General features: G+C 73.9%; 31 protein-coding genes. 8 read left to right on the top strand and 23 right to left on the bottom strand.

All coding sequences use genetic code 11. The features are described from left to right. Positions 1–51: 51 nt before the first annotated feature. From holA to aztD, 5 genes are all read right to left on the bottom strand, one after another. Positions 52–1,086, bottom strand: a complete 1,035-nt coding sequence (holA, locus tag ACFT55_RS04475; protein ID WP_380241929.1) for a DNA polymerase III subunit delta — start codon at positions 1,084–1,086, stop codon at positions 52–54. A 42-nt stretch (positions 1,087–1,128) separates the two neighbouring features. Continuing rightward, positions 1,129–3,642, bottom strand: a complete 2,514-nt coding sequence (locus ACFT55_RS04470; RefSeq protein ID WP_380241927.1) for a ComEC/Rec2 family competence protein — start codon at positions 3,640–3,642, stop codon at positions 1,129–1,131. A 77-nt stretch (positions 3,643–3,719) separates the two neighbouring features. Further along, complete coding sequence (locus ACFT55_RS04465) at positions 3,720–4,871, bottom strand: ComEA family DNA-binding protein (RefSeq protein ID WP_380241925.1); 1,152 nt, start codon at positions 4,869–4,871, stop codon at positions 3,720–3,722. An 82-nt stretch (positions 4,872–4,953) separates the two neighbouring features. Continuing rightward, a complete protein-coding gene (locus tag ACFT55_RS04460) occupies positions 4,954–5,832 on the bottom strand; it encodes a DegV family protein (protein WP_380241923.1) in 879 nt (292 codons plus the stop codon). Positions 5,833–5,883: 51 nt separating this feature from the next. Then, complete coding sequence (gene aztD, locus ACFT55_RS04455) at positions 5,884–7,209, bottom strand: zinc metallochaperone AztD (protein ID WP_380241920.1); 1,326 nt, start codon at positions 7,207–7,209, stop codon at positions 5,884–5,886. A gap of 152 nt (positions 7,210–7,361) precedes the next feature. Here aztD and ACFT55_RS04450 point away from each other — a divergent pair, with 152 nt between their 5' ends. Further along, positions 7,362–9,203 (top strand): helicase HerA-like domain-containing protein, encoded by a 1,842-nt coding sequence (locus ACFT55_RS04450; protein ID WP_380241918.1) that lies wholly within the window; start codon positions 7,362–7,364, stop codon positions 9,201–9,203. A 52-nt stretch (positions 9,204–9,255) separates the two neighbouring features. On the opposite strand, the gene ACFT55_RS04445 is transcribed toward ACFT55_RS04450, so the two are convergent. Continuing rightward, positions 9,256–11,727 carry a glycogen/starch/alpha-glucan phosphorylase gene (locus ACFT55_RS04445; protein ID WP_380241915.1) on the bottom strand — a complete coding sequence of 824 codons (2,472 nt, stop codon included), beginning with the start codon at positions 11,725–11,727 and terminating at the stop codon, positions 9,256–9,258. An 80-nt stretch (positions 11,728–11,807) separates the two neighbouring features. Next, a complete protein-coding gene (locus ACFT55_RS04440) occupies positions 11,808–13,337 on the bottom strand; it encodes an MFS transporter (protein ID WP_380241913.1) in 1,530 nt (509 codons plus the stop codon). A 185-nt stretch (positions 13,338–13,522) separates the two neighbouring features. Here ACFT55_RS04440 and ACFT55_RS04435 point away from each other — a divergent pair, with 185 nt between their 5' ends. Continuing rightward, positions 13,523–14,185, top strand: a complete 663-nt coding sequence (locus ACFT55_RS04435; RefSeq protein WP_380241911.1) for a TetR/AcrR family transcriptional regulator — start codon at positions 13,523–13,525, stop codon at positions 14,183–14,185. A 72-nt stretch (positions 14,186–14,257) separates the two neighbouring features. Here the strand turns inward: ACFT55_RS04435 and ACFT55_RS04430 are convergent, their stop codons facing one another. The 9 genes from ACFT55_RS04430 to ACFT55_RS04390 all read right to left on the bottom strand — a co-directional run bounded on the left by ACFT55_RS04430 (position 14,258) and on the right by ACFT55_RS04390 (position 29,270). Beyond that, positions 14,258–17,659, bottom strand: coding sequence for an ATP-binding protein (locus tag ACFT55_RS04430; protein WP_380241909.1), 3,402 nt, complete (start codon positions 17,657–17,659; stop codon positions 14,258–14,260). Further along, positions 17,656–18,444 carry a DUF4194 domain-containing protein gene (locus ACFT55_RS04425; protein WP_380241907.1) on the bottom strand — a complete coding sequence of 263 codons (789 nt, stop codon included), beginning with the start codon at positions 18,442–18,444 and terminating at the stop codon, positions 17,656–17,658. Before ACFT55_RS04425 ends, ACFT55_RS04430 begins: the two co-directional genes overlap by 4 nt. Continuing rightward, positions 18,441–20,033: a DUF3375 family protein gene (locus tag ACFT55_RS04420; protein WP_380241905.1), complete on the bottom strand. Its 1,593-nt coding sequence runs from the start codon at positions 20,031–20,033 to the stop codon at positions 18,441–18,443. The genes ACFT55_RS04425 and ACFT55_RS04420 overlap by 4 nt, the downstream gene beginning before the upstream one ends. A 2-nt stretch (positions 20,034–20,035) precedes the next feature. Further along, entirely contained in the window at positions 20,036–22,972 is a 2,937-nt protein-coding gene (leuS, locus tag ACFT55_RS04415; RefSeq protein ID WP_380241903.1) for a leucine--tRNA ligase, read from the bottom strand. Between the two features lie 43 nt (positions 22,973–23,015). After that, complete coding sequence (locus ACFT55_RS04410; RefSeq protein ID WP_380241901.1) at positions 23,016–23,681, bottom strand: vitamin K epoxide reductase family protein; 666 nt, start codon at positions 23,679–23,681, stop codon at positions 23,016–23,018. Between the two features lie 42 nt (positions 23,682–23,723). Further along, positions 23,724–24,929: an MFS transporter gene (locus ACFT55_RS04405; protein WP_380241899.1), complete on the bottom strand. Its 1,206-nt coding sequence runs from the start codon at positions 24,927–24,929 to the stop codon at positions 23,724–23,726. A 108-nt stretch (positions 24,930–25,037) separates the two neighbouring features. Next, complete coding sequence (locus ACFT55_RS04400; protein ID WP_380241897.1) at positions 25,038–25,760, bottom strand: metal-dependent transcriptional regulator; 723 nt, start codon at positions 25,758–25,760, stop codon at positions 25,038–25,040. 161 nt (positions 25,761–25,921) lie between these two features. Next, positions 25,922–27,631 carry a metallophosphoesterase family protein gene (locus ACFT55_RS04395; protein WP_380241895.1) on the bottom strand — a complete coding sequence of 570 codons (1,710 nt, stop codon included), beginning with the start codon at positions 27,629–27,631 and terminating at the stop codon, positions 25,922–25,924. A gap of 70 nt (positions 27,632–27,701) precedes the next feature. After that, complete coding sequence (locus ACFT55_RS04390) at positions 27,702–29,270, bottom strand: MFS transporter (protein ID WP_380241893.1); 1,569 nt, start codon at positions 29,268–29,270, stop codon at positions 27,702–27,704. A 102-nt stretch (positions 29,271–29,372) separates the two neighbouring features. Here ACFT55_RS04390 and ACFT55_RS04385 point away from each other — a divergent pair, with 102 nt between their 5' ends. After that, on the top strand, positions 29,373–29,924 hold the full coding sequence (locus tag ACFT55_RS04385) for a TetR/AcrR family transcriptional regulator (RefSeq protein ID WP_380241891.1): 552 nt from the start codon (positions 29,373–29,375) through the stop codon (positions 29,922–29,924). 6 nt (positions 29,925–29,930) lie between these two features. On the opposite strand, the gene ACFT55_RS04380 is transcribed toward ACFT55_RS04385, so the two are convergent. Beyond that, on the bottom strand, positions 29,931–30,911 hold the full coding sequence (locus ACFT55_RS04380) for a Ku protein (protein WP_380241889.1): 981 nt from the start codon (positions 30,909–30,911) through the stop codon (positions 29,931–29,933). A gap of 79 nt (positions 30,912–30,990) precedes the next feature. Here ACFT55_RS04380 and ACFT55_RS04375 point away from each other — a divergent pair, with 79 nt between their 5' ends. Continuing rightward, positions 30,991–31,380 carry a nuclear transport factor 2 family protein gene (locus tag ACFT55_RS04375; RefSeq protein WP_380241887.1) on the top strand — a complete coding sequence of 130 codons (390 nt, stop codon included), beginning with the start codon at positions 30,991–30,993 and terminating at the stop codon, positions 31,378–31,380. Positions 31,381–31,392: 12 nt separating this feature from the next. Here ACFT55_RS04375 and ACFT55_RS04370 read toward each other — a convergent pair whose 3' ends face one another. Genes ACFT55_RS04370 through ACFT55_RS04360 form a run of 3 tightly spaced genes read right to left on the bottom strand, consistent with a single transcriptional unit; the run spans position 31,393 to position 32,726 of the window. Beyond that, positions 31,393–31,614 carry an SCO4848 family membrane protein gene (locus ACFT55_RS04370; RefSeq protein ID WP_380241885.1) on the bottom strand — a complete coding sequence of 74 codons (222 nt, stop codon included), beginning with the start codon at positions 31,612–31,614 and terminating at the stop codon, positions 31,393–31,395. Beyond that, on the bottom strand, positions 31,611–31,895 hold the full coding sequence (locus tag ACFT55_RS04365) for a glutaredoxin family protein (RefSeq protein WP_380241883.1): 285 nt from the start codon (positions 31,893–31,895) through the stop codon (positions 31,611–31,613). The genes ACFT55_RS04370 and ACFT55_RS04365 overlap by 4 nt, the downstream gene beginning before the upstream one ends. A gap of 54 nt (positions 31,896–31,949) precedes the next feature. Continuing rightward, the gene (locus ACFT55_RS04360) at positions 31,950–32,726 is read right to left on the bottom strand and encodes an SDR family NAD(P)-dependent oxidoreductase (protein ID WP_380241881.1); all 777 of its coding nucleotides are present in this window, start codon (positions 32,724–32,726) and stop codon (positions 31,950–31,952) included. A 62-nt stretch (positions 32,727–32,788) separates the two neighbouring features. Here ACFT55_RS04360 and ACFT55_RS04355 point away from each other — a divergent pair, with 62 nt between their 5' ends. Next, a complete protein-coding gene (locus tag ACFT55_RS04355) occupies positions 32,789–33,397 on the top strand; it encodes a DUF402 domain-containing protein (RefSeq protein WP_380241878.1) in 609 nt (202 codons plus the stop codon). On the opposite strand, the gene ACFT55_RS04350 is transcribed toward ACFT55_RS04355, so the two are convergent. After that, positions 33,394–33,762 carry a hypothetical protein gene (locus tag ACFT55_RS04350; protein ID WP_380241876.1) on the bottom strand — a complete coding sequence of 123 codons (369 nt, stop codon included), beginning with the start codon at positions 33,760–33,762 and terminating at the stop codon, positions 33,394–33,396. The two genes, ACFT55_RS04355 and ACFT55_RS04350, sit on opposite strands and share 4 nt — an antisense overlap. Beyond that, positions 33,759–34,199, bottom strand: a complete 441-nt coding sequence (locus ACFT55_RS04345; protein WP_380241873.1) for a hypothetical protein — start codon at positions 34,197–34,199, stop codon at positions 33,759–33,761. Before ACFT55_RS04345 ends, ACFT55_RS04350 begins: the two co-directional genes overlap by 4 nt. A gap of 377 nt (positions 34,200–34,576) precedes the next feature. Here ACFT55_RS04345 and ACFT55_RS04340 point away from each other — a divergent pair, with 377 nt between their 5' ends. Further along, on the top strand, positions 34,577–37,165 hold the full coding sequence (locus tag ACFT55_RS04340) for an ATP-dependent DNA ligase (protein WP_380241871.1): 2,589 nt from the start codon (positions 34,577–34,579) through the stop codon (positions 37,163–37,165). A 43-nt stretch (positions 37,166–37,208) separates the two neighbouring features. Here the strand turns inward: ACFT55_RS04340 and ACFT55_RS04335 are convergent, their stop codons facing one another. Further along, a complete protein-coding gene (locus tag ACFT55_RS04335) occupies positions 37,209–37,853 on the bottom strand; it encodes a GntR family transcriptional regulator (protein WP_380241868.1) in 645 nt (214 codons plus the stop codon). Positions 37,854–37,971: 118 nt separating this feature from the next. Between ACFT55_RS04335 and ACFT55_RS04330 the strand changes: the two genes are divergently transcribed. Next, a complete protein-coding gene (locus tag ACFT55_RS04330; protein WP_380241866.1) occupies positions 37,972–39,177 on the top strand; it encodes an amidohydrolase in 1,206 nt (401 codons plus the stop codon). A 204-nt stretch (positions 39,178–39,381) separates the two neighbouring features. Continuing rightward, positions 39,382–41,181, top strand: a complete 1,800-nt coding sequence (locus ACFT55_RS04325; protein ID WP_380241864.1) for an alkyl/aryl-sulfatase — start codon at positions 39,382–39,384, stop codon at positions 41,179–41,181. Positions 41,182–41,337 lie beyond the last annotated feature (156 nt).

Genomic DNA, 41,337 nt, shown 5'->3' with positions numbered 1-41,337 from the left:
CTCTAAACGGCGGGACGAGGGCCAACAGCCCGCTCACAGCGCAGCGGGCGGTCAGCCCCGGCGGGAGCCGGCGATGGTCAGCACGGCCTTCTCGACCGCATAGACCGGGTCGCGCCCGCCGCCCTTGACGTCGGCATCGGCCTGCGCGACAGCACCGATGGCGGTGGCCAGCCCTTCGGGCGTCCAGCGGGACAGGTCCCGCTGGGCGTTGCGCACCTGCCAGTCCTGCAGCCCCAGCTCGCGTGCCGTGACGGCACCGCCGCGGATCGCCGCGACCCGTGCGAGCGTCCGGAGCCGCAGCGCCAGGGCCGCGACGATCGGCACGGGGTCGGCGCCCGTGGCCAGGGCGTGCCGCAGGAGCGCGACGGCGCCGCCGGCGTCGCCCGCCACCGCGGCGTCGGCCACCTTGAAGCCCGTGGCCTCGACCCGGCCGCCGTAGTAGCGGTCGACGACGGTCTCGCTGATGGTGCCGGTCGTGTCGGCGACGAGCTGGGAGCACGCCGAGGCGAGCTCGCGCAGGTCGCTGCCGAGAGCGTCGACGAGCGCGCGGACCGCGGCAGCGTCCGCCCGGCGACGCGCCGCCCGGAACTCGGCAGTCACGAACTGGACCTTCTCGGCGTCCTTGGTGATGGGGTCGCACTCCAGCACCGGCGCGCCGCTGGCGATGATCGCGTCCAGCATCTTCTTGCCGCGCTGCCCGCCGCCGTGCACCACCACGACGACCGTCTCCGGGTCGGGTGACGCGACGTAGGCGACCACGTCGGCGACGAGGTCCTCGGTGGCCGCCTCGGCGCCCCGCACGACGACCACGCTCGGTTCGCCGAAGAGCGACGGGCTGGCCGCGACGGCGAGCTGCCCGGCCGCGTAGGTGCCGCCCTCGAGCTCCGCCTTCTCCGTGGTCGCGTCACGCTCGCGCGCGAGCCCGACCACACCGTCGACCGCGCGCTCGGCGAGGAGCCCCTCGGGTCCGCGCACCAGCAGCACGGGCGCGAGGGTCGGCTCGTCCCACGGCCGGCTGTTCGCCGCCGAGGTGCGGCCACCTCGACGCGGGGGGCGGGACTGGCGGGAGGTCGGGGCGGCGGGCACGCCCCCAGCCTGCCACGAACCGCCGACGCGGCCGCCACCGCGCTACCCGCAGGCCAGCCCGATCTCGTCCCCCCGTGAGACCAGCGCAGCGGTGCCGCACTCGTCCGTGCGCACCAGCGCCGACCCGACCGAGCCGTACAGCTCGAGGGCGTCGTCCGTGGGGTGCCCGTACGTGTTGCCGGCCCCGACGCTCACGAGCGTGACCCGCGGGGACAGGAGTCGGGCGAGCGCCCTCGACTGCGACCGCGAACCGTGGTGGGCCATCTTCACCACGTCGACGTCGGCCGCGCGGCCGGTCCCCGCGAGCGTGCGGGCCAGCGACTCCTGTCCCGGCTCCTCCAGGTCGCCGAGCGCCACCACGTCGAGCCCCGAAGCCGTCCGCAGCTCCAGCGCGACGCTGGCGTCGTTCGCCCCGTCCGCCTCGCCGCTGCCCGTCCGGCCGGAAGGCGCGCGCTCACCTCGGCCGTCGGTGCTGCCCCCGGCCGCGGCGAGCACGTGCCAGGCGACCTGGCCGGCGGTCCCTGTGTCGTCTGCGGCGGCCGTGCGGACGGGCACCCGCGCGGCCGCGAGCTCCGCGCGCACCGCGGCGGCCTGCGCGGCGGGCGCGTCGAGACGTGAGACCAGGGCGGACGTGACCGTGCGGCCGCGCAGCACCCCGGCCAGCCCGCCCACGTGGTCGGCGTGGAAGTGGCTGAGCACCAGGAGGTCGACGGTGGTGACGCCCAGCCGGTCGAGGCAGCGGCCGGCGTCGGCTCCGTCCGGTCCGGCGTCGACGACCACCGCGGCCGCCGGGCCCGAGCGCACCACGAGCGAGTCGCCCTGACCGACGTCGCACGCGACCACCTGCCAGTCCGGCGGCGCCCGGTGCCCCGCGGCGACGAGCCGCGGCACGGTCAGGACGAGTGCGGCGAGCAGTGCGAGCCCGGCCAGCCCCGCCAGCCCCGCGGCGGCGGACGCGCGACCCCTGCCGTGGCGTTCCACCGCTCGCCGGACCCGCCTCCGGACCCCTCGTCGCATCCGCCGCACCGTGCGAGGTGCCGCCTCCCGCCACTCCCGTCGCCAGCCCTCCCCAGGCGGGCGACGCAGCACGAGGGCCAGTCCCGTGGCCGTCAGGAGCGCCAGGGCTGCGGCACCCAGGAGCCCGCCAGGCCAAGGCAGGCGCGCCCCGGGGACGGCGGCGAACGTCGTGGCCACCGTGGCGATCCATCCCGTGGCGACCCCCGCCAGCCAGGCCACCGCGGAGGCCAGCCCGGGCACCCACGGCGCAAGGAGGGTCGCGACCAGGCCGAGCACCGTCGCCGGGACCAGCGCGGGGGTCGCCAGCAGGTTGGCCGGGACCGAGAGGAGCGGCACGTGCGGGTCGATCAGGAGCAGCACCGGGCCGCACGCAGCCTGCGCGGCCCACGGCACCGCGAGGGCGAACGCGAGCGGACGACCCGTCCACGGCGCGAGCCGGCGCGCGAGCGGGCCGGCGAGCAGCACGAGCCCGGCCGTCGCCGCGCACGACAGGACGAACCCGTAGGAGCGCGCCAGCCACGGGTCCACGACGAGCAGCACCGTCGCGGCCGCCGCGAGCGCCGGGGCGCCTGACGAGGGCCGCCCGAGCGCGACCCCGAGCAGGGCCGCGGCACACGTCCAGGCGGCGCGCAGCACGCTGGGCTCAGGACGCACGAGCAGCACGAACGCAGCGGCGACGAGCGCCACGACCGCGACCCGCACGCCGCGCGGAGCCCGCACCAGCGCGCACAGGAGGGTGAGCGTGGCGACGACGATCGCGAAGTGACCGCCGGACACCGCGGTGATGTGGGTGAGGCTCGTGGCGCGCATGGCCTGGTCGACGTCGTCCGGCACGCGGGTCGTGTCACCCACCGCGACGCCGGGGACCAGCCCGCGTGCCTGCGGTGACAGGGACGCGGTGACGTCCAGCAGCGCCGACCGCAGGACATGGGTGGCCCGTAGCACCGCGTGCGGCGGCGCCCGCTCGACGACCGGCCCCGCCGCGGCGAGCCGGGCGAGCGGGCCGTCGCCCGCCGGCAGGGACCGCAGCACGCCGGCCACCGCGACGGTGGCCCCGTACCGCGGCGCCGGGCCGTCGGAGGTGACCTCGACGAGTCCGGTGGCGTCGGAGCCCGTGCCCCGTGCAGAGATCTCCCGCACGGAGACCACCCAGCGGGTCCCGGCGCCGAACGTCGCTGGCCTCCCCTCCGACGCGACCCGGCCCACCAGCTCCGCGCGGGCCCCCTGGGCGGCGAGCTCCCGCAGGGGGAGCTGTCGGGCGGTCTGGGCGTGCGCGCTCAGGGCGACGGCGGCGAGGCAGACCAGCAGGAGGACCGCGTGGGTTCCGACGGATCGGACCGCCCGCGGCGGGCGTGCCCGCGACACCGCCCGTGCGAGCGTCGCGCCCACACCCACTCCCACGCCCACGGATGCAAGGAGCGCGCCGGCGGAGACGGTCTGCGCCCAGGGGGCCGCGGGGCCCGTGCACGCCCAGGCCGCTCCCCAGGCGACCAGCGCTGCCGGCACCAGACGCAGGTCCACGCGCCGGGGAGGAGCCACCGGCGCCGCCATCGGCATCTGGCGTACGCGTTCGGCCGCGCGTCCTGGCTCCAGGGGGTCGAGCGTCGCCGACCGGGTCACAGGGTCACCAGGTCGCGGACCTGCCCGAGGACGGAGGGCCCGATGCCCGACACCTCGTCCAGCTCGTCGACGCTGGTGAACGGACCGTTCTCGTCCCGCCAGGTGACGATCCGCCCGGCGAGCGCGGGCCCGATCCCGGGCAGCTCCTCCAGCTCCGCGGCGGTCGCGGTGTTGAGGGAGACGGGACCGCCCGCGCCGTTGCCGCCGGCGCTGCTGAGGTCGCCGGTGCCGCCCCGCGTGCCCGCGCCGGTTTCGGTGGGCACGACCTGCTCCCCCGGCTGCGGCACCCGGATCTGCTCACCGTCGACCACGGCGCGGGCCAGGTTGAGCGCCCCCGGGTCCGCGCGCCGGGTCGTGCCGCCCGCCGCAGCGACGGCGTCCGCCACGCGGGCTCCCGCCGGCACCGTGACGAGGCCGGGTTCGCGCACCTCACCCACGACGTGCACCACGACGGTCCCCGTGCCCGTGCCGCCCGCTGTCGTCTCGGCGGCCCGGTCCTCGCCGTCGACCGGTGTGACCGCCCCGGACGGCTCCGTGGCAGGTGCGGCGGAGGGGGCGGGGGTCGCGACGGCGCCGGGGCTCGCTGTCTCGACGGCCCCACGGTCGTCTCCGGCGAGGGTGACGATGTCGTCGGGCTGCATCATCGCCAGGACGGCGACGACCGCGGCCACGACGAGCACCCCCACCGAGGCCACCACGGCGGCACGCAGGCCGAGCGACCATCGACGCCTGCCACCGCCGTGGTCGGTGTGGTCGTCGAGCTGCGGGTGCCCGTGCGCGGCGGCGTACGCGGCGGCCACGTGCCGGGCCGACCGCCGTGCTCGGAGGCGGGCACCGAGCTCGTCCCCGTCGGTCGGCCCGTCGTCGTCGGGCAGCGGTTCCCAGCCGTCGGGCTCCCACCGGGGACCCGCCGCCTGGCCCGGAACGACCCGGTCCCTGGCGCTCTCGACGGAGGGGGCGCGCTCCGGTCCGGGCGGTCCGGAGGCCGCTCCGGGCGGTTCGCGGACAGCGCGCCAGGCCCGCAGGCGCGCTGCAGCGTCGTCCAGGGCCGCGGACGGTCCGGCGGTAGGCGGCCGGTGGTCCGGGGCGCCCGGGGTGGCGGGCCCGGTCTCGGCGGCTGCGGGGTCGGGAGGGAGCGTCGTGGTCACGCGCCGACGCTAGGTTCGCACCCTCTCGCGGTGGGGTGCCATGGCGGCTCCTGTGGACGACGCCGGCCTGGGGGCAGTGTCCTCAGCGCACGGCGCCGTGATCGTGTCCGCCGAGCTCGGCGACGACCACGGCGAGCGCCCCCGGCCCGGCGTGCGCGCCGAGCACGGCGCTCACGGGCGTCACGACCGGCTCGGCCCCGCTGCCGGCACGCAGTCGCTCGGCGAGGTCTGCGGCCCGGTCAGGCACGCCCAGGTGGTGCACGGCGACCCCCGGCTGCTCGCACGCCTCGGCAGCGTGCAGGGCGAGGTCGACCAGCCGGTCCAGCGCGGCCCGCCGCGTGCGCACCCGGTGCGCCATCTCGAGCCGCCCGTCGCGGACGGTGAGGATCGGCCGCACGCCCAGCGCGGTGCCCAGAGCCGCGGCGGGAGCCGACAGGCGGCCACCGCGGCGCAGGTGGTCCAGCGAGTCGACGAGGAAGATCGTGGTGCTGGACGCCGCGACCTGCCGCGCTCGGGCAGCGACCGCCACGGCGTCGTGACCTGCGGCTGCGCACCGGGCGGCCTCCTGCGCGGCAAAGCCCAGGGCCATCGCCACCGTCCGGGAGTCGATCGCCTGGACGGGGAGCATGCTGCGCTGCCCGGCGGCGGCCGCCACCCGCACGGTGCCGGACAGGTCACCGGACAGGTGCACCCCGACCACGGCACGCGCACCGTCTGCGGCGAGCTCCCGGTAGGCGGCGGCGAACTCCCCCGGCGAGGGCTGCGAGGTGCTGAGGCGCTCTCCCCGCGCGATCCGGGCGGCGACCTCCTCCGGGGTGATGTCCACGCCCTCGCGCCACGACTCCTCCCCCGCGACGACACGGAGCGGGACGACGACGGGCGCGTCGACGCCGGCCGTGCCGGCGGGAAGGCAGGCCGTCGAGTCGGTGACGACGCGGACGGCGGGCGGGTCGATGAGCATCGGCGGGAGTCTACCGACGCCGCCCGGTCGCACCGGGCGGCGTCGGGGCGATCACTCGTGCTCGTGGTCCCCGTGCTCACCGTGCTGCCCCGGCGCCTCCGCGCCGCCCGGGACACCGCTGAGCTCGTTCGGCACGACGTCCAGGGTCGCCGACCGCCACACGGTGCGGGTCTCGACGTCGACGGCGTGCACCGTCCGCGTGGCCGGGTCGGTCACGTAGACCGAGCCGTCGAGCGCGAGCACGGCTGGGCGCGGCTCCTGCCACTGCGCGGGCTCCTCCCAGGGGTCGATCACCGGGATCGACGCCTGGAGCGTGCCGTCGTCGGGGTCGATGACGTGCAACGCACCGTCCGTGCCGAGCACCAGCGCCTCGCCGTCGACGCCCCGGGCGAGGGACCGGAAGGTGTAGCTGGCGGGCAGGTCGACCAGCGACAGCGTGCCGGTGCGGGTGTCGACGAGGGAGACGCGGGTGGGTTCCTCGAGCTCGGCGTCCGGGTCCACCTTGTAGTCCCCGAGCACGACCGGCGACGCCTCGGAGCCTGCCTGGTTGCCGATGCGGCCGTAGTCGTCGGGCGCGTCGACCTTGGTGAGCGTGCCGTCCGCGTACACGAGCACCCCGTCCTCGCAGCCGAGGACGACGGCCTCGTCCGCCGCGACCGCCTCGCCGTGGACGCCGGGGCACGCGTCGCTCGCCGCCACCTCGTGACCGTCCGCGTCCAGGACGCGCACGCCCGAACGTGACTCCTCGGTGCCCTCGGTGACGACCAGCGTGTCGTCGGCGAGCGCCACGGCGACGCCGTGGTGCGCGGACGGCGTGGTGAGCTCTCGCACCGGCGCGTCACCCGCGGCCACGTGCGCGGAGTCCAGCACCGTCACCTGCCCGGTCCCGTCGTCGAACAGCGCGGTACGGCCGTCGTGGACGACGACGTGCCCCGGTTCTGCGGCGGGGTAGGTGACCTCGGTGAGGCGCGGCTCCGCGCGCCAGTAGTGGTGATGGTCGCCGTGGGCCTCGCCCCAGGCGCCGAGGTCGAGCGCGCGGAACCCGCCGGTCGTGGAGGCGAGCAGGTGCCGCCCGTCCCCGGCAGGGTTGAGTCGGGTGAAGCCCTCGAGCGGCAGGTCGGCCACCTGGTCGAGCGTCTGCGCGTCCAGGACGACGGCGCCGCCGTCGTACGTGAGGGCCAGGCGCGGCGTCGGTGCCGCCGCCTCGGTGGCCTGCGCCGTCGTCTCCGCGGTGGAGGCGGTGGAGGCGGCGGGGTCGGCCGCGGGCTCGGCCGTGCCGCAGGCGGCGAGCGCCGCCGGGACGGACAGGGCGACGCCGAGCGCCGGCAGGCGGCGGGCGCGACGCGGAGCGCGCGGCGGGCGGGTGGGGGAAGGCATGGGTGTCTCCAGGATCGACAGAGGACCGCATTTGAGAATGCTTCTCAGGTGCGCGTTCAGTGAAGCAGATGTGAGAACGGTTCTCAACTGTGGTGTCCGGACTTTCGACGCTCGCCGCGCACCTCGTCGGGCCCCGCGCTAGCGTGCGGCGCATGGCCGAGGGGACACCGCCCACCGACGACGCCGGGCTGGCCGCGCTCCGGGCCGCCGCGGCCCAGGCAGCGGCCGAGGCCGCGGAGGCCAGGGCTGCCGCCGCGCAAGCCGCCCTCGAGGCGGCCGAGGCCGCGCACAGGACCGCGCCGCCGTCGCTCACCGAAGACCCGGCGCCCGAGGCGAAGGCACCCGAGGCGAAGGCACCCGCGGACGCGCCCGACGCCGCGCCCACGACCGAGCTGCCGGCCGCGCAGTCCGCGGCACCACCGGGATATGCGGACGAGGTGCGCGCGGGCTATGCGTCGCAGGGCGCCACGCTCGCGCTCGGGGCGCTCCTGACGGGACCGCTCGGCGGCGACCCGACCCCCGACCCGACGGTCCAGGTGGGCTTTCCCCTGGCGACCCTCAACCGGCACGGCCTCGTCGCCGGCGCCACGGGCACCGGCAAGACCAAGACCCTCCAGGGGATGGCCGAGGGACTCTCGGCCCAGGGCGTCCCGGTGTTCCTGGCGGACGTCAAGGGCGACCTGTCCGGCCTCGCCGTCGCCGGCCGGGACGACCCGAAGGTCGCGGCGCGGGCGGCGAGCATCGGGCAGGGCTGGGCCCCGACGTCGTACCCGGTGGAGTTCTACTCGCTCGGCGGTCTCGGTACCGGCGTGCCGATCCGCACCACCGTCACCGACTTCGGGCCCCTGCTGCTGAGCAAGGTGCTCGGCCTCAACGCCACGCAGTCCTCCAGCCTGGAGCTGATCTTCCACTGGGCGGACGCACAACAGCTCGCGCTGCTCGACCTCAAGGACCTGCAGTCGACGGTCGCCTACCTCACCTCCGACGAGGGCAGGCACGAGCTCAAGGGCATCGGTGGCGTGTCCGCCGCGACGGCCGGGGTCATCCTGCGCGAGATCGTCGGGCTGCAGGCCCAGGGCGGCGACGTGTTCTTCGGCGAGCCCGCGTTCGACACCGCCGACCTGCTGCGCACCGCGCCGGACGGGCGCGGTCTGATCTCGGCGCTGGAGCTCCCGGGGGTGCAGGACCGGCCCGCCCTGTTCTCCACGTTCCTCATGTGGCTGCTCGCCGAGCTGTTCCAGGAGCTCCCGGAGGTGGGCGACCCCGACAAGCCGCGGCTCGTGTTCTTCTTCGACGAGGCGCACCTGCTGTTCGCCGACGCCTCCAAGGACTTCCTGCAGCAGGTGATCCAGACGGTGCGGCTGATCCGGAGCAAGGGCGTGGGCGTCTTCTTCGTGACCCAGTCCCCCAAGGACGTTCCCGCCGACGTGCTGGCCCAGCTCGGCAACCGCGTCCAGCACGCGCTGCGCGCGTTCACCCCCGACGACGCCACGGCGCTGCGGGCCGCGGCCAGGACCTTCCCCAGGTCGCCGTACGACCTCGAGAGGCTGCTGCAGTCGCTGGGCACCGGGGAGGCCGTCGTCACCCTGCTCGACGAGAAGGGCGCCCCCACCCCCGTGGCATGGACCCGGGTCCGGGCTCCGCAGGCGTCCATGGACCCCGCCCCCCAGCAGGTGCTCGACGCCGTGGTGGCGGCGTCGCCCGGCCAGGCCCGCTACGGCGCGGCCGTGGACCGCGAGTCCGCGTACGAGCTGCTGCAGGCACGCGCCGCGCAGGACGCCGCCACCCGGGAGGCTGCCCGGCGCGCCGCCGAGCTGGAGAAGGAGGCGGCGCAGGCGCGCCGGCACGACGGCGCGGGCGCCCGCAGGACCCGGCCGTCCGGCACCACGGCGCGGGGCTCCCGCAGTCCCGTGGACGCCATCCTCACGACCGTCGGCACGACGCTGGCACGGGAGATCACCCGCACCGTCCTCGGCACGCGCCGGCGGCGCTGACCGCGGCCCGACCCGTCGTCACCCGACCGGTCGCCCGGTCGCCGCTCCCCCGTCAGTCGGTCGTCAGCGGCGCCGCGTGCCAGATGCGGCTCAGGTAGTCACGCATCGAGCGGTCGGACGAGAAGAACCCCGAGCGCGCCACGTTGAGCACGGCCGACCTGCTCCACGCGTCCGGGTCGGCGTACGCCTGCTCCACCCGCTCCTGGGCGTCGAGGTAGGCCTGGTAGTCCGCGAGCACCATGAACCGGTCCTCGTTGAGCAGGTTGGACACGACGGGCTCGAAGACGGACGCGTCACCCCCGGAGAACGTGCCCCGCGCGACGAGGTCGAGCGCGCGCCGCAGCGAGGCGTTCTCCTCGTAGTAGGCCGACGGGCGGTAGCCGGCCTCCGCCATGGCGCTCGCCTCCGGCTCCGTGAGGCCGAACAGGAAGAAGTTCTCGTCGCCCACGAGCTGCCGGATCTCGACGTTCGCGCCGTCGTCGGTGCCGATGGTCAGGGCGCCGTTGAGGGCGAACTTCATGTTGCCCGTCCCGGACGCCTCCTTGCCGGCCAGCGAGATCTGCTCCGACAGGTCGGCCGCCGGGATGAGGGTCTCGGCGACGGTGACGTTGTAGTTCGCCGGGAACGCGACGCGCAGCACCGTCGAGACGTCGGGGTGCGCGTTGACGACCGCCCCGACGTGGTTGATCAGCGCGATGATCTCCTTGGCCATCACGTAGCCCGGCGCGGCCTTCGCGCCGAAGACGACCGTGCGCGGCGTGACGTCCTGCACGGCCAGCTCCCCGGACGTGATCCGGTCGTAGAGCGTCACGACGTGCAGCAGCTTGAGGAGCTGGCGCTTGTACTCGTGCAGGCGCTTGACCATGACGTCGAGCATCGTGGCCGGGTCGATGTCGATGCCGTCGCGGGCCGCGAGCAACGACACCAGCCGATCCTTGTTCGCCGCCTTCACCTCGCGGAACCGACGGCGGAACTCGGCGTCGTCGGCGAGGGGCTCGAGCTCCCGCAGCCGGTCGAGGTCGGTGACCCAGCCGTCGCCGATCGCCTCGGTGACCAGCGCCGACAGCCCCGGGTTGGCGAGCTTGAGGAAGCGTCGCGGCGTGACGCCGTTCGTGACGTTCGTGAACTTCTCCGGCCAGAACGCGGCGAAGTCGGCGAGCACCTTGTCGCGCAGCAGCTGCGAGTGCAGCTCGGCCACGCCGTTGACCTTCGCACCCCCGACGGTCGCGAGGTACGCCATCCGCACCGACCGCTCGGGGTGCTCCGCGATGATCGACATGCGCCGCACCAGGAGCTCGTCGCCGCCGGAGCGCTCGCGCACCTGCGCCAGGAACTCCTCGTTGATCCGGTAGATGATCTCCAGGTGGCGAGGCAGCAGCCGTCCCACCAGCTCCACCGGCCACACCTCCAGGGCCTCGGGCAGCAGCGTGTGGCACGTGTACGCGAAGCAGCGCTGCGTCACCTGCCAGGCGTCGTCCCACTCGAAGCCGCGCTCGTCCACGAGGATGCGCATGAGCTCGGGGATCGCGATCACCGGGTGGGTGTCGTTGAGCTGGAAGACGATGCGGTCCGGCAGGTCGTGCAGGTCGAAGCCCGGCGGGAGCAGCTGGTCGAGGAAGTCGCGGATCGAGCACGCGACGAAGAAGTACTGCTGCTGCAGCCGCAGCTCCTTGCCCTGCGGCGTGGAGTCCTCCGGGTACAGCACCTTGGAGATGTTCTCCGCGAACGTCTGCGAGCGGACCGCCTCGGCATAGTCGCCGTAGTTGAAGATCTTGAGGTCGAACGCGTGCGTCGCCCGGGCGCTCCACAGCCGCAGCGTGTTGACCCGCCCGTTCCGGTAGCCCGGCACCATGTAGTTGTAGGGGACGCCGAGCACCTGCCACCCCGGCACCCACCGGGAGCGCTCGCGGCCGTCGTCGTCCGTGTACTTCTCGGTGTGCCCGCCGAACCCGACGGTGACCTCGTGCTCGGGGTGCGCGAACTCCCACGGCGCGCCGTTGTCGAGCCAGTTGTCCGGCTCCTCCACCTGCCGCCCGTCGGTGAAGGTCTGCCGGAAGATGCCGTACTCGTACCGGATGCCGTACCCGATCGCCGGCACGCTCATCGTCGCGAGGGAGTCGACGAAGCACGCGGCGAGACGACCCAGGCCGCCGTTGCCGAGGCCGGGCTCGACCTCGACCGCGCGCAGCTCGTCGAGGTCGATGCCGAGGCTCGCGAGCGCCTCGACGGCGACCTCCTCCAGCCCCGTCGCGATGAGCGCGTTGTCGAGCTGACGCCCCAGGAGGTACTCCGCCGACAGGTAGGCCACCGCCTTGGTCTGGGTGCGGTACTGGCTCACCGTGGTCTGCATCCACCGGGACATCAGGTAGTGCCGCACCGTGCGCGCGAGCGCGAGGTACTGGTCGTTGGGCGTGGCCCGCTCCAGGATCGTGCCCTGCGAGAAGTTCAGCTCGCGCAGGTACTCGCGCACGAACCCCTCGACGGTCGGCTCCGGGCTGGTGATCAGAGGCGTGGTCTCGGTCACGTCATGACCCTACACACGGGCCCGGCCGCCGTCCCCGCGTGGGACGACGGCCGGGCCGCACGGCAGGCCTTCCGGACGGCTCAGGCCCGGGCAGGCTGCGCCGCGCCGGCGACCGGGGCGGGCGTGGGGGCCGTGCCGACCTGGGCGGCACCCGACGCCGCCCGGCGGTCGCGCGCGCCCCGGGTCCGGAAGAGCACGCCCGTCAGCAGCGCGCCGCACAGGAAGATCCCGGCCGACCAGGTGAAGGCGAGGTCGTAGCTCTGCACCGCGGCCTGGGCCACGACGGCGGGCGTGGTCGGGAGGTGGTCGGCGACGTACGTCGTCGCGGCGGTCGCCGCGAGCGTGTTGAGCACGGCCGTCCCGACCGCTCCGCCCACCTGCTGGGACGTCGAGACCATCGCGGACGCCACGCCCGCGTACGGCCCCTGGACACCGCTCGTCGCCGTCTGGATCGACGGCGGCATCACGCTGCCCATGCCGATGCCGAGGAGCACGAGCCCCGGCAGGACGCCGAAGGCGTACGTGCTGTCGACGTCGAGGCGCGAGAGCCAGGCCATCGCGACCGCGCCGCTCGCGAGGCCGGCGGGGACCAGCACCTTGGCACCCAGGCGGGGCAGGGTGAGGTTGGTGGCGACCTGGGCAGCGGCGATCGTCGCCACCACCATCGGCAGGAACGCCACGCCGGTGCGCATCGGGTCGTAGCCCATCGTCGCCTGCAGGTAGTACGTCAGGAACAGGGAGACGCCGAACATGCCCACTCCGGCGACGAAGATGCCGACGTACGACCCTGCGCGGTCGCGGTCGCGGACGATGGACAGCGGCAGCAGCGGCTGCGCCGTGCGCCCCTGCCAGCGGGCGAACGCCACCAGGAGCACGGCGGAGGCGACGAGCGGGCCCCACGTCCAGGGCGAGTCCCAGCCCTGGGGCTCCGCCTGGGAGAAGCCGTACACCAGGAGGAACAGTCCGCCCGAGCCGAGCACGACACCGGGGACGTCGAGCCGCTGGCGGCGGATCTGCTCGTGGCGAGGCAGCAGGACGAGCCCTGCGACGACGGCGATCGCCGCGAAGACGAGGTTGACGTAGAGGTTCCAGCGCCAGTCGAAGTTCTGGGTGAGGAAGCCGCCGAGCAGCAGGCCGACCGCTCCGCCCACGCCGGCGATCGCGCCGAAGACGCCGAACGCCCGACCGCGCTCGGCCGGCTCGGTGAAGGTGGTGGTCAGGAGCGAGAGGGCGGACGGGGCGAGGACGGCGGCGAAGACGCCTTGGAGCGCGCGGGCAGCCACGAGCATCTCGAAGCTCTGGGCCGCACCACCGAGCGCGGACGCGACGGCGAAGCCGACGAGCCCCACGAGGAACGTGCGCCGACGCCCGAGCAGGTCCGAGAGCCTGCCACCGAGGAGCAGCAGGCTGCCGAACGCGAGGGCGTAGGCGGTGACGACCCACTGGCGGTCGTTGTCGCTGAAGCCGAGCTCGGCCTGGGCGGAGGGCATGGCGATGTTCACGATGGTCGCGTCGAGCACGACCATGAGCTGTGCGATGGCGACCGTGGCCAGGACCAGCCAACGGCGAGGATCCGTGGCGGCGCGCGAGGGCGCCGGAGGGGTGGTCATGAAGGGTGCTCCCGAGAGGACGGAGGGACCCGGCCGCCGGACGTGCCGGCGCGGGTACGATCGACCCTAAGCGGTACTCAGCAGTTTCGAAACCGCTGAGTATCGAAATACTCCGACAGTTCACCCAGAGCGAACACCTGCCCGGGAGGCGAGCCGGAGGCCGAGGAACGGACGGAAGGACCACCATGAAGGCCGCCGACGACATCGTCGACGACGCACCGACCGCTCCCGTCGTGCGCGGCGGGCGACCCCGCGACGCGTCCCGCGACGTCGCGATCCTCGACGCCGCCCGGGAGCTCCTCGCCGAGGTCGGCTACGAGGGCATGACGATGGACGCCGTCGCCGGGCGCGCGGGAGCGAGCAAAGCCACGCTCTACCGCCGTTGGACGACCAAGTCGGACCTCGCCGTCGACGCCGTGACCTGCGGGCTGGGGAACGACCTGGACCCCGCGGACGTCCCGGACACCGGCTCGCTCGAGGGCGACCTGCGAGCGCTCGAGCAGCTGCGGCGCGCCCGCAAGAACGCGGCCACCGACCGCCTGATCCCCGGCCTGATGGCGGAGGTCCGTCGCGACCCGGAGATCGCCCAGCAGTTCCATGCGAGCTTCGTGCGGCCGAAGGTCCAGCAGATGCGAGCGCTCCTCGAGCGCGCCCGCGACCGCGGGGAGGTCCCGGCCGACCGCGACCTCGACCTGGTGAGCACGGTGGTCCCGGCGCTCGTCTCCTACCGCAAGGTCGTCGAGGGCGCCGAGATCGACCCCGCCTACGTGGACCGGCTCCTCCTGGAGGTGCTGGTCCCGCTGGCTACCGCCCCGTCGACGTCCCGCTCCCTGCCCGAGCCGGGCTGATCCGGGGTCGGACGACCGGCCGCGCGGTGCGGGGCCACGGCACCCTGTCGCGCCGACCGGTGTCGCGGCACCTCACGCCCCGACAAGCGTCACCAGCCGCGAGCGCCCTGTGGCGTCCTTGATGGCCTGCAGGACGACGTCGGCGTGCGGTTCGAGCGCGCTCACCTTGTCCAGCGGCGCGCCCACCACCAGCTGGAAGCCGAGCCCGCGCCACGCGCCGACGGCGCGCCCCGCGAACCGGGCGTCGGCCTTGATGAACGCCTCGTCGAGGAAGACGGGCGCGTAGCGGGGCCGCTCGGCACCCGCGTCGCCGAGCTGGTAGCGCAGCGCCGCTCCGACGATGAACGCCACGAGCTCCTGCGACTCGCCGCCCGACTTGCCGGCGATGTGGTCGTACACGCTCACGTGGTTGCCCTGGAGGTCCACGCACTCGGCGCTGATGCGCACGTGGTCGCGCACGTCCACCAGCCGGCGCCGCTCGGGGCTGTCCGGCCGGATGCGGTCGACGAGTCGTGTCATCCGCGCATAGCGGCGCTCGTGCTCCGCGAGCGGGACGTCACCGGCCGGGGCGGTGGCCAGCTCGCGCAGCAGCCGGCGGAACGACGCCACGTCGTTGCCCTCGACGGGCGTGGCCGTGATGCGCAGCCGGTGGCCGTCGTCGCGGAACGGCAGCGTCGCAAGGATCGCGTTGACCGGCTCCATGCGGTCCCGGATCTCCGCCACCGCCTGCGCGATGCCGTTGTTGAGGCGGGTGAGCTGGTCCCCGGACATCTGCCGCAGGTGCGCCGACCACCGGTCGCGCAGGCGGTACAGCTGCTGGTACTCGAGCTCCTCGAAGATCCGCAGGAAGTCCGCGTACGCGGCGTCCGGGTCCGCGGTCCGGTTGGGGTCGGGCCACGTGTCGTTGAACCGCTCGAACAGCGCCCGGAGGGCCGCACGCGCAGCACGTTCCGCCTCGACCGCTGCCTCCTGCTCGTGGCGCAGCTCGCGCACCACGGCCGCCACGGCGGTGGTGAGGTCGGCGAGCCCGCCGCCGGGGGCGCCCGCCACCCCGGACCAGCCGACCTGGGTCATCAGCTCGCTGAGGCGCCGCTCCTGCTCGGGCGTGGGCTCGACGCCGTCCGCGTCGGCACGCTCGACGGAGTCCGCGACCTGGTCCACGAGGTCGCTGATCTGCTCCCACGCGGCGCCCAGCTCGGTGACGCGGTGCTGCGCTGCCGCCCGCTCGCGGTGGAGCTCGGTGATGCGGGCCCGCAGGGCGTCCTCGTCCGCCTTGAGCTCACGCAGCACGTCGGAGCCCGCGACGAGCGCCTCGAGCCGCTCGCGACGCTCCGCGAGCCGACCCTCGGCGCCGCGGACGTCGACGTCGTCCCAGGAGGCGCGCAGCGCGTGGGAGTACGCGACGAAGTGGTCCGCCTCGCCCTTCTGCCGCAGCCGGGCGCCCGCCAAGGCCTCCGACGCCTGCCGCAGCTCCTGGTGCGCCGCGCCGATCTGCTCGGCGAGCTGCTCCAGCCGGCGGTGGTTGCTGAAGCCCAGCACCGACGCCCTGCCCTGGCCGCCGTGCGCGCCGCGGCGCCCCTCGGACGTCTGGCCCGTCCGGGTGAGCGCCAGGTCGTGGCGCGCCAGCTCGGCCGGGTCGTCGACGCAGACGTAGGCGAACCGTTCGGCCAGCCGTCCCGCGAGCCAGCCGCCGAACGGCCCGGCCGTGACCTCGAGCCGGCCGGGCAGCAGCGCGCGGTCGGTCTCCTCGTGCAGGGGCAGCCCGGTCGGCACGCCCTCGAAGCGCACCCGCACCGGGGACCGGACCGCGTCGATCGCGGCGCGGAAGGCGTCGAGGCGCGCGTCGTCGACGAGCATCGTCACGGCGAAGCCGCCCAGGGCGAGGCCGACGGCGTCGCGCCACGGCTCGTACTCGCCGCGAACCTCCAGGAGCTCGCCGACGAACGGGACGTCGTCGGCGCGCATCCCCGCGGCACGGGCGAGGGCCTCGCGCGCCTCGTGCAGCTCGCGCGGCACGTTGCCGCGCCGCGCCTTGAGCGAGGCCTCCTCGCGCTCGAGGTCGGCCAGGGCCCGGCCGGCCTCCTTCTCGCGCGCGGCCGCCTCGACCACGGCCTCGGAGAGCGCGTCCGTGTGCGTGTCCCGCTCGTCCAGGTACCGCCTGGCGTCGGTGTGCAGGGCGTCCAGCTCGCGCCGGGCGCCGATGTCGCGCTCCAGCGGCGCCAGGTGGCCCTCGAGCTCCGCGCGGGCACGGCGCGTCTCGGCGAGCCGCTGCTCCGCCGTGCGCACGTCGCGCTCCGCCGCCTCGATGGCGTCCCCACCGTTGCGCCGCTGGTCGGCGCGTACCTGCTCCAGCTCGGCGTCGGCCGCACCGAGCCGCTCGTCGGCGACGGCGACCCGCTCGGCCGCCGCCTTGTGCTGCGCGCGATTCTCGGCCTCGGCCGCTCGGAGCAGGTCGAGCTGGGTGCGGTCGCGCCAGGCGGTGAACGGAGTGACGGCGCCGTCCGGGCCGCCGTCGAGACCGAGCTCGTCCACCAGCCGCGCCGCGGCGGCAGCCTGGTCGATCGCCGCTCGGTGCTCAAGCATCGGGCGCAGCACCTCGACCTGACGCTGCGCGGTCGTCATCTCGGCCCGCACCTCGCTGAGCTCGTCGAAGTGCTCGACGGCGCGCTCCGCCACCCGGATCGTCTCCGGCTCCTCGAGCACCATCGCCTTGTAGAGCGAGTCGACCGTGGTGATCTGCTGGCCGGCCTGGATGCGTCCAAGCAGCTGCATCGCCTTCTCGCCGTCGCCGGCGGCGCCGATGCCGAGCGCGGCGTGCAGGCGGGTGGCGAACGCCTTGTCGGTGTCGAACGTCGTCAGCCCGGCCGCCGTGAGCCCGGCCTTGGCGAACCGCTGCGCCACCAGGGGCTCCAGCGCCCGCAGGCTGAAGTCGGCGTCGACGACGGCGCGGACGGCCACCGTCTCGTCCGCTCGCTGCGCCCCGCGGGGCACGTACCACGCACGCAGAGCGGTGAACCGCTCCCCCGCCTGCGAGGACCAGGTCATCGCGATGGCCGACCACGTGTCCGACGTCTCGCCGCGCAGCACGCGGTCCTTGGCTCGCGCCGCCCCGGCGCTGCGCTCCTCGTCGAGCTTGCCGCGGGCGTACGAGACGATGTTGCGCTGCTCCTGGCCGCGGGCGCGTCCGCTCGTCGCCGTGTTGGACGCGCCGTTGAACGGCGTCGTGTGGCTCATCATCAGCGCGATGTACGCGTCGAGCAGCGTGGACTTGCCGGACCCGGACGCTCCCGTGAGCAGGGTCGTCGTCCCCGCGAACCGCACCTCGTGGTAGCCGTGGTACCCGCCCCAGCTCACCAGCTGCATGGACCGGGCCGTCCACTGCCGCCCGTCCGAGGCCGTCGGGATCAGCCCGAACAGCGACTGCTGCATGCGCGGGGCGGCAGTCTGCTCCGCCGCGTCGCTCGTGATCGTCATGCGCGGGCCTCCTCGTCCTCGTCCACCGCGTCCACCGCGTCCGTCTCGTCGACCTCGCCGACCTCGTCCGCCTCGTCGTCGGTGACCCCGGCGCGTCCGTCCGACGGCGCGACCGCGGCACGACCGCGAAGCCACGACGTCAGCTCCCGCAACCGGTCCACCGGCAGCAAGATCTCCACGACCGGCTGGACCCGGTACCTGCCCTCGGCGACCTCGTCGAGCACGTGCTCGCGCACGAGCGTGGCGACCGCGTTGTCGATCTCGCGGCGGCGTGCCGCCAGGTTGGTCTCGTCGGCGGCGAGGAAGCCGAGCGCGTAGTCCACCAGCTCCTCGGCGTCCACGTGCGCGGCCCGCTCCCCCGCGCCCTGCTCCTGCCGGAACCGGTTGCGCGCGAACAGCATGAGCAGCGTCTCGACGCGCTTGTACGGCTCGTCCTTCAGCAGCACGGGGATGCTCAGGCCCGGCTCCCGCACCTGCCGCTTGTAGGCGATCTCGTAGTCCCGGTCCACGACGAGCTCCACGAACAGGTCGTGACAGCGGGAGGCGAGCACGTTCTGGTGCGCCAGCAGCGCCTTCCACTCCGCAGGGTGCGCGGCAGCGGACAGGTAGCGCCGCTGCAGCACCAGCGCCAAGGCGCGGCGGGCCTCGTAGGGCAGGACGCCCGTGTCACCCGCGAACAGGGCGGGGTTGTCGTCGGCGATCGCGGGCGCCTCGACGAACGAGGCCGCCCCGTGCGCCGACCCGGCCGTCGCCTCGAGGGCCGGCCCCGTGGTCGTGTCGGTCATGCGTCCTCCTCGTCGTGGCGGGCGAGCGTGTCGTCCTGCACCTCGGTCGGTACCTCGATCGGCACCTGCGGCACGACCAGCTCGCGGGTGCTGCCGTCGGCCCGCACCGTCGTCACCCGCCGCAGCCGGTCGGCCGGTACGTCCCCGTCCGCGAGCGCCGCGTCGAGCGCCCCGGGCACGGCGAGCTCGAGGTACCCGAGCAGCTCGACGGGGCGCCGCAGCTCGGGCGGCGCCGCGGCGAACACCTCGTCGGCCGTGGCGTCGCCGCGCTCACGCAGGACCCGTGCGGCGTGCGCGGTGGTCTCGTCGTAGCGGGGGCCGCCCATGCCGAGCAGTCCGCCGAGCGCCTGCGCACCCTCGGCCGGGTCGTGGTCGGCGAGGTCGAGGTCGGTCAGCGGGTCCGGGAGCGCGTCGGGCCGCAGGTCGTGCAGCTGGGCGCGGAACCGCCCGAGGCGTGCTCGCTCGAGCCAGCGCAGGGGTTCGACGCGTGCGGCACGGCCCGACTCCGGGAACCACTCCGCCATGGCGGCGGTCGCCTCCCGCAGGGCGGCGTCGAGCTCACGGTCGCGCAGCGGGTTGTGGACGGTGAGCTGCTGGGTGATGGTCCGTGACGCCCGCGCCTGGGCGTCGAGGACGCCGTCGACGGCGGTGAGGAGCTGGGAGTGCAGGGCACGGACGACCTCGCGGCGGTCCGGTGGGAGGTCGGCCGCGAACGGGTGCGCCAGCACGGCCCGGACCCGCTCGTCGACCTGGCCGAGCAGCTGCGGGTCGCGGAGCAGCTCCATGGCGCCGGAGAACGCCCGTCCCTCGGGCGTGCGCTGCATCAGCGAGTCGGACGCCTCCAGGTAGGCGCCGAGCACCTCTCCGGTCGGCCGCTCGTCCTGGCGCAGGCTGGTGACGATGCTGCGCTGCAGCTCCGCGATGGACTCGGCCACCCGGGCGAAGTCGGCCGGGAGCTCGCGGACCAGGGCGGCGACGTTGTCGAACTGCTCGACCAGCCGTTCGGTGGGCGCCTGCACGACGGGGCCGCCGGCGTCGAGCCGCGCGAGCTCCGCCTCCGCCGCGGCGATCTCGTCGCGCGCGCGTGCCACCTGTTCGCGCAGCGCCCGCTGCTGCGACTCGCGGTCGGGGCGGGCGTCCCGCGCGAGCCCGTCCAGCGCGACGAGGAGGGTGCGGATGCGCGACTCGCTCACCAGGGCTCGCGCACCCTGGGTGCGGTCGACGAAGGCGAGCGCCTCGGCCGCGTGCGAGCTCACCTGGTACTGCTCGACGCCGTCGTCGTCGAGCGCGCGCACGAGCCAGCGCCCCGCCACCCAGCGGGAGCACAGCGCCCGGGCGGCGTCGTCGGGCACGTCGTGGCCGGCAGCCCGCGCCTCGGCGAGCAGGTCCTCGACCTCCACGTGCATCTGCTCGGTGGGCACCGTCGCACGGCCGGGCGTGAAGATCAGCGCGAGCAGGGCGACGACCAGGGGCCCTTCCTTGCGGTGCAGGAGGGCGAGCGCGGGCGTGCCGAAGGCGCCCTGGCTGCGCGCCAGGGCACCCTCGAGGCGCGAGCCCGCGGGACGGGTGCGCGGCGACGGCGTCGACAAGCTCAGACGACGATGTTGACGAGCTTCGGTGCGCGCACGATCACCTTGCGCACCGGGGCACCGTCGATCGCGCGGACCACGTTCGGCTCCGCCAGGGCGGCCGACTCCAGGTCCGCGTCCGAGATGGTCGGCGGCACTTCCAGGCGCCCACGCACCTTGCCCTTGACCTGGACGACGCAGGTCACCGTGTCCTCGACCAGGTACTGCTCGTCCGCGGTCGGGAACGGCTGCCGAGCCAGGGAGCCCTCGTGCCCGAGCCGCTGCCACAGCTCTTCCGCGATGTGCGGGGCGATGGGCGCGACCATCAGCACCAGCGGCTCGACCGCCGAGCGGGGCACGCGGTCCAGGGACGTCAGGTGGTTGTTGTACGTGATGAGCTTCGCGATCGCCGTGTTGGGCCGCATGTGCTCCATCTCGACGCGGACGTCCGCGATCGCCCGGTGCATCGCCCGCAGCGTGGCGGTGTCCGGCTCGTCGTCGGTGACGACCAGCGCGCCAGTCTCCTCGTCCACGACGTTGCGCCACAGCCGCTGCAGGAAGCGCTGCGAACCGACGACGGCGCGCGTCTCCCACGGCCGCGACAGGTCCAGGGGGCCCATTGACATCTCGTACACGCGGAAGGTGTCGGCGCCGTACTGCTCGTACATCTCGTCCGGCGTGACGACGTTCTTCAGGGACTTGCCCATCTTCCCGTACTCACGGTTGACGGTCTCGCCCTGGTACGTGAAGCCGGTCTGCTCGTCTCCCTCGACCTCGCCGGCGGGCACGTAGACGCCGCGGGAGTCGGTGTAGGCGTACGCCTGGATGTAGCCCTGGTTGAACAGCTTGCCGAACGGCTCCACCGAGGAGACGTAGCCCAGGTCCAGCAGCACCTTGTGCCAGAAGCGCGCGTACAGCAGGTGCAGCACGGCGTGCTCCACGCCGCCCACGTACAGGTCGACGCCGCCGGCGGGCCCGGAGGTCGCGTTGTGGCGCGGGCCCATCCAGTACGACTCCAGCTCGGGGTCGACGACGGCGGTGCCCTCCGACGGCCCGTCGGTGGAGTCCGTCGGGTCCAGGTAGCGCAGGTAGTACCAGCACGACCCGGCCCAGTTGGGCATGGTGTTGGTGTCGCGGCGGTAGGACTTCGGCCCGTCGCCCAGGTCCAGGGTGACGTGCACCCACTCGTCGTTGCGGCCCAGCGGTGCCTCGGGGTTGGAGTCGGCGTCCTGCGGGTCGAACGTGCGCGGCGCGAAGTCCGGCACCTCGGGCAGGTCGACGGGCAGCAGGTGGGCGGGGATCGCGACCGGGCGGTCCTGGTCGTCCCACAGGATGGGGAACGGCTCGCCCCAGTAGCGCTGGCGGCTGAACAGCCAGTCGCGCAGGCGGTACGTGGTGGTGCCCTCGCCGGCACCGCGGGCCTGCAGCCACGCGACGACCTTCTCCTTGGCCTCCGCCACGCCCAGCCCGTCCAGGCTGATCTCGTCGTTGGCGGAGTTCACGGTGACGCCGTCGCCCGTGTACGCGCCGGCGAAGTCCTCCGGCAGGCCGCCGGCGGGCTCCACGGTGCGGATCACCCGCAGCTCGAACGCCTCGGCGAAGTCGAAGTCGCGCTGGTCGCCGCCCGGCACCGCCATGATGGCGCCGGTGCCGTAGCCCATCAGCACGTAGTCGGCGGTGAACACCGGCACGGTGGCACCGTTGACGGGGTTCACGGCCAGGTGGCCGGTGAAGACGCCGGTCTTCTTTCCCGCGTCGGCCTGTCGCTCGACGGCGGTCTTGGACGCCGCCTCGCGGCGGTACGCGGCCACGGCCTCGACCGGGGTGGCGTGCCCGCCGGTCCAGACGCTGCGCGTGCCGTCGGGCCAGGCCGCGGGCACCTCGTCCAGCAGCGGGTGCTCGGGCGCCACGACCATGAACGTCGCGCCGAACAGCGTGTCCGGGCGGGTGGTGAAGACCTCGACCTGCGCGCCCGCGCCGGCCGCGTCGTGGTCGGCGGTGCCGACGACGTCGAACCGGACGTTCGCGCCTGTGGAGCGGCCGATCCAGTTGCGCTGCATCGACTTGACCTTCTCGGGCCAGTCGATCAGCGCCAGGTCGTCGGTCAGGCGGTCGGCGTAGGCGGTGATCCGCATCTTCCACTGGCGCAGCTCGCGCTGGAAGACGGGGAAGTTGCCGCGCTCGGAGCGGCCGTCGGCCGTGACCTCCTCGTTGGCCAGCACCGTGCCCAGGCCCGGGCACCAGTTCACGACGGACTCGTCGACGTACGCCAGGCGCTGTGAATCCAGCACGTCGCGGCGCTCCAGGTCGCTCAGGTCGGACCAGGCGCGGCCGTCGGCCAGCGCGCGGGCGCCCGAGGCATACTCCGCCTCCAGCTCGGCGATGCGGCGGGCGCGGCCCTTGCCGCCGTCCGCCTCGGTGTCGTACCAGGAGTCGAAGATCTGCAGGAAGATCCACTGCGTCCAGCGGACGTAGTCGGGGTCGATCGTGGCGAAGGTGCGCCGCGAGTCGTGCGCCAGGCCCATGCGGCGCAGCTGACGCTTCATGGTGACGATGTTCTGCTCGGTGGTCACCCGCGGGTGCTGGCCCGTCTGCACCGCGTACTGCTCGGCGGGCAGGCCGAACGCGTCGTAGCCCAGCGCGTGCAGCACGTTGTCGCCGCACATCATGCGGAACCGGCCCACGACGTCCGTGGCGATGTACCCCAAGGGGTGGCCCACGTGCAGCCCCGCCCCCGAGGGGTACGGGAACATGTCCATGATGAAGAACGGCTTGCCCGAGCCGTGCTCGCCGTCGCCGTCCGTGAGCGCGCCGCCCGGGTTGGCCGCCCAGAAGGTGCCGCGCTCCTCCCACAGGTCCTGCCAGCGCTCCTCGATCTGCTGGGCGAGGGCAGGCGTGTAGCGGTGGACGGGCTCGGTCGGAGCCTCGGATCGGGCGGGTGCGGTGTCGGGCGTGCTCACCCGCTGAGTCTACCGGCCGGAGATGCTGGCCCCGGCCGGTTTTTCACACCCCGAAGGAGTCGACGAGCGGCCCGCCGACGGCCACCAGCAGCCAGCCCACGGCGACGACGTAGCCGATGAGCAGCACCAGCCCGCGGTTGCGCACGACGGCGCGCCGCAGGCCCTCGCCCGCGGGCAGGTGACCCTCCTGGAACGCGTGCACCACCTGGAACCACAGCAGCGGCCACACGATCGTCCACACGACCATGCACGCGGGGCACAGCCGCACGAGGGCGTAGAAGCTGGTCCACATCAGGAAGAAGATGAACAGCTGCGCGACCACCGTCACCGCGAGCAGCGACCGGTGGTACCAGCGCGGCAGCCGCGCGCCGGCGAGCAGCACCACGCCCGTGGTGATCACGACCGGGAACGCCGCGACACCGAGGTACGGGTTGGGGAAGCCGAGCAGCGTGCCCTGCCACGACATCATGGCGACGCCGCAGTCGAGGAAGACGTTGAAGCTGCAGCTCGTGACCCGGTTCGGGTCCAGCAGCTTGAGGTACTCCTCGATCGCGAGCCACGACGCGGCGCCGAAGCCGATCGAGCCCAGCACGGTCAGCAGCACGCCGTAGGTTCGGGCGGTCAGGCCGCGCAGGCCAACGGCAGGGGCCGCGCCGGCCACCCCGTCGATGTCGTCGTCGTGGGTCTCGTCACGCACGCTCGGGCTCACGGGCGCGACCGTACCTCACCATCCTGAGGGGCGGGACGCCGGTCAGCCGGCACGCGCGACCCGTTGCCGGCCGAACGCGAGCACCATCGCCAGGCCGACGAGGGTGAGCGCGAGACCGACCCACGCGGGGGCGAGATAGCCGTAGCCCGCGGCGATGACGAGGCCGCCGAAGAACGCACCGCTCGCGTTGCCGATGTTCAGCGCGGAGTGGCACAGCGCGGCACCGAGGGACTGGGCCCGCGGCGAGAGGTCCATGAGCCGGGTCTGCATGGCCAGCCCGAGGACCTGCGACGTCACGGCCAGCAGGAACAGTCCCAGCACGGCGGGGACGGGCGAGGTGCCCGCGACGGCGAACACGACCAGCGAGAGGGCGGTCGCGACGAACCCGCCGACCACGGTCCGCAGCACGTTGCGGTCCACGAGGCGGCCACCCAGCAGGGTGCCGACCGTCATACCGACGCCGAAGACGGCGAGGACCCACGGCACGGCGGCCTCGGACATGCCGGCGACCTTCGTGACCGTCGGCGCGACGTAGGTGTAGACCGCGAACAGCCCGCCGAAGCCGATGGCACCCGCCGCGAACGAGATCCACAGCGGCCCGTTGCGCAGCGTGGCGAGCTCCTGCCGGACGCTGGAGTCGACGGCTCCACGCTCCGGGACGAAGCGCCAGATGCCGAGCAGGGTGACGGCACCCAGGGCGCCGATGACGACGAAGGCGGCACGCCATCCGAGGCTCTGGCCGACCGCGGTGGACAGCGGCACGCCCACGACGTTCGCGACCGTCAGCCCGGTCATCATCATCGAGACGGCGTGCCCCCTGCGCCCCGGCCCGGCCACCGCGGCGCCGACCGCGGCGCCCACGCCGAAGAAGGCGCCGTGCGGCAGCCCGGCGAGGAACCGCCCCAGCACCAGGGTCTCGATGCCGGGCGCGCCGGCCGACGCGACGTTGGCGACCGTGTAGAACCCCATGAGGCACAGCAGCAGCCGCTTGCGAGACATGCGCGCGGCCGCGACGGTCAGCAGCGGCGCGCCCACCACGACGCCGACGGCGTACGCGGTGATGGCGTGGCCGACCACAGGGTCGCTGACGCCGAGGTCCGCCCCGATCTGGGGCAGCAGCCCCATCGTGGCGAACTCCGTGGTGCCGATGGTGAACCCGCCGGCGGCGAGCGCGAACAGCGCCGCCCCGACGTGCTCGGGCCGCGGGACGCGCGAGGTCGCCCCCTGCGGGAGGGTCGTCTGGGTCACGGGCGCTCGCTCTCGGCGGTGTGGTCGAGCACGCCGCCGCGGGCTCGAAACGATTCGACGATGCGGCACGGGGACAGCGTGCGCACATCGTCGGGGAACCGGGTCAGCCTACGCGGGCACGACCCAGATGCGCGAGGCCGCCAGCAGGCCCAGGTCCACCGACCTCTGCTGCCCGTCCGCCTCCCACGCGACGCCGACCGTGCCCGCGAACTCGCGCCGCGACGTCAGCCGCACCGGCAGGTCGAGGTCGATGCCGAGGTCCGCCAGGTAGCGCAACGCCTCCGGGTCGGCGTCGGAGATGCGCGCGACCACGCCCGTGGCCCCCGCCGCGAGGTCGACCAGCGGGACCGCCTGGGGGCGCACCACGCGGCCGTCGGCGAACGGGATCGGGTCGCCGTGCGGGTCCCGCTCCGGGTGGCCGAGCCGTGCGGAGATGCGCTCGACGAGCGTGTCGGAGACGGCGTGCTCCAGCACCTCCGCCTCGTCGTGCACCTCGTCCCAGCCGTACCCGAGATCACGCACGAGCCAGGTCTCCAGCAGGCGGTGGCGACGCACCATCACCAGCGCGTAGCGGCGGCCCAGCTCGGTGAGCCAGACCCCGCCGTACGGCTCGTGGCCCAGCAGCCCTTGCGTCGTGAGCCGGCGCACCGTCTCCGAGACGGTCGACGGCCCCACGCCGAGGCGGTCCGCCAGCAGCCCGGTGGTGACCTTCTCGTCGGACCACTCCTGGGCCGACCAGACCGCCTTGAGGTAGTCCTGGGCGACAGGGGTCAGCTCGTTCGGGTCCACGGTGTGGTCATCGGCACGGGCGGGCAGCGCGGGTTCGGACACGCTCCCGAGCCTATCCGGGACGTTCTGGACCGTGCCCGTGAGCCCCGTGACGGTCTGCGCGGCAGTTCGCGTTCAGATCGGCACCTTGAACTGCCGCGCTGAACAGGAACTGCCGCGGTGATCGGGCTGGCGGCCGCACCGCCGCACCCGGTTCAGCGGGGTCACGAGGGCATCGCGTCGTCGGACGGCGGCACGATCTCGGGGACGGGCTCCCGCTCGCCCACGGTCGCGTCGCCGCCGGGGGTGACGCTCACCACCTGCACGTCGACCATCCGTCGCGCCTCGGGGTCGAAGCGCAGCAGCGTCATCTGGGCGGTGCCGTGCAGCGGCCCGACCGTGGGCTGGTTCGGCGCCGCACCGGCCGTGGAGCCGCTGACGTACCGGATGCCCTGCCCCACCTGCTCGGGCCCCGACCTCTTGTGGGTGTGTCCGGAGACCTGGAACGGCACGCACCCGGTGTCGAGGGCGTCGAGGCCCACGGGCGGCGTGTGGATGAGCAGCAGGTCCACCCCGTCCTCGTCGTCACAGGCGGTGGCGGCGAGGTCCGCCGCCTCCTCGTCCGGCGTGCGCTCGCGGGCCACCGCGGTGCCGCCGCCGACGCGGGTCTCCAGCGCGTCGCGGTCGCCCAGGATGCGCACCCCCTTCACCTCGACGACCTTGCCGTCGAGCACCGTCTGCCCCCGGGCCGCCTCCTGCGCGGACGTGACCTGCGAGTCGTGGTTGCCGTCCGCCACGACCATCGGCACACCGCGCGGCGGCGCCGACGCGAACGAGTCCACGCAGACCTTCTCCACCGAGGTGCCGTTCATGGTGGTGTCGCCGGCGTTGAGGACGACGTCGGCGCCTGCGCGCTCCGCCGTGGTGCGGATCAGGGGCGTCATACCCGTGTTGCAGTGCAGGTCGGAGACGACGAGCAGGGTCACGAGGTCCTCGTCGGCCGGCGACGGCGACGGCGATGCCGAGAACGGCGGGCTGGACGTGCCGGAAGCGTCCGGCGTGCCGGACGAGCCCGGGGTCAGCGAGGGTGCCTGGATCGCGTCCGCGGCGTCGACGTGCGTGGCGTCCCAGGCGTCCCACGCGGCGACGAGGTCGTCGTTCGCGGCCGCGTAGAACTCCTCGTTCTGGTGGTACAGGTTCACCAGCTGCCCCCCGTAGGTGTCCACGACCCCGGCCAGCCGACCCGTGATCGTGGCGCCCTCGAGCGCGGTCCCGGCGAACACCGGCGACGCCGTCCGCCCCCGCGGCTCCGGCTGCGCCACTCCCCCGGACGCCACCGTCACCACGACGAGGCTCCCGACGGCCACGCCCGCGGTGATCTCCCACGTGCGGGGCGCCAGCCGGTCGGACAGCTCCCGGCGCCGCGCCGCACCCAGCAGCAGCCGCGCCCCGGCGCCGACGGCCGCGACGACGAGCATGGCGGCCACCGCACGCCGGCCTGCGTCCCACAGGAGCGCCCGCGCGACGGTGCTCGCCGTCTCCTGCGGGCTGGAGAAGAACTGCAGGTAGTTCTGGAGGTCGCCCGCGAGCTTGTCGAGCGTGCCCGCCTGGCTGACGGCGGACAGGTCGGCGGGGATCTCCTTGACGACGACGTCGAGGCCGAGGCCCAGCGGTAGCGGCGAGTCGATCTCCAGCGTGCCCAGCGGCCCGAGGTCGGCCACGACCAGGCCGTCGGTGTCGACGGCGTAGACCGCCTCGTGCGGGCCGAGGCTCAGGTTCACCTGCGCCGTCGTGACGCCGAAGACGAGGCAGGCCAGAGCCGCCGCCACCGAGACGAGGGTCCATCTCACCCACCGGGGCGGCGTGCGTCGTGGGCGGGCTGCGTGGGCGGGAGGGGTGGCGGGGCCGGGCGTCTCGTCGTGCTGGTCGGTCATCGCGTCCCACCTTCGCGGAACACGGCCGACGACGCCACCCTGCTGGCGGGGCGGCGCCGTCGCGCCTGGGTCAGGACCGCGCGTCGCGCAGCGTGGTGAGGGCGATCCCGGCCGCGACGAGCACGGCGACGAACCCGATCGCCGACGTCACGACGACGCCGCTGCCGAACGCCGCGTGCGCGGAGTCGAGCAGCGCCTGCGCCTGCCCGCCGGGCAGGCCGGACGCGACGCTGGTCGCACCCCCGAGGGTCTCTCCCGCCGCGGCGGCGTCCGCCGCCGAGAGCCCGGACGGGACCACGACGTTCGCGTGGTAGGACCCGGTGAGGATCCCCCCGAGGACGGCGGTGCCGAGGACGGCGCCGACCTCGTACGCCGTCTCGGAGATCGCGGAGGCCGCACCGGCCTTCGCCGCCGGCACCGTCGAGACGATGAGGTCGTTCGAGACCGTCTCGGCCGACCCGACGCCGATCGCGAGCACCACGAACGCGAGCCCGAGCCAGCCGGACTCGCCGCGCCCCGCCACGAGAGCGGTGACCAGGTAGCCGACGGCCGACATCGCGAGCCCCGCGGCCACCACGTGCGACGGCCGCACCCGGCGCACCACCTTCACCACGGCCAGCCCGGACACGACCATCGCGACCGTGCCCGGCAGCAGCACCATCCCCGCCTGCACCGGCGAGAGCCCGATGACGAGCTGGAGGTCCTGCGACACGAAGAACAGGAAGCCGACCAGCGAGAACACCGACAGCAGGTTGACCAGGACGCTGCCCGTGAACGCGGGGACGGCGAACAGCCGCACGTCCAGCATCGGGTCCGGGCGGCGCAGCTGGCGGCGGACGAACAGCACGGCCATGAGCAGGCCGACAGCGATCGCGGCGAGGCCCAACGACGGCAGACCGCCCTTCGCGAGCGTCTTGATGCCGAACACGACCGGCGTCATCGCGGCCATGACGAGCACGATCGACATGGGGTCGAGCCGGCCCGGTGCAGGGTCGCGCGACTCGGGCACGAAGATCGGCGCGAGGACGAGCAGCAGCGCCAGCACGGGCACGGCGAGGAGGAAAACGGAGCCCCACCAGAAGTGCTCGAGCAGCAGGCCGCCGACGATCGGCCCGACGGCGGAGCCCGCGGCGAAGCCGGCGGCCCAGATGGCGATGGCGAGGCGGCGCTCGTCGCGGTCGGTGAACACGTTGCGCAGCAGGGACAGCGTGGACGGCATGAGCATCGCGCCGAAGAAGCCGAGGCCTGCGCGCGCGGCGATCAGGGCGCCCGCCGTCGGTGCGAACGCCGCGACCGCGGACACGGCGGCGAAGCCGACCGCCCCGACCAGGAGCAGCCGACGGCGCCCGACGCGGTCGGCGACCGACCCCATCGGCACGAGGAGGCCGGCGAGGACGAGGGGGTACACGTCGACGATCCACAGCAGCTGGGTGCCGCCGGGGGCCAGGGCCTCCGAGATCTGCGGCAGGGCGAAGCTGAGGACCGTGTTGTCGATCGAGACGAGCAGCACCGGCAGCATCAGCACGGCGAGGGCCGCCCAGCGTCGCCCGGCGGAGCGGATGCTGCCGGGGCGCGTGGGGACGGCGGGGCGTCGCGCGGCGGAAGGGGCGCGGTGCGTCGTCACCTGGGATGTCGCCATGAGGTGCCTTTCACACGCTGCAGACGGCCGGGGCGACATGGCGATGCCGAACTTCCGTACCGTCCAGCCGGTACAGTAACAGTCCGACACTAGGCTGTCCACATGCCCCCACCCCCCGCCGCCCGTGCCAAGGTCCTGCGTGCGTTCGCCGAGCTCCTCGTCGAGTCCGGGGAACGGTCCGCCACTCTCGAGGCGGTCGCGGAGCGGGCCGGGGTCTCCAAGGGCGGCCTGCTGTACCACTTCCCCTCCAAGGACGCCCTCGTCGACGGCCTCCTCGACCACCTGGGGGTCCTCACCGCCGCGGACGTCGAGGCGATGCGCAGCGCGCCCGAGGGGGCGTCCGACTACCTGCTGCGCACGTCCACGGTGATCGGCGGCGAGTTCGAGATCGTCTACCTGGCGGCGTCCCGCGTGGCGCAGGGCGCCTCTCCCCGCGCCCGCGCCGTCCTCGACGACGCGCAGGCCGCCTGGACCGCCGCCGTGCAGGACGAGCTCGGCGACCCGGTGCTCGCCCGCGCCGTGTCGCTCATGGGCGAGGGCCTGTACGCGCTCGCCTCGGTCGGGGCGAGCGGGCCCGACGACCACGAGATCGACGAGCTGCTGGCGCTCGTGCGCGACGTCGCCGCGCGACGTCCGGGGGCAGCCCGGGCCTGAGGCCGCTCAGCCGGTCTTGCGCTCCGGGGTGGCCGCCTTCTTCGATGGGGCCTTCTTCGCCGCCGGCTTCTTCGCGGGCGCCTTCTTCGCCGCCGGCTTCTTCGCGGACGCCTTCTTAGCCGCGGGCTCCTTCGCCGTCGACCTCTTCGCGGGGGCCTTCTTCGCGGAGTCCGGCGCGTCCTCCTTCGACGCTCCCTTCCCGCCGCCCTTGGACCCCGACACGCTCCGGCGCAGGGCCTCCATGAGGTCGATGACGTCGGCGTCCTCCTTCTCCGGCTGCTCGCCGAACGTCTCCGAGGTGTCCAGCGCCTCGCCCTGCTCGATCTTCGCGTCGATCAGCGTGCGCAGCTGCGTCTGGTACTCGTCCTCGTAGTCCTCGGGCGCGAAGTCCGCCTCGTAGCTGGCGACCAGCTGGCCGGACATGGCCAGCTCCTTGTCGGACACGGTCACCGAGCCGTCGAGGGACGGGAACGCCGCCTCGCGCACCTCGTCGGCCCACAGCAGGGTCTGGATGACGAGCACCTCGTCGCGCACCCGCAGCGCCGCCAGCCGGGTGCGCTGGCGCAGCGCGAACTTCACGATCGCCGTCCGGTCCGTCTCCTCCAGCGTGCGACGCAGCAGCACGTAGGCCTTGGGGCTCTTGGAGTCCGGCTCCAGGTAGTAGGTGCGATCGAGCATGATCGGGTCGATCTGGTCGCTGGGCACGAACTCCACGACCTCGATCTCGCGGTTCGTCTCCGCCGGCAGCGCCGCGAGGTCGTCCTTGGTGAGCACGACCGTGCGCTCGCCGTCGTCGTAGGCGCGGTCGATGTGCTGGTACTGCACCTCCTCGCCGTCCAGCTCGCACACCCGGCGGTACCGGATGCGCCCGCCGTCCGCGTCGTGCACCTGGTGCAGCGGCACGTCGTGGTCCTCGGTCGCGCTGTACAGCTTGACCGGGACGTTGACGAGACCGAAGGTCACGGCACCCTTCCAGATGGACCTCATGCGACCATCGTCACGCGAGGTGGCAGGTCACGCCACCGCCCCGGGCACAGGTGTCGGCGGCGGCGTCTACCGTCGCGGCATGGACACGGCCACCACGCGCGACGTCGCGCACGCCTACGTCGAGACGCTGGAGCGACGCGACTGGACCGCCTTCGGTGCGCTCCTCGACCCCGACGTCGTGTACGAGATGCCGCAGAGCCGCGAACGGATCCGCGGCCGCGACCGCTATCTCCGCTTCAACCAGGAGTACCCGGGCGACTGGCACCTGACGATCCGGCACCTCGTCGCGGACGGGGCGCGCGCCGCCGTCTGGCTCGACGCCCGCGTGGGCGAGGAGCGCATGTTCGCGAACGTCTGGCTCGACGTCTCCGACGACGGCCTCGTCCGGCACGTCACCGACGTCTGGCCCGAGCCCTTCGAGCCTCCCGCGGGGCGCGAGCACCTGGTCGAGCGCGACGACGTCGGCTGACCGGCCGCGCCGTCAGCCGCCGAGGCCGAGCACCCCGACCACCCCGACCAGGACGGCGAGGAGCATCGAGACGCCCACCAGCACGGCATGCACGGTGAAGAAGCGGGTCGGGCGCCCCGCGTCGTCCCGGGCGCGCGGGTCCTTGGCGACCCGCCGCCAGAACGGGGGCCACACCAGGAGGTTCCACACGGCGGCGACGATCAGGACGAGCGCCCAGCCGACGGGCAGGCTCACAGGCCGACCGCCTCCAGCTTCGCGGTGAGCTCCGCGTCGGTCGGCTCGACGAAGAACTCGCCGTCGGGGAAGACGACGACGGGGATGTTCTTGCGGCCGCTGATCGCCTCGGCGTCGTCCGCCCGCAGCGGGTCGGCCACGAGGTCCACGTTCACGTACTCCACGCCGCGGGAGTCGAGCACGCGCTTGGCGCGGCGGCAGTCGCCGCACCACTGCGCCCCGTACATCGTGAGGGTCTGCGGGCGCCGGAGCTGATCGGTCGTCGAGGTGTCGTCGGTCATGCGCAGCACCATACCCCCCAGGGGTGACTGGTCTCGAACCTCGGCGCGCGCGACTCAGTGCACCGAGAACCCGCCGTCGACGTGCAGCGCCTGCCCGGTGACGTAGGCCGACGCGCCGCTGGCGAGGAAGACCGCCGCCCCGGCGAAGTCCTCGGCCAGGCCGTTGCGACCGACCATGGTGCGCGCCGCGAGCGCCTCGACCCGGGCGGGGTCGGACTGCAGCCGCGCGTTCAGCGGCGTCAGCACGAAGCCCGGCACCAGGGTGTTCGCCGTCACGCCGCGGCCCGACCAGGCCTCTGCCTGCGAGCGGGCCAGGGATTCCAGGCCGCCCTTGGACACCCCGTAGACGCCCGACTGCACGAACGCCCGGTGCGCCTGCTGCGACGACACGTGGATGAGGCGGCCGAACCCTCGCTCGGCCATGCCGGGCCCGAAGCGCTGCCCCAGCAGGTAGGGCGCCTCGAGGTTGAGCGCGATGGTCGCGTCCCAGGTGGCGTCGTCCGTCTCGCCCAGCGGGGGGCGCAGGTTGATGCCCGCGGAGCTGACCACCACGTCGGGCTCTCCGAAGACGGTGGCGGCCGCCTCGGCCGCCTCGCGCACGCCCGCGCGCGTGCCGAGGTCGGCGCTGACACGGTCAGCGGTGCAGCCGTCCGCGCGCAGCTCGGCGACCGTGTCGTCGAGCTCTGACTCCCGCCGCGCCACGACGACCACACGCGCTCCCGCACGGGCCAGGGCTGCGGCGATCGCGCGGCCGATGCCGGAGCTGCCGCCGGTGACCAGAGCGACGCGGCCGTCGAGGGAGAACAGGGAGGAGAGGTACGTTTCCGTCACGCGGGACACTCTGTCACCTCGGGCAGGGTGGCCGCCCGGGCGCTTGCCGATAGCCTCGAGCAATGAGCGAGGACGATGTCGAGGTCGTGTGGCGCAAGTTCGACGGCAGCCTGCACTGGCACCACCGCATGACACGCCTCGGCGAGGACGAGTACGGCGTGTGGTTGGGCGGTCCGGCCGGGACGGTCTACACCAGGGGCGAGCAGGAGCGGGTTTTCACGGTCGAGGACGACCGGGTCCTGCTCCTCCCCCACGACGCGTGGTGGACGGCCGAGTTCCAGGCGGCGCCGGCGCGGCTGGACGCGTACTGCGACGTCGCCACCCGGGCGACGTGGTCGCGCGGCGAGGTGACGATGGTCGACCTGGACCTCGACGTCTGCCGGATCCGGGAGGACATGTCGGTGTTTGTCGACGACGAGGACGAGTTCGCCGACCACCAGGTGCGGTACGCCTACCCGCCGGACATCGTGCGGCGAGCGGAGGCGTCCGCCGCCTGGCTGACGACCGCGCTGCGCGACGGCGTCGAGCCCTTCGGCTCGCGCTACCGCGCCTGGCTCGACAGGATGGGCGCGGTCGACCTCGCGGGGAGCATGTCCCGGCGCGAGCCCCCGCCGGAGTCCGGCGGTGGGACGTCACCACACGGGCGTGTCAGCCGCCTGCCCACGCGCTAAGAGCAGTCGCCGACGGTGGGCCGGAAGTCGTTCTCTTGGATCCTCCCCCGCAATTCGCGCGTCGTACTCTCAGCAGGGATGACGGACACCTCGACATAACTCGCGTCGTCGATCGTCGCGCTGTCGGCACACGCGGCAAGGATGATCCAGGACTCAGGGGCGCCCACGGGGTAGGAGGGTTCAAGATCGACGATGGTCGAGACGTCTTGCACGACTACCTGGGCGCTAGCGGGTGTGTGCTGGTTGAGTACATCAAGCGTCTGCCCGCGCGCCGCCTCCGGCGCAAGGGCGGCTTGGCTGCCGCACGCGCACAGCAGGAAGGCCGCGCAAGCAATGAGCCCGAACCGCGCGTGGCGAGACGTCATCCGAGCCCGCATGTGATGTAGGCCGGGTTCGGGTTGAATGCATAGAGCCAGCCACTTTTATTACCGAAGATCGTGAAGCCAGCCACACGGGTCTTGGACTGGATCTTGTAGCGGTAACGGCTCCCCTGAGCCCACCCCACCCAGGACTTGCCCTTCTTCATCTTGGGCGAGGTGCACGCCGCCTGTGTAGTCACCGACTTGGCCGACGAGATACCCAGGCTGGACGCCACCGAGTAGCGCGAGAGGCCGTAGGTGGTCTGGATAGTTCGCGTTGCAGTCTTGCCTTTGCTGATGGAGCAGGTCGCGCCAGAAGTCCTGATCGTGCACCGTCCGATCTGCCGGGACCGGTCGGTGTAGTACTTCGAGATGCGCTTCTTGTTGACGACCGATTTGACACTGGTTGGAATAGCTGGAAAGTACGTGTTCGCTGAGCTCACAGACTGAGCGGAAACCGCTACCGCAGGAGTTGGCGCAGCGACGGCTGCCGGACCACCGCTGCCGAGGAGAATTATGGCGGCCAAGCCAGCGGTAAGAAACCTGGGATTTATTCCCACGGGCGCACTCCGATCGCTGAAGGTCGCCGTGCTCGATTCGCCCGGCAACGAATGTGTGGACCGAGAATATCCGGCACGCGCGACGAAACTGGCCTGATTGCAGAATCTGCATCGACTGTGCCAGGAGCGCACGATCGCCCTCATGTGCGGGTCTTCACAGCATCGTCGCGACGTGCTCCCCCGTGCCAGTCCAAGGCGCGAACGCGAGAGCCCCGGCCACCCGGGGCGCGCACATCCGCCGCCCGCGCGACGATGTGGCCATGGCACGCGCGTCGTCGAGCAAGCCCCAGACGGTCACGGTCGACGGCCGGCGGCTGCAGCTGACCAACCTGGACAAGGTGTACTACCCGGCCACGGGGACGACGAAGGGCGAGGTGCTGCAGTACCTGGCCCACGTGGCGCCCGCGCTGCTGCGGCACGCGGCGTACCGGCCCGCGACGCGCAAGCGGTGGCCGGACGGCGTCGCGGGACAGATGTTCTTCCAGAAGAACCTGGACGCGTCGACGCCGTCGTGGATCCCTCGCCAGGACATCCAGCACCGCTCGTCGACCAACAGCTACGTCCTGGTCAACGACCTGGCCACGCTGACGTGGCTGGGGCAGACGGCGACGCTGGAGGTCCACGTACCGCAGTGGAGGTTCGGGCGGACGGGCGCGCCGATGCCGCCGGACCGACTGGTGCTCGACCTCGACCCCGGGCCGGGCGCGGGCCTGCCCGAGTGCGCGGAGGTGGCGCGCCTGGCCCGCGACATCCTGCGCGGCATGGACCTGGACCCGCTGCCCGTGACGAGCGGCTCCAAGGGCATCCACCTGTACGCCGCGCTCACCGGTCAGGACGACTCGCTCACCACCGACGCGGTCTCCGCCGTCGCGCACGAGCTGGCCCGGCACCTGGAGTCGGAGCACCCCGACCTCGTGGTGAGCGACATGAAGAAGTCGTTGCGCGCGGGCAAGGTGCTGGTGGACTGGTCGCAGAACAACGGCGCCAAGACCACGATCGCCCCGTACTCGCTGCGCGGCCGCGACGAGCCGACGGTCGCCGCCCCGCGCACGTGGGAGGAGCTCGACGACCCCGGCCTGCGCCACCTGTCCTTCACCGAGGTGGTGGAACGGCTGGACCGCGACGGCGATCTCCTGGAGCCGTTGGCGGCCGGGCACCTGGCCCAGCTCGAGCCCACGCCGGAACGCATGGCCACCTTCGACAAGCTCGGGACGTACCGCGCCAAGCGGGACCCGGACAAGACGCCCGAGCCGTTCGGTCCCGAGCACCCGGACGACCGCGACGGCGCCCCGACGTTCGTCATCCAGGAGCACCACGCCCGCCGCCTGCACTGGGACTTCCGCCTGGAGCACGAAGGGGTGCTCGTGAGCTGGGCGCTGCCCAAGGGTGAGCCGACCGACCCGAAGCAGAACCACCTCGCCGTGCAGACGGAGGACCACCCGCTCGAGTACGGGGCGTTCGAGGGCACCATCCCCGCCGGCGAGTACGGCGGCGGGGAGGTGACGATCTGGGACGCCGGCACGTACGACCTCGAGAAGTGGCGCGAGGGCGAGGTGATCGCCACGCTGCACAGCGAGCGGCGCGGCTCGCGCCGCCTCGCGCTCATCCGCACCGGGGGTCGCGGCGGCGGGGACCAGAACTCCTGGCTGATCCATCGCACCAAGTCCCAGCCCGGTGACACCGACGACGTTGACGGCGGCGTTGACGGCGGCGTTGACGGCGGCGTGGACGGCGGCGTGGACGATGGCGCGGACGACGGCGTGCCGGCCAGCGGCGCCGCCAAGGGTCCCCAGGCGCCGGGGCTGCCGGCGGAGGCGCCGCGCCCGATGCTCGCGACGACCGCGCCCTCGGCGGAGCTCGCCCGCCTCTCCCCCGACGACTGGGCCTTCGAGGTCAAGTGGGACGGCTTCCGCGCGGTCGTCGAGGTGCTCACGGACGACGACGGGCCCCGCGTGCGGCTCACGTCCCGCTCCGGGCAGGACCTCACCACGACGTTCCCTGAGCTGCAGGCGCTCGCGGGGATGGTCGCGCCCGACCAGCTGCCGGTGGTGCTCGACGGCGAGATCGTGGCGCTCGACGCGGACGGCCGCCCCTCGTTCCACCGCCTGCAGCAGCGGGCCAACCTGCTCAAGCCGCGCGACGTCGAGAAGGCCCGCCGCAAGGTCGGCGTCGACCTGGTCCTGTTCGACGCGCTGGCCGTCGCCGGGCGCGCGGTGACCGACCGCCCGTACGACGAGCGCCGGGACGCGCTCGCGCGCGTCGTGGACCCGCGCCGCCCCGTACACGTCCCGGACGCGCTCGACGGCGACCTGGACGAGGCGCTGGAGACCTCCCGGCTCATGCGGCTCGAGGGTGTCGTGGCGAAGCGGCGGCGCGCCCCGTACACCCCGGGGCGCCGCTCCCGCGACTGGCTGAAGATCAAGCACGCCCGCGCCCAGGAGGTGGTCGTGGTCGGCTGGCGCCCCCTGCACGCGGGCACGGGCCGGGAGGACGCCCGCGTCGCCGGGTCGCTCCTGCTGGCGGTGCCCGACGACGAGGGCACGCTGCGCTACGTGGGCAAGGTCGGCACGGGCTTCAAGGAGGCGGAGCGACGGCAGGTCGTGCGGCGCCTGCGGCCGGTCGACGACGTCCCGCTGGCCGGCGTCCCCCGCGCGGAGGCCGTGCACGCCCGGTGGGCTGCCCCGGAGCACGTGGCCGAGGTCGAGTACGGCGACTGGACGGGCGAGGCCGCGGACCTCCGCCGCGCCGGCGCGGACCGCCCCGACGACGAGGGGCCGCGGCTGCGCCACTCCGTGTGGCGCGGCTGGCGGGACGACAAGCGCCCGCAGGACGTCGTCGTCGAGCGCTAGCTGTACTGACCCGGGAGCGCCCGGCCGGTCAGGCTTGCGCTCTTCAGGCCCTGCGCTCGGCGGCCGCGGTTCGGCTGGTCCGCAGGTGCTGGCCGGCCAGCCGCGCCGCGGCCTCCTCGTCGGCGTCGCGGACGGCGTCCAGGAGGGCGCGGTGCTCGTCGGCCATCGCCGTGAGGTCGGTGTGCTGGCCCAGCAGCCAGCGCACGCGGCTGGCCGTGACGACGTGCAGCTCGGCGAGGACCGGGTTGCCCGCGGCGTCGACCACCCGCTCGTGGAAGTCGGCGGCCGCGCGTCGCGCGGCGGGGGCGTCGCCGGCACGTGCCGCCCTGTCCTCCCGCTGCCAGGCCTCGGTGAGCATGGCGAGCTGCGCCTCGGTGCGCCGCCGGGCCGCGAGCCGGAACTGCAACGGCTCGGTGGCCTCGCGCACCTCCTGCAGCTGCGCGACGTCGGCGTCCGTGAACTCCCGCACCACGGCCCAGGTCCGCGGTCGCGGGGTGACGAGGCCTTCCGCCACGAGGGTGCGCAGCGCGTCCCGCACCGGGATCCGGCTCACGCCCAGCTCGGCGGCGAGGTCGCGCTCGACCAGCCGGCTGCCGGGCTCGCGCACGCCGTCCACGATCTGCTCGCGGACCGCGCGGGCCACCCGCACCGACTCGGGCTCGAAGACCGCCGAGGGTTCGCTGGACATGCGCACATCCTGCCAGCCGATCCTCGGCGAAATGGCATACCATTCATGCGACATCCTGCCCCTCCCGGGACCGACGCGCAGCGGCGCCGGGACGGCGCCGTCGACGAGGAGGAACCTGATGCCCAGCACCCCCACCACCGTCACCGTGCTCCGTGACGTGCGCCCCTGGGGCGGCCAGCGGGCCGACCTGCACGTGGCGGACGGCCTGATCACCGCGGTGGTCCCGCATGACCCGGCGGCAGCGCCGGCGGACGGCACGGTGGAGGGTGGCGGCCTGCTCGCCCTCCCGGGCCTGGTCAACGCGCACGCGCACGTCGACAAGTCCTGGTGGGGCAAGCCGTGGGTGAGCTACGGCGGCGAGGGTGGCACGCAGGGTCGCATCGCGCACGAGCGCGCGCACCGCGACGAGCTCGGCATCCCCGGGGTCGACGTCACGCTGGCCGTGCTGCGCGAGTCCGTCCGCACCGGCACGACGGCGGTGCGCACGCACGTCGACGTCGACCTCGGCGTCGGGCTGCGCGGGCTCGAGGTGGTGCGCGAGGCCGTCGCGACGCTGGGCGGCGCGGTGCACGCGGAGATCGTCGCGTTCCCGCAGGACGGTGTGCTGCGCCGCCCCGGGGTCCTGGAGCTGCTCGACCAGGCGGCGGCCGCGGGCGCGCAGCACGTCGGGGGCCTGGACCCGGCCTCGATCGACCGCGACCCGGTGGGCCAGCTCGACGGGTTGTTCGCGATCGCGGAGCGCCACGGCGTCGGCATCGACGTGCACCTGCACGACGGTGGCGAGCTCGGCGCGTTCCAGATCGAGCTGATGATCGACCGCACCGTGCGCGCCGGGCTGCAGGGCAGGGTGAACGTGGCGCACGGCTTCGCCGTCGGCCAGCTCCCCGTGGCGCGGCAGGCCGACCTCGTCGCCGCGATGGGCGAGGCAGGCATCACCATGACCACCGTGGCGCCGATCGGCGCCGCCCCGCTGCCGCTGCACGCGCTGCGCGCCGCCGGGGTGGACGTCGGGCTCGGCACCGACGGCATCCGCGACCTGTGGTCCCCCTACGGCACGGGCGACCTCCTGGCGCTGACCACCCAGCTCGCGCGGCTGTCAGGCTTCCGCCACGACGAGGACCTCGTCACGGCGGCCCGCATCGCCTCCTCGGACGCGGCGCGGTTCGTGGGGCGCGACGTCCACGACCTGGTGCCCGGGGCCCCGGCGGACGTCGTCCTCGTCGACGCCGAGAACGTGCCGGACGCCGTGGTGCGCGCACCGCGCCGCGCCCTCGTCGTCGCCGGTGGCCGGGTGGTCGCGCGCGACGGCGACGTATTGGTCTGACGCGTCGCTGCCGGACCGGACCGGGCTCCTCCGCGCGACGCCTCCGCCCGCGGGCAGGCGATCCTTCGACGCGCGCCGTGGTTCGCCGTGCTCCACGATGGGCCCGTAGATGGACGACCGCTCGGCCGTCGGCCGCCTGTCGGCGGCGTGACGCCGAGCGATCTCGACCGCCCGTGCTCGAGCGCCGCGAGAGGTGACATATCCATGGCTGCAGACCTGTCAGACCGGACGGACTTCGAGAACGCCGAGCGAGGGCTCGTGGCCCGGCTCGAGCCCGGCCAGGTCACGAACGCCGAGGGACGGGTCGTCTTCGACGCCGACGTCTACGCCGAGGCGACCGCGGGCGAGTGCCCCGAGACGGTCCACCCGAGCCTCTGGCGCCAGAGCCAGCTCACCGCGATCCAGGGTTTGTTCGAAGTCAGGGAGGGGATCTACCAGCTTCGGGGGATCGAGCTGTCGAACATGACACTCATCGAGGGGGAGACCGGGGTCGTCGTGATCGACCCGGCGGTGTCGGCCGAGGTCGCGACCGCCGGGCTCGCCCTGTACCGCGAGCACCGCGGAGACCGGCCCGTGACGGCGGTGATCTTCACGCACTCCCACATCGACCACTTCGGCGGTGTCCTGGGCGTCGTCGACGCCGACACGACCGTCCCGATCGTCGCGCCCGCCGGCTTCCTGGAGCACGCGGTCTCGGAGAACGTCTACGCAGGCGGGGCGATGCTGCGACGCGGGGTCTACCACACGGGCGTCGCCCTCCCGGTGAGCGCGACCGGCACGCTCGGCGTGGGGCTGGGCTCGGGGACCTCGACCGGCACGGTGGGCCTGCTCGCCCCCACCCTGGACATCACGCACACCGGCCAGGTGGAGACGCTCGACGGCGTGCGGATCGTCTTCCAGGTCACGCCGGGCACCGAGGCCCCGGCGGAGATGAACTTCCACTTCCCCGACCTCCGCGCGCTGTGCCTGGCCGAGAACGCGACGCACAACCTCCACAACCTGCTGACGCTGCGCGGGGCGGAGGTCCGCGACGCGCGGGCCTGGTCCCGGTACATCGCCGAGGCGATCGAGCTGTTCGCCGACGAGACCGACGTCGCGTTCGCGTCGCACCACTGGCCTACCTGGGGCCGCGACGAGATCGTGCAGTTCCTGCGGGAGCAGCGCGACCTGTACGCGTTCCTGCACGACCAGACCCTGCGCCGGATGAACCAGGGCGAGATCGGCACCGAGATCGCGGAGGACTTCCCGATGCCGCCCGCGCTCGAAGCGGCGTGGCACACCCACGGCTACTACGGGTCCGTGAGCCACAACGTCAAGGCGATCTACCAGCGCTACCTCGGCTGGTACGACGGCAACCCGGCGCACCTCTGGCTCTACCCGCCCGAGGACGCCGCGGCTCGCTACGTGGACGTCATCGGCGGGGTGGACGCGACGGTCGAGCACGCGCGCCGGTACCTCGAGAAGGGCGACCTGCGGTTCGCCGCCGAACTCGCGAGCCACGCGGTGTTCGCCGACCCCTCCCACCAGGGTGCCCGGGTCCTCTTGGGTGACGCGCTGACCCGGCTCGGCCACGGGTCCGAGTGCGCCACGTGGCGCAACAACTTCCTCACCGGGGCGCAGGAGCTCCGCGAGGTGACGTCGCCGGCCGGGGTCGACGCGACCGGACTCTCCCGGGCGCTCACCGTAACGCAGCTGTTCGACAGCGTCGCGATCCGGGTGGACGCCGCGCGGGGCTGGGACATGCAGGTCTCGATCCGGTGGCACGTCGTCGACTTCGGGGAGACCTACCGGATGGAGCTGTCGAACGGCGTTCTGATCCATCACCCGACCGAGCGCGAGGAGCCGGCCGACCTCGTCGTGACTCTGACGCGCGCGCAGCTGCTGGCGCTGCTGGCGGATGCCGGGCACGACGGCGTCACCTTCGACGGCGACCCGCGCGCGCTCACCACGATCCTGTCCCTCCTGGACTCTCCGGACGCCGGGTTCGCCATCGTCACCCCGTGATCGGGAGTGTGGCTCGACGCCCACCTCCCACCGGCACCGGCCGGGCCGGGCCGGGCCGGGCCGGGCCGGGCCGGGCCGGGCCGGGCCGGGCCGGGCCGGGCCGGGCCGGGCCGGGCCGGGCCGGGCCGGGGAAGTCTCGCGGCCTGCCTCGTGTTG

Origin of the sequence: Isoptericola sp. NPDC057191 (assembly GCF_042670225.1) — a bacterium.
Classification (GTDB): domain Bacteria; phylum Actinomycetota; class Actinomycetes; order Actinomycetales; family Cellulomonadaceae; genus Isoptericola.
This window is presented reverse-complemented; position numbering and strand designations above follow the sequence as displayed.

Excerpts from the sequence above, each read along its gene's own strand:
- ACFT55_RS04335 (WP_380241868.1), bottom strand. The coding sequence starts at position 37,853 with ATGTCCAGCGAACCCTCGGCGGTCTTCGAGCCCGAGTCGGTGCGGGTG.
- ACFT55_RS04350 (WP_380241876.1), bottom strand. The coding sequence starts at position 33,762 with ATGACGTCTCGCCACGCGCGGTTCGGGCTCATTGCTTGCGCGGCCTTC.
- ACFT55_RS04365 (WP_380241883.1), bottom strand. The coding sequence starts at position 31,895 with ATGACCGACGACACCTCGACGACCGATCAGCTCCGGCGCCCGCAGACC.
- ACFT55_RS04325 (WP_380241864.1), top strand. The coding sequence starts at position 39,382 with ATGGCTGCAGACCTGTCAGACCGGACGGACTTCGAGAACGCCGAGCGA.
- aztD (WP_380241920.1), bottom strand. The coding sequence starts at position 7,209 with ATGCCTTCCCCCACCCGCCCGCCGCGCGCTCCGCGTCGCGCCCGCCGC.
- ACFT55_RS04425 (WP_380241907.1), bottom strand. The coding sequence starts at position 18,444 with ATGACCGACACGACCACGGGGCCGGCCCTCGAGGCGACGGCCGGGTCG.
- ACFT55_RS04330 (WP_380241866.1), top strand. The coding sequence starts at position 37,972 with ATGCCCAGCACCCCCACCACCGTCACCGTGCTCCGTGACGTGCGCCCC.
- ACFT55_RS04460 (WP_380241923.1), bottom strand. The coding sequence starts at position 5,832 with ATGCTCATCGACCCGCCCGCCGTCCGCGTCGTCACCGACTCGACGGCC.
- ACFT55_RS04380 (WP_380241889.1), bottom strand. The coding sequence starts at position 30,911 with ATGAGGTCCATCTGGAAGGGTGCCGTGACCTTCGGTCTCGTCAACGTC.
- ACFT55_RS04395 (WP_380241895.1), bottom strand. The coding sequence starts at position 27,631 with ATGACCGACCAGCACGACGAGACGCCCGGCCCCGCCACCCCTCCCGCC.
- ACFT55_RS04340 (WP_380241871.1), top strand. The coding sequence starts at position 34,577 with ATGGCACGCGCGTCGTCGAGCAAGCCCCAGACGGTCACGGTCGACGGC.
- ACFT55_RS04385 (WP_380241891.1), top strand. The coding sequence starts at position 29,373 with ATGCCCCCACCCCCCGCCGCCCGTGCCAAGGTCCTGCGTGCGTTCGCC.
- ACFT55_RS04435 (WP_380241911.1), top strand. The coding sequence starts at position 13,523 with ATGAAGGCCGCCGACGACATCGTCGACGACGCACCGACCGCTCCCGTC.
- ACFT55_RS04450 (WP_380241918.1), top strand. The coding sequence starts at position 7,362 with ATGGCCGAGGGGACACCGCCCACCGACGACGCCGGGCTGGCCGCGCTC.
- ACFT55_RS04375 (WP_380241887.1), top strand. The coding sequence starts at position 30,991 with ATGGACACGGCCACCACGCGCGACGTCGCGCACGCCTACGTCGAGACG.
- ACFT55_RS04390 (WP_380241893.1), bottom strand. The coding sequence starts at position 29,270 with ATGGCGACATCCCAGGTGACGACGCACCGCGCCCCTTCCGCCGCGCGA.
- ACFT55_RS04430 (WP_380241909.1), bottom strand. The coding sequence starts at position 17,659 with ATGACGATCACGAGCGACGCGGCGGAGCAGACTGCCGCCCCGCGCATG.
- ACFT55_RS04440 (WP_380241913.1), bottom strand. The coding sequence starts at position 13,337 with ATGACCACCCCTCCGGCGCCCTCGCGCGCCGCCACGGATCCTCGCCGT.
- ACFT55_RS04355 (WP_380241878.1), top strand. The coding sequence starts at position 32,789 with ATGAGCGAGGACGATGTCGAGGTCGTGTGGCGCAAGTTCGACGGCAGC.